51 protein-coding genes, 2 tRNA genes and 1 pseudogene (1 of these 54 running past the window's edge) are annotated in these 56,302 nt (G+C 67.2%); 26 read left to right on the top strand and 28 right to left on the bottom strand.

Annotation, left to right across the window (positions count from 1 at the left end; all coding sequences use genetic code 11):
- From ACYVF6_RS04910 to ACYVF6_RS04895, 4 genes are all read left to right on the top strand, one after another.
- Window positions 1-1,093: the 3' portion of an outer membrane protein assembly factor BamB family protein gene (locus ACYVF6_RS04910; RefSeq protein WP_460516177.1), read on the top strand. The gene continues 671 nt to the left of window position 1, outside the view; 1,093 of the gene's 1,764 nt are visible here — the last part of the coding sequence; the start codon falls outside the window, past its left edge; the stop codon is at window positions 1,091-1,093.
- Between the two features lie 75 nt (window positions 1,094-1,168).
- Entirely contained in the window at window positions 1,169-2,956 is a 1,788-nt protein-coding gene (locus tag ACYVF6_RS04905) for a PQQ-binding-like beta-propeller repeat protein (protein WP_460516174.1), read from the top strand.
- Between the two features lie 44 nt (window positions 2,957-3,000).
- On the top strand, window positions 3,001-4,350 hold the full coding sequence (locus ACYVF6_RS04900) for a deoxyguanosinetriphosphate triphosphohydrolase family protein (RefSeq protein ID WP_460516171.1): 1,350 nt from the start codon (window positions 3,001-3,003) through the stop codon (window positions 4,348-4,350).
- 10 nt (window positions 4,351-4,360) lie between these two features.
- A complete protein-coding gene (locus tag ACYVF6_RS04895; RefSeq protein WP_460516168.1) occupies window positions 4,361-5,602 on the top strand; it encodes an NAD(P)/FAD-dependent oxidoreductase in 1,242 nt (413 codons plus the stop codon).
- Here ACYVF6_RS04895 and ACYVF6_RS04890 read toward each other — a convergent pair.
- The 6 genes from ACYVF6_RS04890 to ACYVF6_RS04865 all read right to left on the bottom strand — a co-directional run bounded on the left by ACYVF6_RS04890 (window position 5,599) and on the right by ACYVF6_RS04865 (window position 12,329).
- A complete protein-coding gene (locus ACYVF6_RS04890) occupies window positions 5,599-6,303 on the bottom strand; it encodes a Crp/Fnr family transcriptional regulator (RefSeq protein ID WP_460516165.1) in 705 nt (234 codons plus the stop codon). The genes ACYVF6_RS04895 and ACYVF6_RS04890 overlap by 4 nt on opposite strands.
- Window positions 6,304-6,821: 518 nt before the next feature.
- The gene (locus ACYVF6_RS04885) at window positions 6,822-7,454 is read right to left on the bottom strand and encodes a Crp/Fnr family transcriptional regulator (protein ID WP_460516162.1); all 633 of its coding nucleotides are present in this window, start codon (window positions 7,452-7,454) and stop codon (window positions 6,822-6,824) included.
- 170 nt (window positions 7,455-7,624) lie between these two features.
- A complete protein-coding gene (locus ACYVF6_RS04880) occupies window positions 7,625-8,368 on the bottom strand; it encodes a Crp/Fnr family transcriptional regulator (protein WP_460516159.1) in 744 nt (247 codons plus the stop codon).
- 78 nt (window positions 8,369-8,446) lie between these two features.
- Window positions 8,447-9,259, bottom strand: coding sequence for a hypothetical protein (locus ACYVF6_RS04875; protein WP_460516156.1), 813 nt, complete (start codon window positions 9,257-9,259; stop codon window positions 8,447-8,449).
- Window positions 9,260-9,261: 2 nt separating this feature from the next.
- A complete protein-coding gene (locus ACYVF6_RS04870; protein ID WP_460516153.1) occupies window positions 9,262-11,541 on the bottom strand; it encodes a hypothetical protein in 2,280 nt (759 codons plus the stop codon).
- Window positions 11,538-12,329, bottom strand: coding sequence for a hypothetical protein (locus tag ACYVF6_RS04865; RefSeq protein ID WP_460516150.1), 792 nt, complete (start codon window positions 12,327-12,329; stop codon window positions 11,538-11,540). The genes ACYVF6_RS04870 and ACYVF6_RS04865 overlap by 4 nt, the downstream gene beginning before the upstream one ends.
- Before the next feature lie 151 nt (window positions 12,330-12,480).
- Here ACYVF6_RS04865 and dnaG point away from each other — a divergent pair, with 151 nt between their 5' ends.
- Window positions 12,481-14,409, top strand: coding sequence for a DNA primase (gene dnaG, locus ACYVF6_RS04860; protein WP_460516147.1), 1,929 nt, complete (start codon window positions 12,481-12,483; stop codon window positions 14,407-14,409).
- Between the two features lie 11 nt (window positions 14,410-14,420).
- Here the strand turns inward: dnaG and ACYVF6_RS04855 are convergent, their stop codons facing one another.
- Entirely contained in the window at window positions 14,421-15,008 is a 588-nt protein-coding gene (locus ACYVF6_RS04855) for a gamma carbonic anhydrase family protein (RefSeq protein ID WP_460516144.1), read from the bottom strand.
- Window positions 15,009-15,108: 100 nt separating this feature from the next.
- Here ACYVF6_RS04855 and xylB point away from each other — a divergent pair, with 100 nt between their 5' ends.
- A complete protein-coding gene (gene xylB / locus ACYVF6_RS04850; RefSeq protein ID WP_460516141.1) occupies window positions 15,109-16,497 on the top strand; it encodes a xylulokinase in 1,389 nt (462 codons plus the stop codon).
- An 18-nt stretch (window positions 16,498-16,515) separates the two neighbouring features.
- On the opposite strand, the gene ACYVF6_RS04845 is transcribed toward xylB, so the two are convergent.
- Window positions 16,516-17,001: a DUF1203 domain-containing protein gene (locus ACYVF6_RS04845; protein ID WP_460516138.1), complete on the bottom strand. Its 486-nt coding sequence runs from the start codon at window positions 16,999-17,001 to the stop codon at window positions 16,516-16,518.
- Between the two features lie 73 nt (window positions 17,002-17,074).
- Here ACYVF6_RS04845 and ACYVF6_RS04840 point away from each other — a divergent pair, with 73 nt between their 5' ends.
- The 9 genes from ACYVF6_RS04840 (at window position 17,075) to ACYVF6_RS04800 (ending at window position 26,810) form a co-directional block, all read left to right on the top strand.
- Entirely contained in the window at window positions 17,075-18,028 is a 954-nt protein-coding gene (locus ACYVF6_RS04840) for an endonuclease/exonuclease/phosphatase family protein (protein WP_460516135.1), read from the top strand.
- Between the two features lie 82 nt (window positions 18,029-18,110).
- Entirely contained in the window at window positions 18,111-18,746 is a 636-nt protein-coding gene (locus ACYVF6_RS04835) for a maleylpyruvate isomerase N-terminal domain-containing protein (protein WP_460516133.1), read from the top strand.
- 448 nt (window positions 18,747-19,194) lie between these two features.
- The gene (gene xylA / locus ACYVF6_RS04830; protein WP_460516130.1) at window positions 19,195-20,355 is read left to right on the top strand and encodes an apurinic/apyrimidinic endonuclease family protein; all 1,161 of its coding nucleotides are present in this window, start codon (window positions 19,195-19,197) and stop codon (window positions 20,353-20,355) included.
- A 4-nt stretch (window positions 20,356-20,359) separates the two neighbouring features.
- Window positions 20,360-21,535 (top strand): Gfo/Idh/MocA family protein, encoded by a 1,176-nt coding sequence (locus ACYVF6_RS04825; RefSeq protein ID WP_460516127.1) that lies wholly within the window; start codon window positions 20,360-20,362, stop codon window positions 21,533-21,535.
- Window positions 21,536-21,564: 29 nt separating this feature from the next.
- Window positions 21,565-22,572: a sugar phosphate isomerase/epimerase family protein gene (locus ACYVF6_RS04820; RefSeq protein WP_460516124.1), complete on the top strand. Its 1,008-nt coding sequence runs from the start codon at window positions 21,565-21,567 to the stop codon at window positions 22,570-22,572.
- A 447-nt stretch (window positions 22,573-23,019) separates the two neighbouring features.
- Window positions 23,020-23,961: an RNA polymerase sigma factor gene (locus ACYVF6_RS04815; RefSeq protein ID WP_460516122.1), complete on the top strand. Its 942-nt coding sequence runs from the start codon at window positions 23,020-23,022 to the stop codon at window positions 23,959-23,961.
- 111 nt (window positions 23,962-24,072) lie between these two features.
- The gene (locus ACYVF6_RS04810) at window positions 24,073-24,615 is read left to right on the top strand and encodes a hypothetical protein (RefSeq protein WP_460516119.1); all 543 of its coding nucleotides are present in this window, start codon (window positions 24,073-24,075) and stop codon (window positions 24,613-24,615) included.
- A gap of 728 nt (window positions 24,616-25,343) precedes the next feature.
- Complete coding sequence (locus ACYVF6_RS04805; protein WP_460516117.1) at window positions 25,344-26,672, top strand: M1 family aminopeptidase; 1,329 nt, start codon at window positions 25,344-25,346, stop codon at window positions 26,670-26,672.
- Window positions 26,673-26,737: 65 nt separating this feature from the next.
- Window positions 26,738-26,810, top strand: a tRNA-Asn gene (locus ACYVF6_RS04800).
- A gap of 64 nt (window positions 26,811-26,874) precedes the next feature.
- Here the strand turns inward: ACYVF6_RS04800 and ACYVF6_RS04795 are convergent.
- Complete coding sequence (locus ACYVF6_RS04795; protein WP_460516115.1) at window positions 26,875-27,381, bottom strand: GNAT family N-acetyltransferase; 507 nt, start codon at window positions 27,379-27,381, stop codon at window positions 26,875-26,877.
- Between the two features lie 6 nt (window positions 27,382-27,387).
- Between ACYVF6_RS04795 and ACYVF6_RS04790 the strand changes: the two genes are divergently transcribed.
- Complete coding sequence (locus tag ACYVF6_RS04790) at window positions 27,388-27,948, top strand: GNAT family N-acetyltransferase (RefSeq protein WP_460516112.1); 561 nt, start codon at window positions 27,388-27,390, stop codon at window positions 27,946-27,948.
- 108 nt (window positions 27,949-28,056) lie between these two features.
- On the opposite strand, the gene ACYVF6_RS04785 is transcribed toward ACYVF6_RS04790, so the two are convergent.
- The 3 genes from ACYVF6_RS04785 to ACYVF6_RS04775 all read right to left on the bottom strand — a co-directional run bounded on the left by ACYVF6_RS04785 (window position 28,057) and on the right by ACYVF6_RS04775 (window position 31,446).
- On the bottom strand, window positions 28,057-28,719 hold the full coding sequence (locus tag ACYVF6_RS04785) for a hypothetical protein (protein WP_460516109.1): 663 nt from the start codon (window positions 28,717-28,719) through the stop codon (window positions 28,057-28,059).
- 87 nt (window positions 28,720-28,806) lie between these two features.
- Complete coding sequence (locus ACYVF6_RS04780; RefSeq protein ID WP_460516106.1) at window positions 28,807-29,688, bottom strand: LLM class flavin-dependent oxidoreductase; 882 nt, start codon at window positions 29,686-29,688, stop codon at window positions 28,807-28,809.
- Between the two features lie 177 nt (window positions 29,689-29,865).
- The gene (locus ACYVF6_RS04775; RefSeq protein WP_460516103.1) at window positions 29,866-31,446 is read right to left on the bottom strand and encodes an LLM class flavin-dependent oxidoreductase; all 1,581 of its coding nucleotides are present in this window, start codon (window positions 31,444-31,446) and stop codon (window positions 29,866-29,868) included.
- A 75-nt stretch (window positions 31,447-31,521) separates the two neighbouring features.
- Between ACYVF6_RS04775 and ACYVF6_RS04770 the strand changes: the two genes are divergently transcribed.
- Complete coding sequence (locus ACYVF6_RS04770; RefSeq protein WP_460516236.1) at window positions 31,522-32,022, top strand: MarR family winged helix-turn-helix transcriptional regulator; 501 nt, start codon at window positions 31,522-31,524, stop codon at window positions 32,020-32,022.
- Window positions 32,023-32,126: 104 nt separating this feature from the next.
- Window positions 32,127-33,077, top strand: a complete 951-nt coding sequence (locus ACYVF6_RS04765; protein ID WP_460516100.1) for an NYN domain-containing protein — start codon at window positions 32,127-32,129, stop codon at window positions 33,075-33,077.
- Between the two features lie 20 nt (window positions 33,078-33,097).
- On the opposite strand, the gene ACYVF6_RS04760 is transcribed toward ACYVF6_RS04765, so the two are convergent.
- Entirely contained in the window at window positions 33,098-33,706 is a 609-nt protein-coding gene (locus ACYVF6_RS04760) for a TetR/AcrR family transcriptional regulator (protein ID WP_460516097.1), read from the bottom strand.
- An 87-nt stretch (window positions 33,707-33,793) separates the two neighbouring features.
- Here ACYVF6_RS04760 and ACYVF6_RS04755 point away from each other — a divergent pair, with 87 nt between their 5' ends.
- Window positions 33,794-35,164 (top strand): MFS transporter, encoded by a 1,371-nt coding sequence (locus ACYVF6_RS04755; protein ID WP_460516095.1) that lies wholly within the window; start codon window positions 33,794-33,796, stop codon window positions 35,162-35,164.
- Here ACYVF6_RS04755 and ACYVF6_RS04750 read toward each other — a convergent pair.
- The 3 genes from ACYVF6_RS04750 to ACYVF6_RS04740 all read right to left on the bottom strand — a co-directional run bounded on the left by ACYVF6_RS04750 (window position 35,127) and on the right by ACYVF6_RS04740 (window position 36,967).
- The gene (locus ACYVF6_RS04750) at window positions 35,127-35,834 is read right to left on the bottom strand and encodes a histidine phosphatase family protein (RefSeq protein WP_460516093.1); all 708 of its coding nucleotides are present in this window, start codon (window positions 35,832-35,834) and stop codon (window positions 35,127-35,129) included. The two genes, ACYVF6_RS04755 and ACYVF6_RS04750, sit on opposite strands and share 38 nt — an antisense overlap.
- 87 nt (window positions 35,835-35,921) lie before the next feature.
- Complete coding sequence (locus ACYVF6_RS04745) at window positions 35,922-36,203, bottom strand: epoxide hydrolase N-terminal domain-containing protein (protein ID WP_460516091.1); 282 nt, start codon at window positions 36,201-36,203, stop codon at window positions 35,922-35,924.
- Between the two features lie 14 nt (window positions 36,204-36,217).
- Window positions 36,218-36,967, bottom strand: a complete 750-nt coding sequence (locus tag ACYVF6_RS04740) for a hypothetical protein (RefSeq protein WP_460516089.1) — start codon at window positions 36,965-36,967, stop codon at window positions 36,218-36,220.
- Between the two features lie 245 nt (window positions 36,968-37,212).
- Here ACYVF6_RS04740 and ACYVF6_RS04735 point away from each other — a divergent pair.
- Window positions 37,213-37,286 (top strand) — tRNA-Ile (locus tag ACYVF6_RS04735).
- Between the two features lie 381 nt (window positions 37,287-37,667).
- On the opposite strand, the gene ACYVF6_RS04730 is transcribed toward ACYVF6_RS04735, so the two are convergent.
- The 5 genes from ACYVF6_RS04730 to ACYVF6_RS04710 form a co-directional block, all read right to left on the bottom strand.
- Complete coding sequence (locus tag ACYVF6_RS04730) at window positions 37,668-38,777, bottom strand: DUF4062 domain-containing protein (RefSeq protein ID WP_460516088.1); 1,110 nt, start codon at window positions 38,775-38,777, stop codon at window positions 37,668-37,670.
- Between the two features lie 267 nt (window positions 38,778-39,044).
- On the bottom strand, window positions 39,045-40,268 hold the full coding sequence (locus tag ACYVF6_RS04725; protein ID WP_460516086.1) for a tyrosine-type recombinase/integrase: 1,224 nt from the start codon (window positions 40,266-40,268) through the stop codon (window positions 39,045-39,047).
- Window positions 40,195-40,509: a hypothetical protein gene (locus ACYVF6_RS04720; protein ID WP_460516084.1), complete on the bottom strand. Its 315-nt coding sequence runs from the start codon at window positions 40,507-40,509 to the stop codon at window positions 40,195-40,197. Before ACYVF6_RS04720 ends, ACYVF6_RS04725 begins: the two co-directional genes overlap by 74 nt.
- Window positions 40,509-40,712 (bottom strand): helix-turn-helix transcriptional regulator, encoded by a 204-nt coding sequence (locus ACYVF6_RS04715; RefSeq protein ID WP_460516082.1) that lies wholly within the window; start codon window positions 40,710-40,712, stop codon window positions 40,509-40,511. The genes ACYVF6_RS04720 and ACYVF6_RS04715 overlap by 1 nt, the downstream gene beginning before the upstream one ends.
- Before the next feature lie 82 nt (window positions 40,713-40,794).
- On the bottom strand, window positions 40,795-41,808 hold the full coding sequence (locus tag ACYVF6_RS04710; RefSeq protein ID WP_460516080.1) for a YfjI family protein: 1,014 nt from the start codon (window positions 41,806-41,808) through the stop codon (window positions 40,795-40,797).
- Here ACYVF6_RS04710 and ACYVF6_RS04705 point away from each other — a divergent pair.
- Both ACYVF6_RS04705 and ACYVF6_RS04700 read left to right on the top strand, forming a co-directional pair.
- Window positions 41,794-42,267, top strand: coding sequence for a hypothetical protein (locus ACYVF6_RS04705; protein ID WP_460516078.1), 474 nt, complete (start codon window positions 41,794-41,796; stop codon window positions 42,265-42,267). The two genes, ACYVF6_RS04710 and ACYVF6_RS04705, sit on opposite strands and share 15 nt — an antisense overlap.
- Entirely contained in the window at window positions 42,251-42,610 is a 360-nt protein-coding gene (locus ACYVF6_RS04700; protein ID WP_460516076.1) for a hypothetical protein, read from the top strand. The genes ACYVF6_RS04705 and ACYVF6_RS04700 overlap by 17 nt, the downstream gene beginning before the upstream one ends.
- 329 nt (window positions 42,611-42,939) lie before the next feature.
- Here the strand turns inward: ACYVF6_RS04700 and ACYVF6_RS04695 are convergent, their stop codons facing one another.
- Complete coding sequence (locus ACYVF6_RS04695; protein ID WP_460516074.1) at window positions 42,940-43,788, bottom strand: hypothetical protein; 849 nt, start codon at window positions 43,786-43,788, stop codon at window positions 42,940-42,942.
- Window positions 43,789-44,310: 522 nt separating this feature from the next.
- Window positions 44,311-45,039 (bottom strand): hypothetical protein, encoded by a 729-nt coding sequence (locus ACYVF6_RS04690; RefSeq protein ID WP_460516072.1) that lies wholly within the window; start codon window positions 45,037-45,039, stop codon window positions 44,311-44,313.
- 130 nt (window positions 45,040-45,169) lie between these two features.
- Here ACYVF6_RS04690 and ACYVF6_RS04685 point away from each other — a divergent pair, with 130 nt between their 5' ends.
- Complete coding sequence (locus tag ACYVF6_RS04685; RefSeq protein ID WP_460516070.1) at window positions 45,170-46,699, top strand: toll/interleukin-1 receptor domain-containing protein; 1,530 nt, start codon at window positions 45,170-45,172, stop codon at window positions 46,697-46,699.
- A gap of 36 nt (window positions 46,700-46,735) precedes the next feature.
- On the opposite strand, the gene ACYVF6_RS04680 is transcribed toward ACYVF6_RS04685, so the two are convergent.
- Window positions 46,736-48,244 carry a GntR family transcriptional regulator gene (locus tag ACYVF6_RS04680; RefSeq protein ID WP_460516068.1) on the bottom strand — a complete coding sequence of 503 codons (1,509 nt, stop codon included), beginning with the start codon at window positions 48,242-48,244 and terminating at the stop codon, window positions 46,736-46,738.
- A 429-nt stretch (window positions 48,245-48,673) separates the two neighbouring features.
- Here ACYVF6_RS04680 and ACYVF6_RS04675 point away from each other — a divergent pair.
- Together ACYVF6_RS04675 and ACYVF6_RS04670 are read left to right on the top strand one after the other, a co-directional pair.
- Window positions 48,674-48,895 (top strand): annotated as a pseudogene (locus ACYVF6_RS04675) (helix-turn-helix domain-containing protein); the annotation flags it as partial.
- A 763-nt stretch (window positions 48,896-49,658) separates the two neighbouring features.
- Window positions 49,659-50,021 (top strand): hypothetical protein, encoded by a 363-nt coding sequence (locus ACYVF6_RS04670; protein ID WP_460516239.1) that lies wholly within the window; start codon window positions 49,659-49,661, stop codon window positions 50,019-50,021.
- Here the strand turns inward: ACYVF6_RS04670 and ACYVF6_RS04665 are convergent.
- Window positions 50,011-51,030 (bottom strand): NAD-dependent epimerase/dehydratase family protein, encoded by a 1,020-nt coding sequence (locus ACYVF6_RS04665; protein ID WP_460516066.1) that lies wholly within the window; start codon window positions 51,028-51,030, stop codon window positions 50,011-50,013. The genes ACYVF6_RS04670 and ACYVF6_RS04665 overlap by 11 nt on opposite strands.
- Window positions 51,031-51,398: 368 nt before the next feature.
- On the opposite strand from ACYVF6_RS04665, the gene ACYVF6_RS04660 reads away from it, so the two are divergent.
- A complete protein-coding gene (locus ACYVF6_RS04660; protein ID WP_460516064.1) occupies window positions 51,399-52,196 on the top strand; it encodes an RHS repeat-associated core domain-containing protein in 798 nt (265 codons plus the stop codon).
- A 592-nt stretch (window positions 52,197-52,788) separates the two neighbouring features.
- On the opposite strand, the gene ACYVF6_RS04655 is transcribed toward ACYVF6_RS04660, so the two are convergent.
- The 3 genes from ACYVF6_RS04655 to ACYVF6_RS04645 form a co-directional block, all read right to left on the bottom strand.
- Entirely contained in the window at window positions 52,789-53,640 is an 852-nt protein-coding gene (locus ACYVF6_RS04655; protein ID WP_460516062.1) for an alpha/beta fold hydrolase, read from the bottom strand.
- A gap of 377 nt (window positions 53,641-54,017) precedes the next feature.
- On the bottom strand, window positions 54,018-54,200 hold the full coding sequence (locus ACYVF6_RS04650; RefSeq protein WP_460516060.1) for a hypothetical protein: 183 nt from the start codon (window positions 54,198-54,200) through the stop codon (window positions 54,018-54,020).
- Window positions 54,201-54,225: 25 nt separating this feature from the next.
- Complete coding sequence (locus tag ACYVF6_RS04645) at window positions 54,226-55,770, bottom strand: hypothetical protein (protein WP_460516058.1); 1,545 nt, start codon at window positions 55,768-55,770, stop codon at window positions 54,226-54,228.
- Between the last annotated feature and the right edge of the window lie 532 nt (window positions 55,771-56,302).

Raw genomic sequence — 56,302 nt, 5'->3', positions numbered from 1 at the left:
GTGCACAGACCAGCGCGGCGCCGCGGGCACGGGCCCGATCCTGGTCACGCGGCTGAGCTGCGGCCTGCCGAAAGACGTGATGGTGGCGCTGGATGCCCGCACGGGCAAGCTGCGCTGGCGGAAGGCTCTGCCGTCGCTGAACGGTCCGACCGTTCGGACGACCACCCGCGACGGCGTGACGCTGTGGGACGAGACAGACGCGACGCCGGTGCTGCTCGGACCCGACGGCAAGCAGCTGTACGCCGCGCCGGCCGGCAGCAAGTGCTCCTGCGACCTGCTGGTCACCGGCGGCCGGGCGCTGCTGAGTTACCGCGACGACAAGGCGCGCAAGGACGTGCTGGTCAGCATCGACGTTCGCAACGGCCAAGCGACCCCGATCAGCGGCTGGACGTCCACGCTGGAGGGCGCGCGGACGGTGGCAGGCGGACGGCTGTACGAGCTGACGCAGTCGGTGACCCAGGGGTTCGGCGCTTCGCTGCTGCCCTCAGGCCTGTCGGTGACCGACGTGGCCGGCGGGCGGCTGCGGTCGGTACCGCTGCCGTTCGCCGGCACCCTCTTCACCCAGGCCGAGGGGCAGGTCCTGCCGTCGAGCTGGCTCGGCGTGTCCGGTGACCGGCTCTTCCTCGCGACCCAGACTCACAATGCCCGCACCGCCGCGGATCCGGAGACCGCGCCGGTGATCACGTCGTACGCGCCGGCCGGTACGCCAGAGCCGCTGGAGCTCGGAGGGGTGCCGGCGTCCGATTGGCCCGACCCGTGCCGGCTGCTGGCCGGTCTTCCGCCGGAGACCGAGGCGAACGGGCGAATGGAGCCCGGCGAAGGCGTGACGGTCGGGAGCGTCCGGATCCCGCGGCTGACCTGTACGGCGTCCACCGACAGCAGCGCCGGGCCGATCTCGGTTCAGGTGCTGTGGGTGGCGCGTTCGGAGCGGGAGGCTGCCGGTCTGCTGAAGGGTGTGCCTCCGGTGCTGTTCGGCCGGGCGAACGTGCTGCGGGAGGGCCGCGTGATCGTCACCGTGCAGGCCGGGGACTCCACGACGATGCTCGCGGCGGCGAAGCAGACGGTGGTGCGGAACCTGCGCGCGCTCGGCTGAGCCTGGGAGCCCGCGAACTGGCGGTATAGCCGGCGTAAAGCGTTCCGAAAGCGGTGGCTCCAACAATCGTCGGCCATGACGAAGTGGCGCCTTCGCCTCCCTGGCCTGCTCGCCGCCTGTGCCGGCGTCGGCCTGCTCGTCGGCTGCGGTGTACATCCCGATGTCGAGCACGAGGTGGCCGAGATTGCTCCGGCACCGTTGCTGGACGTCGGGCCGGAGGCGGGCCGGCCCGAGCAGGTGTGGAGGGCCACGCTCCGGGCGGTGGGCTCCGAACCCTCGACGTACCGGCTGGCCGGCGGCAACCTGGTCGTCCTGACCAAGACCGGGCTCGTGGCCTACGACGCCACGACCGGCCAGGCAGCATGGTCGTACCGCGAGCCCGGCCGCCGGATCTGGGGTGCCGCCGAGACCGACGGTGCGATCGCGCTGAACACGTACAAGGGCGAGCAGAAGGACGGCAGCGAACAGGCCGGCGACAAGCACCTCGTCGGCCTCGACGCGGGCACGGGGAAGCAGCTGTGGGAGAAGTCCGAGGACTGGTTCATCACCGCCGCCGGTGACGCGCGTTCCGGCACGCCGCCCGACTGGGGCGACGCCGCTGGCGGCACCGTCGTCATCCAGCCGGACTCGCCGTCGGAACGGATCGGGCTCGACGCGCGGACCGGCGAGCAGCGCTGGCGGATCGAGGATCGGGACGTCCTCGGCGACTGTGCCAAGCCGAGACCGGAGCCGAAGCCGAGAACCGGCGAGCATGGATCGGGTCCGCTCCTGCCGGCCAGGTTCGGCTGCGGGGCGGCGGGCGGTTCGATGTCGGTGGCGTTGGACGCGGCTTCGGGCCGGCCGCGCTGGCACCGGCCCTCGCCGGGCGACGTGACGCTACGCGGCGAGATCGGGCTGTACAGCCGCTTCGACGCCCCGCCCGTGCTGATCGGCCCCGACGGCGGCGAGCTGTTCCGCGCTCCGAAGGGGAGCTCCTGCCTGTGCGAGCTCTACGCGAACGGCTCAGGGGTCGTGCTGCTCTACCAGTCGAAGGCGCACGAGGGTGGCGTGCTGGTCTCCGTGGACCCGGACACCCGAGCCGCCAAGCCACTCCAGGCCTGGACGGGCAGCGACCGCAGCGGCCTGAGCGCCGTCGCGGGCGGGCGGTTCTACGACCTGCGCAGCTCCCTGTTGCCACCCGATCCGGACCGCCTGCGGGCCGACCTGAAGCTGAGCGGGCTGGTGGTGGCCGAGCTCAGCGCGGGAAGCGTCCGCTCGGTTCCGCTGCTGCCGGCCGGGCCGCTGCGGACCGCCGCGGAGCACGACGGAGACCAGGGCAGCTGGCTCGGAGCGGGTGGCGGCCGGCTGTTCCTCGCGACCCAGCCCAGGTCCGGCTCCGACCCGTCCGGGCCTCCGGTCGTGACGTCCTTCGCCGTACGCGACCCGAAGCAGCCGGTCGAGCTCGGCGGGGTCCCGCCCGGCGCGTGGCCGGATCCGTGCCGGCTGCTGGCGGGCATCCCGGACGACCCCGCGCTGCGTACTCCGTTGCGTGCGCCGGAGGCCGAGCTCCCGCTGACGGTCGGCAGCACGAGGGTTCCCGCGACATCGTGTGCGTACGAGACCCGGGGCGACGCGGCGGAGCTGACGGTGGTCGCGCGGGTCCGGGTGCTCTGGGTGGCCGCGACCGGGCAGGAAGCAGCCGCACTGTTCGGTGAGGAGCGATCGACCCGGCACGGCGGCAACCAGGAACGTGCGGACGGATCCTCGGGCGGCCTGGTCGCCCGGGTGGGGCGCACGATCATCACGGTGCAGGCGTCCGGGGCCGGCGAGCGCCGGGACGCCGTCTACCGCAAGGTCATCGAGAATCTTCGCGCACTTGGGTGAGCGCGGGCCCGGGTTCAACCCGCGTCGTCTAGGGTCGGCCTCGTATGACAGGCATGGACGGCGTGCAGCGCACAGCGGGCACAGCGGGCACAGCGGGCACAGCGGGCACAGCAGGCGCGGCCGACCCGACGGATCCGGCCGGCGCCGCCGGTGCGCGCCGCGTCGCCGGCTACGGCGAGGGCGACCTCGAGCGCTGGGCGCCGGAACCGGTCAAGCGTTCCGGCCGTACCCCGTTCGCCCGCGACCGCGCCCGCGTGCTGCACTCCGCCGGGCTGCGCCGGCTCGCGGCCAAGACGCAGGTCGTGGGGCCGGGCAGCGACGACTTCGTACGTACCCGTCTGACCCACACGCTCGAGGTCGCGCAGGTCGGCCGCGAGATAGCCCAGGCGCTGGGCTGCGACCCCGATGTCGTCGACACCGCCTGCCTCGCGCACGACCTCGGCCATCCGCCGTTCGGGCACAACGGCGAGGACGCACTCGACCAGCTGGCCCGCTACATCGGCGGGTTCGAGGGCAACGCGCAGACGTTGCGGCTGCTCACGCGGCTCGAGGCGAAGGTCGACGGTGCCGGGCTCAACCTCACCCGGGCCAGCCTGGACGCCGCGACCAAGTACCCCTGGCAGCGCGGCGAGGGCCCGGTCGTCGCGAAGTTCGGCGTGTACGCCGACGACCTCGAGGTGTTCGGCTGGCTGCGCGCGCCGGTCGGGTCGCACGGCGTCCGCCGGTGCCTGGAGGCGCAGGTCATGGACTTCGCCGACGACGTCGCGTACTCCGTGCACGACGTCGAGGACGGTGTCGTGTCCGGCAGGATCGACCTGATGGCGCTGGCGTCGCCGGACGCGCGCACGGAGGTGTGGGAGGTCGTCCGCGACTGGTACCTGCCGGGCGTGCCGGATGCCGAGCTGGACGCGGCGTACGAGCGGCTGCGTACGTTCGGCTACTGGCCCGCCGGCGGCTACGACGGCAGCCGGGGCGCGCAGGCGGTGCTGAAGGACCTGACCAGCCAGCTGATCGGCCGCTTCTGCACGGCCGCCGAGCAGGCGACCCGGGCGGTCTACGGCGGCGGGCCGCTGACGAGGTACCAGGCCGACCTGTTCGTTCCGCCGGAGCAACGTGCCGAGATCGCGTGCCTCAAGGGAATCGCGGCGAGGTACGTCATGCGTACGCACGAACGCGAAACGCTGCAGGTCAGGCAGCGTGAGGTGGTGCACGAGCTCGGCGAGGCGCTGCTGCGTACAGCGCCCGACGGGCTGGAGCCGGCGTTCGCGCTGGACTTCGCGGCGGCGGCCGATGACTCGGCCCGGCTGCGCGTCGTCGTCGACCAGATCGCGTCGCTGACCGACGCGTCCGCTTTGGCATGGCATGCCCTGCACTGCCAGAGCGTGAGCAACTAAGGTCGGTTCCATGAGCGACCAAGCGCAGCAGACCTACGTGATCGTCGGCGCGAGCGTGGCCGGTGGCAAGGCCGCCGAGACCCTGCGGGCTGAGGGGTTCCAGGGCCGCATCGTGCTGGTGGGGGCCGAGTCGGAGCTTCCCTACGAACGGCCGCCGCTGTCGAAGGGGGTGCTCCTCGGCAACGACCAGCCGGACGTCGCGTACCTCCAGGACCAGAAGTGGTACGACGACAACAACGTCGAACTGAAGCTGGGCGCGACGGCGACCGCGCTCGACACCAAGGCCCACGAGGTCACGCTGGAGGGCGGCGAGAAGCTCGCCTACGACAAGCTGCTGATCGCGACCGGGTCGACCGTGCGCAAGCTCAACGTTCCCGGCAGCGACCTGGCCGGCGTCCACTACCTCCGCACGATGGAGCAGTCGGTGGCGCTGCGCGACTCGTTCGGCGAGGGCAAGCAGGTCATCGTGATCGGCGCCGGCTGGATCGGGCTCGAGACGGCCGCGGCCGCGCGCAAGCACGGCGCCTCGGTCACGGTGATCGAGCGGTTCCCGACGCCGCTGTTCAGCGTGCTGGGCTCCGAGCTGGGCGTCTTCTTCGCCGACCTGCACCGCGACCAGGGCGTGGAGTTCCGCTTCGGGCAGGGCATCCTCGAGCTCGAGGGCGAGGACGGCGTCATCACGTCCGTACAGACGTCTGATGGCACGCACCTGCCTGCCGACGTGGTCATCGTGGGCGTCGGCATCTCGCCCGACACTGCTCTGGCCGAGTCCGGCGGCCTGATCGTCGACGACGGCATCGTGACCGACAAGACCCTCTGCACGTCGAACGTCGACGTGTTCGCCGCTGGTGACGTGGCGCGCTGGCCGTCGGCGTTGTACGGCAAGCCGTTGCGGGTCGAGCACTGGGCCAACGCCAACGACGGTGGCGAGGCCGCGGCGAAGGCGATGCTGGGTCAGGACGTCACCTACGACCCGGTGCCGTTCTTCTTCAGCGACCAGTACGACCTCGGCATGGAGTACGGCGGGTTCGTCGAGCGTGGCGACATCGACAAGGTAGTGATCCGGGGATCGCTGGAGGATCGCGAGCTGATCGCGTTCTGGCTGCGGGACGACCAGGTGGTGGCGGGGATGAACGTCAACGTCTGGGACGTGCAGGACGACATCCAGGCGCTGATCCGTTCGGGCCGTCCGGTCGACCGCGAGAAGCTCGCCGACCCCGAGGTGCCGCTGGGCGAGGTCTACGCCGGCTAGAGGTAGCCGCTTGCCAGGCCGGCGAACGTCGACAGCTCGACCATGCTCCTGATCGTCACGCTGCGATAGCCCGTGTCGATCAGGCCGGCCCGCCGGAGCCCGGCCAGGGCTTTCTGCGTCGTCGGCTGGGCCGCGCCGACCAGCGCGGCCAGGTCGGGCTGGGTGTAGGGCTCGAGCGTGACCTTGCCGCCGCGGGCGTAGCCGTACTGCTCGGCGAGCTCGTGCAGGACGCGAGCCAGCCGCCGCGGCACCGGCTCGTTGAAGTCGATCCGGCGCCGGGTCGCCCACCGCAGCTTGGCGCCGACGCTACGGGAGACCGCCATGCCGACCTCGGGATGCGCGCGTACGAACGTACGGAAGTCGGTGTGCGAGATGACGCGGGCGTGCACGGTCTCCCTGGCGTCCGCCGTGACCGTCGCCGACCGCGGCTCACCGTCGAGGCAGGCGAGCTCGCCGACCAGTTCGCCGTACGTGCGGATCGCGAGCAGCGCGACCTTGCCGTCCTCGTTCTCCGCCGTGACCCGGACCCGTCCGGTCAGCAGGACATAGACCTGCCGGGTGCGGTCGCCTTCGCGCAGCAGCGTCTCGTCGGGCTCGTAGCAACGCTCGGCGCCGAGACTGAGCAGCTCCAACCGGCTTTCCGGGTCGAGTTGACCGAGGAAGCTGCGTGTGTGCCAGCTCTGCGTTTGTGATGTCGGCATTCTTGATGGCGGCGCCATGACGGTCTGTTCAGTTCCTTACGAGCCAGAGCCGCACCCGAGCCGTACCAGAGCCGCGCGGCCGGTACAGTGCGGACGGCGACGTGCCTTGAGTTCCGAAAGGAGTGCTGGGGCGACGGGTCCCCCCTACGCCACCCCAGCACTCTGTTTCCGCCGAGGCTGAGTGCCCCTTGCGTGCCTAGGCGGAGTCAGTGCGGCCGGCACTCACAGCATTGAGCGTCGCGGAACCGGGCCGGCGATGCCGGCGCGGTGCCACGCGGAAAGGGTCTGATCTCACAGGTACGCTCCGTTGCTACGTGGGTGCGGCTCGGGTGCTGCTGGGTGACTCTGGCGCCTACTCTGACCGGTTATCGCACGGAAGACCCCATAAAAGTATGGGATTCGGAACATGTGATTCAGAAATTTTGATTCAGAAGACGCGAGTCTCGGGACACTTCTCCACGACACACCAAACTAGTTCGTCTCAGGGCCTGGTTTGGATTGCCCGAATCCAAAAGTTTCTAGCCGAGTTGCTCCTCGCTGAGCCGCGCGAACGTCTGCAGTCCAGGCAGGTCCGCGATCTCGACCTGCCGGTAGAACGTCCGCACCAGCCGTGCGTCCCGCAGTCGCGTGAACGCGTTCTGGACGCTCGGCAGCGACGCGCTGATGAATCCCGCCCAGTCGGTCTGGGTGAACGGCGACAGCGTGATGATGCCGGTCGTGCCTGGCCGGCCGTACTGCCGGGCCAGCTCGCACAGCACCCTGGCCAGCCGTACGGTGACCGACTCCGCGAAGTCGACCCGCCGCCGGGTAGCCCATCTGAGCTTTGCGGCAACGGTCTTCGACATCGCCAGGCCCGCATCGGCGTGCGTGGCGACGAAGTCGCGGAACTGCGACTGCGCGATGATCCGAGCCTCGGCCGGCTCCTCCGGATTCGTCACGGCCGCGACCGTCGCCGACCGCGGCTCGTCGTCGAGGAACGCGAGCTCGCCGAGCAGTTCCCCTTCGATCCGGATCGCCAGCAGAGCCTCGCGTCCGTCGTCGGTGTCGGCCGTCACCCGAACCCGGCCGGAGACGAGAATGAGGACGTGCCTGCTCTCATCGCCCTTGTGCAGAAGAATCTCTTTGTCCCTGTACGTGCGAGAGGTGCCCATCCGCAACAGTGCGGAACGCGTTTCGGGCCGCAGTTGACCGAGAAAGCTGTTGGGATGCCAGGTGTCGATGCTTGACTCTGGTGGCTGAGGCACCATAGTCGTCCCCCAAGTAAGTGGTGCGCTGCCTCGTATACCAGGATACGACGGATTCGCCAATCAACTAAGGCTTTTCACGCGCAGTTTTCGGGGGGCGATATATCCGTTCTGAGCCTGGCGAAGTCGTGGAGCCCATGGGGGTCGGTGACGACGACCTGGCGGTAGAGCGTCCTGACCAGGCCAGCCTCACGAAGCTGCTGGAACGCGATCTGGACGCTGGGCAGGGACGCGCTGATGAATCTCGCCCAGTCGGATTGCGTGAACGGTTTCAGGATCAGCACGCCGGTCGGGTCCAGATGGCCATACTGCCTGGCCAGTTCGTACAGCACCCTGGCGAGGCGGACCGGCACCGGTTGGGTGAAGTCGATCCGCCTCTCGGTCGACCAGCGCAGCTTCGCGGATACGCATCTGGAGATGGCCAGACCGGCGTCGGAGTGGTTTCCGAGGAAGGCCCGGAAGGCCTGCTGCCCGATCACGTGTACGGCTCCCCGCTCACTGCCGCTCGTAACTATGCTCACCGTGGCCGATCGCGGCTGATCGTCGAGGCAGGCGAGCTCTCCGACCAGGTCGCCTTCGATCCGGATCGCGAGCAGTGCCACCCGTCCATCATTGCTGTCGGCGGTGACGCGGACCTTGCCGGACAGGAGGACGAGCACATGCCGACTGACATCGCCTTTGTGCAGAAGTGTCTCTTTGTTGTGGTACGTGCGTGTGATCCCGGTTCGAAGTAGTACCGCTCGGGTGGCGGGCGACAGCTGACCCAGAAAGCTGTTCGGATGCCAGAACTGTGGACTCGGGTTCGACGGTGTAGGCAGCATCGACGTCCCTACCAGTGCGACTCTCCGCGACTTACTTCCACGATAGCCGCGCTCCGACGACCAACTGCGTGCTCTGGGTTACACCTGCCGACCGTTCGCATGCTTGGTCGGAGGTCTGTCCTTGCCTTCCTGTCCGGATGGAATCCCCATGTACGTCATGAAAGCCGACAGCGCCGAATCGTAGGACGTGGTGAACTCATACAAATCCATGTCCTTGTGCGCCCTGACCGAGTTCTCCAGCAGCGCAAGCAGCTCCTTGGAGCGCGCCTTGCCCTCCTGGATGATTTCGTTGACGGAGTTGGCGAACTCTCCGTTCGCGTCGGCAAGCCTGCTCGCGTGGACAGCCTCGAGATCCCGGCCGACCTTGGTCAATACTTCCTGCCAGCGTGGTACCAGCTCATCCAGCAGTTCGGTCTGCCGACGGCTGAACGCGGCGTTGTTCTCCAGATTGATACGCGCGTTCATCGCCTCGGTCAGATAGTGGCGAAGTTCTTCGTCTACATCGACCTGAACCGCCACCTCGAACCGTACGTTGTCGTCATACAGCCAGCCGCCGTTCAGGTCCTCGTTCATCGCTAACTCGGCCAGCCCAGGTTCTTGTGGCGGGTACCTGCGCGCGACCGACCGGCTGATGGCCTGCACCCTCCGCAGGGCGTCCGTCTCGTACTTGCGAATACGACGGTTGAGGCCGAACCGCCAGATTCCGCTGCCAACCCACGTGCCTGTCGCGTCGACGACGAAGTCGTAGGTTTCGCCCTTGGCGGGCACGAAGAGCAGCTTTTCCAGTTCCCACATGGCTTTCGACGACCTCCGCCGAAGCAACGAGACGATCCAGGAGCGGCTCTTTTCGAAGGGGCCCGACCGTCGCCTTCTGACAAGTTCCGCGGGCATGACTACTCCTTCTCGAACTGGTGGATACGTGAATCCAGGAGGGGCGACCGGCTGGTCTGCCGCCAGCGCCGGAGATGGAAGACCAGCCGTCTGCGCAGCGCAGCACGCCCGGCGATGCCGTCGAGTACTGTCTCCATCGCTTCGTCGAGCTCGGGGTCGATGCCGATTCGGCCGACCCAAGAACCGAGGCGTCGCCACAGCACGTTTCTCATAAGCGCACTGTCCAGGCCACAGCGCCAGATCGTCGTCAGGGCCTCACGCGAGTTGGGCGTCGTGGCAGCGCGCAACAGCAGCGGCCACGCTCTGTTGGGCGACGCGGCGTTCCGCCACGCCAGCAGCGCGAAGCAGCGGGTCGACTGAACGCGCAACTGGGGGAGCTTCGACTCCGACCAGTCGGCCAGCAAGCGTAAGAGAGCCAGGTGAGCGGAAGGGGCCGCGTCCTTGGCAAGGTTGTCGATCGCGAAAGCAATCGTATGGCTGTGCGAATACCGTTTGTCCTCGGCCAGCCGGATCAAACCGGCCCAGGCGTCAGCCGGGAACAACCGGCCCAGGGTGTTCTGGTAGGCCAGCACCGCAGTGTGCTGGCTGTTGAACACGCCGCTTGAAATCCAGGTGATCAGCAACGCCCGGACGGTTGGACGAAGCGCTGGGTCGAACGCTACGACCTCGAGGGCGTCAGCCGCAGCTTGCCGGTCGATCCGGCGGTGGGAGAATGCCCATGGCCGGATGATCCTGTCGCGGAAATGGTCGAAGTCGTAGCCTGCCAGGTGTCCGATCGCCTGCGCCGCGCTGGCCCACACTCCTGCCCGATCCTTCGGTTCGCCCTCGGCCAGGTCGCACAACCAGTTCAGGAGTGGGTTGCGTAACCCCGGATAGTCGTTCCAGCACACGTCGAGGACCGCGCCGACCAGCTCGGGTGTGGCGAACCGAACGACACGCGGGCATGACTCCCAAGCCCGGACGTCCAGGATGCCGGTGCCTCCGGTGCGAAGGAACTCGAGCAGATCATCGACCCGGTAGCCGAACATCTCCTGGATGGTTGGCGCGTGCGGCGTCTCAGCCGGCAGGAGCCGGGTGAACAGACAATCCGCTGCGTACAGCACCTCGGGCTGCTGACGACCGTCGAGCACGGCGGACGCGGCGAGGTAGGTCAGCTTGCGTAGCCTGATCCTGCCCGCCGGAGCGGTGAGGTCCAGCAGGCCGCTTGTTGTGCCGTCCTCGCCCACAGCTTCCGCGTAGAGCTTCTCCCGGATCGACTGCCTCAGGATGCTCGCGGGAGCAGGCAGGATCTCCTCCACCGATCTGCCTGCCCGCAGCCCATGGACCAGGCGTTCGCCAAGTCGTCTGATCTTCTGTGGATGCGAGTTGCTGACCAGATTCTGACGTACGCGGACGTGGTCGACGAGATCGTCGGTGCAGACATCCGGCGCAGCGCGCAGGTACGCGGTCAGGATCTCCAGGGCCGGGGGCGGTACGTGCCGGAGGACATCATCGGTATGCGAACCCACGTCGTCCGGCAGATCGTCCTCGGCGATGAGGACCAGGAACGAGCCGCGGAACACGTTGCGAAGCAGCCTGAGCTGGACGGACGTCAGTGCCTGCCGTTGCTCTGTGGTGGCCAGCTCCATGATGTAGCCGTGGTGCTCCTCAGGGCTCCACGACAGCAGCCGTTCCAACGGAGACTTCGCATCGAGCTGTATATAGCTCAGTTCGTGGTCACCGTCGCAGCCGCTGTCACAATGCTTGGGCCCGACCTTGTGGAGCAGGTCGACCAGCGCGACCATCGCTGTTGCCCGCCTGCCCGTGCTTGGCGGCCCGGCCAGGACCTGCAGGTGACGCTCACGCAGGCGTGCGACGAGTTCGGCGTGGTTCGCCACCCTTAGATGGCCGGTGTGGATCTCGGCGATATCGACCGAGTCGAAACTGTTGACGGTCGGCTCACCAGGCAGTTCCGCAGACGCGCCGTTATAGATGTTCGTCTGAAAGACCCGCCCGTAGGGTCCGAGTGCGGCGGCTCCCGAGATGCCGACCTGTTCCTTGAACTCGAACGACGGATCCAGGCGGCTGAGCCGTTCGTTCCGCTGGACCTGCTCGGCTTCCCTGCGGGCGAGCGCCTCTTCGCCGTACGTCTGCTCGACGTCCTGCTCTGGGGTTGTCTGCTCGCGCGACCGGCCGTTCGCCGGCTGGTCGCTCGACCCGTTGGCCACGTCACCGGCATCAGGAGGCTGGGCGGCCTGCTCAGGGTCGGGACTGCTCTTGGGCTCCGCGGTCGTGGCCGTCACGGCGTCCGCCTTGGCCGACGTGGTTCGACGTTCCGCTGGACGGCCGTGCCGCCGGGGCCGAACGCGGCCGCTCCGGAGACCTCGACCTTGTCCTGGAAGTTGTACTGGCCACCGTACGACGGTGTGGCTTGCTCAGGAGGAACGGTAGGTAGCGGAGGCTCCGCTACCGGCTCGGGCTTCGCCGGCCCGGCGGTCGATCTTCCCTGCCTGTTTCCGGGCAGGTGGATCCACGCGGCTTCGCTGAAGTTCTTCCGCAGATTGTCGACCTGGAGCCGCCGGTACGTGCCCGGGTCGACGCCGTACGCGCCGTCGCGTACGACTTCGTTGTAGAAGCCGTCGGACACGATCAGTGCGACGTCGGACGTCGTGGAGCTGGCGAGTGTTCGCTTGAACTCTTCGTTGTCGCAGAGCCGGGCTACGCGGATCGGTGCATTACCGGCGAAGTTCGGTCCGTTGACCACGACATCGCCCCAGTCGACCGCGAGCCGGAGGCGGATCCGGTGTCCTTCCGCCCGGCTTCGGTTGTGGACGTCGAGCGCGTTCACCAGGTGGTAGAGGAAGTTGGAGACGACCTGGTACTTCGGAATGTCGGCAGGCAACAGGGCGAGCTCACCATCGCCGGTGCCCTGGCGTATCCACTTCATCCTGCGCAGGCCGGCCCGTTCACTCGCGTCCTCCAGCACGCCGTGTAGGCCGTCCTGGAACTCGACATGCCGTAGTGGCCCACCTGGGCTGTAGTTCTCGATATCACCGAGGATCACGGTGTAGGGGAGGGGTTCGTTCCTCATGGATGCGCTCCGTGTGCGGGGGCGGACAGTTCCGCTTCACTGTGACCGCGACCAGGGCGCTTGGAATAGCTCGTACTAGGGAATCAGCCGATAAACCGTGCCGACCGACGGGCGTTCGAGGTGTCGGGGGCGGGCCGTAGACTCACTGGTCATGGCAGGCCGGATCCGTGACGAGGACATCGCGCTGGTACGCGAGCGCACTCGCATCGACGAGGTCGTCTCGCAGTACGTCACGCTGCGTCCGGCCGGTTCCGGCTCGTTGAAGGGGCTCTGCCCGTTCCACGACGAGAAGTCGCCGTCGTTCAATGTGCGGCCGCACCTCGGGCACTGTCACTGCTTCGGCTGCTCGGCCGGCGGCGACGTGATCTGGTTCCTGCAGGAGATCGAAGGCATCACGTTCATCGAGGCGGTCGAGCGGCTCGCCGAGCGGGCCGGCGTCCAGTTGCGCTACGTCGACGGTGGCGGCAAGGCCGGCCGGTCCAACCTCGAGCGCGGCCAGCGCAGCAAGCTGGTCGAGGCGCACCGCCTGGCCGCGGAGTACTACTCCGAGCAGCTCAACACCTCGCCCGAGGCCGCCAAGGGGCGCACGTTCCTGTCCGAGCGCGGCTTCGACCGGGCCGCTGCCGAGATGTTCAGCGTCGGCTACGCGCCCAGGGGGCCGTCGGCGCTGCTCAACCACCTGCGCGGCAAGGGGTTCAAGGACGAGGACCTTGTGGCCGGCGGGCTGGTCGCCGAGGGACAGCGCGGTCGCTACGACCGGTTCCGCGGGCGGCTGATCTGGCCGATCCGCGAGCTGTCCGGCGATGTCGTCGGCTTCGGCGCCAGGCGGCTCTACGACGACGACCGCGTCGAGGCGAAATACCTCAACACGCCCGAGTCGCCGATCTACCACAAGAGCCAGCTGCTCTACGGCGTCGACCTGGCCAGGCGCGAGATCGCCCGGCAGTCGCAGGCTGTGGTCGTCGAGGGCTACACCGACGTGATGGCCTGCCACTTGGCCGGCGTCCCGACCGCGGTCGCCACCTGCGGCACGGCGTTCGGCGAGGACCACGTGCGGGTGCTGCGCCGCCTGCTGCTCGACCACGACGAGTTCCGCGGCGACGTGATCTTCACCTTCGACGGCGACGAGGCCGGCCAGCGCGCCGCGCTCAAGGCGTTCGAGGGCGATCAGCAGTTCGTTTCCCAGACCTACGTCGCCGTCGAGCCCGACGGCCTCGACCCCTGTGACCTGCGGTTGTCCAAGGGCGATGCCGCTGTCCGCGACCTGATCGCGCGCCGGGTGCCGTTGTATGAGTTCGTGCTGCGCAACGTGCTGTCGCGTTACGACCTCAACCGCGCCGACGCCCGCATCGACGCGCTGCGCTCGGCGGCGCCGCTCGTGGCTGCCGTGCGCGACCGGTCCAAGGTCGGCGCCTACGCCCGCGAGCTCGCCGGCATGCTCGGCATGGACATCGAGGAAGTACGCGCCGAGGTCGGACGCGTGCTGCAGTCGGGGCAGCGGCCGGCGCAGCAGCAACAACAGGGCCGCCGCCAGCAGCAACAGCGTCCACAGGTGCCCGGCCAGCTGGCCGCGCTGCCGGCGGGCATCCCGTTGCCGCCGCCGAACGACCCGCGGCTGTCGGTCGAGCGCGAGCTGCTCAAGCTCGTCATCCAGGCTCCGGCGATGGCCGGCCCGGCGTTCGACGCGCTCGAGGACGGCGACTTCACGCACCCCGCCTACCTCGCGATACGCACCGCCGCCACAGCCTCGGGCGGCGTCGGCACCGCCCCCGGCGGCGACGGGTGGGTGTCGAAGCTGCGCGAGCACGCAGCCGACGACGCCATCCGCGGCCTGATCACGGCCCTGGCCGTCGAGCCGCTCCACTCCGTCGGTGCGACGACAGAGCGTTACGGCACCTCGCTGCTGGCCCGGATCCAGGAGCTGGCAGCCGCCAGGCGGATCAACGAGATCAAGTCGAGGCTGCAGCGGCTCAACCCCGTACAGAACGAGGACGAGCACATGCGGCTGTTCGCCGAGCTGATCGCGCTGGAGCAGCACAGGCAGGCGTTACGCAACCGCGCTGCCGGCTCGCTGGAGTAGGGCGCGCGCGTCTAGTCGATGATCTCGTCGTCGGCGTGGGCGGCGAACTGCTTGGAGCGCACTTCGGCGGCTTGTTCGTAGCGGGTGATCCGGTCCTCCCAGGCCAGGTCGACGCCGAAGGCGACCTTGGCGAAGCCCACCTGCTTGATGGCCTGCGGGAGTCGTTCGTCGCCGGGTGCGTAGATCCGTTCGCCGATCGCGATGTTGTTCGGCGGTACGAAGAACTCCTCCGGCAGCAGGCTGCGCGCGTGCACCGCCGCCCCGATCGCGACGACGACGCCTGGGCGCAGCACGGCCTCCTGCAGCACCGTGACACCCGTCGCGAGGTAGCAGCAGCGCCCGATGTTGCACCCCAGCAGCGTCGACTGCGGCCCCACGAAGACGTGGTCGCCCAGCGTCACGGCGCCTCGCAGCACCGCGTTCTCACAGACGATCGCGCTCTCGCCGACGGTCACCGTCTCGTCCTCGGCGTCCAGCACCGCGCCGTACATCACACGGGCTCGTGGCCCGACCCGTACATCCCCGACCAGCGTCGCCGTCGGGGCGACGTAAGCAGTCGAATCGATCGATGGTGAATGTCCACGATGGCGTATCAGCATGTCCAACTCCAACCAATCTGCTTGCGGAACTACGGAAATACTTCCCTGGCGTGTTGAATGGCACCTGGAGGGCGCCCGCCTGAGGAAGGACTACGGACAAGTGCCAAAGGTTGCAGGTGTCGACTCGTCGACGACGTCGTGCAAGGTCGTGGTGTGCGACGCCGACAGCGGCGAGGTGCTCGCCGAACAGACCGCGGCTCATCCCGACGGCACGGAGTGCCCACCCGAGATCTGGTGGGACGCGCTGCGGGAGGCGTCGGCCGGCCTGCTCGACGACGTGGCCGCGATCGGTGTCGCGGGCCAGCAGCACGGCATGGTCGTGCTCGACGCCGAGCAGAACGTCGTACGCCCGGCTCTGCTGTGGAACGACACCCGCTCGGCGCCGCAGGCGGCCAGTCTGATCGAATGGCTCGGCGGGCCCGCGGCATGGGCCGAGGCGGCGGGCAGCGTTCCGGTCGCCAGCATGACCGTCACCAAGCTCGCCTGGCTCGCCGAGAACGAGCCCGGCAACGCCGACCGCGTCGGCCAGGTGATGCTCCCGCACGACTACCTCACCTGGCAGCTGTGCGGCCGCCCCGAGCAGTCCGCGACCGACCGCGGTGACGCGTCCGGCACGCTCTACTGGTCGCCGGCCACGGGCGACTACCGCACCGACCTGCTCGAGCTGGCGTTCGGCCGCGTGCCGAAGCTGCCGCGCGTGCTCGGACCTGCGGACGCCGCCGGCGAGACCGAGGACGGCATCCTGGTCTCGGCCGGTACGGGCGACAACATGGGCGCCGCGCTCGGGCTCGGCCTCGTACCCGGTGACGTCGTGGTCTCGCTCGGTACCAGCGGCACGGTGTTCGCCGTCCACGACAAGCCGTCGGCCGACGCGTCCGGCTACGTCGCGGGGTTCGCCGACGCCACCGGCAAGTACCTCCCGCTGGTCTGCACGCTCAACGCCGCCCGCGTGCTGAGCTCGACCGCCGAGATGCTCGGCGCGGCGATCTCGGAGTTCAGCCGGCTCGCGCTGGCCGCCGAACCCGGCGCCGGCGGGCTGGTGCTGCTGCCGTACCTCGACGGCGAGCGCACGCCCAACCTCCCCGACGCCGCCGGATCGCTGCACAACCTCCGCCGCGACGCGATGACGCCGCACAACCTCGCCCGTGCCGCGGTCGAAGGCATGCTGTGTGGTCTGGCCGACGGACTCGATGCCCTTCGTGCGCAGGGAATTGTCGTCAACCGCGTCTTGCTGATTGGCGGCGCCGCGAAGTCGGCCGCCGTCCAGGCCGCGGCGCCGACGGTGTTCGGCGCGCCGGTCACCGTGCCTCCGGCGGCGCAGTACGTCGCGCTCGGCGCGGCCCGGCAGGCGGCGTGGGCACTGCGCGGAGCCGCCGAGCCGCCGCAGTGGAGCCTTGGCACCAGCGTCGTACGCGACGACATCGACGAGGCGGCCGGCACCCGGATCCGCGCGGCCTACGCGGAGGCCAGGAAGTCCCTGCACGGTTGACGGCAGCACCGCGTTCGGTTACCCCGCGCGGCGGATCTCGAACGAGTAGCAGCCGACGCTGATCGTCCGGGAGTGCACGAACTCCACGTTCGGGTCGCTCAGCAGCTCCGCCGCGATCGCCATCCGGTCGTCCTCCGGCCGCGTCACGACGCCGTCGAGGAGTTCACCGTCGGCGGCATACGAACGCAGCACCTGCGGGTGTTCCCGCCACGCCGGCGGGAACAGCCCGTCGGGCGTGTAGCCGTCACAGGGGCCGACGTGCACGAAGATCGGGCCGTACTCGCCGTACGGCAGCGTGCGGTCGGTGAACGCGTCCGGGCGTACCGGCGCGTAGGAGATCAGCGCGATCTCGTCCTCGGGCGTGGATCTGCGCAGGCAGCAGCGCACCGGCCGGCCCGGCCCGCCGGGGATCACCGTCAGCGGGTTGCCGAGCTCGTCCTTGCCGCGCTCACGAAGCTCGCGAAGCGTGTCCTGGGAAACGGGAACGATCTGAAGAGCAGTCATGCCTTCACCCTGTCCGCTGCCGGACTGCCGTGCTGGCGGGTATCAGACATGGCGTTGGGTACAGTCGGCGCACGTGACAGTTGACAGCCTGCGGGCGATGGCGTTCAACATCTGGCGCAGCGGGACGCTCGACGGCGCTCCGGGCGGCGGCGAGAACCTCGAGCAGCTGATCGGCTTCCTGCGCGCGCAGGACCCCGACATCCTGTTCATGGTCGAGACGTACGGCTCCGGCGGCCAGATCGTCGGCGGGCTGAACGACGGTGCGGCCAGGCCCTACACCGGCGTGCAGCTCACCCGCGAGCCCGACACCGTGCCGGGTACCGACAACCTGTGGCTGTTCACCCGGCTCGATATCGAGCAGGTCTACCCCGCCGAACGAAGCGGCGAGCTGACGTCGTTCAACTTCGGCGGCGTCAGGCTGCGCCTGCCGAGTGGCCGGACGTTGCACGCGTTCACGGTCTGGCTGCACTGGCTCGGCAACGCGTTCACCACGACCAGCCAGACCGTCGCCGAGCTGCAGAACGGGCGGCCGCGCACGCTGAGCAACGAGCAGATCCTCGCGACCGAGGCCGAGCACCGGCTGGCGCAGGCCCGGACACTGCTCAGCGAGATCCTGCCGGGCTACCTCGGCACCGACACGACGTCACCCGTCCTGCTCGGCGGCGACCTCAACACGCAGTCACACCTGGACTGGAGTGCGGAGTTCGCGAACGCGCCGGGCCACGCCGGCCTCGTCCTCGACTGGCCGGTGACCAAGACGTTCACCGAGGCCGGCTTCGTCGACACGTTCCGCGCCGCCCACCCCGACGCCGGCGCCGAACCGGGGCGGACGTGGAGCCCGCTGGAGGGCTTCGGTCCCGCGCCGGGCCGGATCGACTACATCCTGGCGAGGGGATCGGGCATCGAGGTGGCCGGCTCCCGCGCGCTGACCGAACGCCTGCCCGAGCACCAGGCGACGCCGCTCGGCAAGGAGTGGGCGTTCTACTCCGACCACGGCGCCGTCGTCACCGACCTGCGCTTCGGCTGAGCATCGCGAACGGCCGCGCCGCGTGCAGCTCAACCGCCGTTCCGGCAGCCGATCGTCCGGAATGCGGTCTAGCGTGCGCGGCATGTCCGATCCCACGTTGCCCGCCGCCGACCCGGAGCTGATCACCGCCACGGCCGCGCAGATCCAGACCGCGCTCACCCCACTCACCGACGCGGACTGGTCCACGCCCGCCCGGGACCTGGAGTGGACCTGCCGGGAGACCGCGGTCCACCTCGGCGACTCTCTCTTCGCCCAGGCCGCCCAGCTCGTCGCGGGACCCCTGCACGACTGGGTGCCGGCCGAGGCCCGGATCGATCCCGAGGCCGCGCCGGACCAGGTGCTGCGGATGGTCGACGCGTGCGCCGGCCTGCTGAGGGCCGCGGCCGCGGACGCCGACTCGGAGCTCAGGGCCTGGCATCCGTGCGGCACGGCGGACCGGTCCGGCTGGATCGCGATGGGCATCACCGAAGGGCTCGTGCACACCTGGGACATCACGGCCGCCCTGGGCAGCGACTGGCGGCCGCCGGCCGACCTCGCGGCCCCGGCGATCGCCCGGCTGTTCCCGGACGCCCCGGCCGGAGCGCCGACCGACGTCCTGCTGTGGTGCGCCGGCCGGATCGCACTGCCGGACCGGCCTCGGCAGAGTCCCGGCTGGAGGTGGCACTCATCCGTACCGGGCGAGGCCACAGAGGCCGCGCGGGTCGCGGCGACGGGTTAGCCTGGCAGCCGCCGCTCGGCTCGAGCACGCCGTCCTCGTAAACCCAGCCTTGCCCCACAGGCTGTCGCATTCGACGGCGGCCGCCGTGAACAGCCAGGCGGCGGAGCCGGCCGTCGGACGCCTGCCGCAGGCGGTAGCCCACGCGACCGGCCCGCAGCTTCATGCCGTAGTCGAACCGGACGCCGGAGCCGCCGGCGAACCCACGGCCGTCACGGCCGCCGCAAGCGACACAGCCGCGCAGCTCAGTGCCCCAGTGCTCTTGTGGCAGAGCGACCGGCGGATTACCACGTTGCAATATTTACTGTGCGGCTCCGCCGCGTGGTCGTCCGTCCGGATACGGACGGTCGGAGTAGGACGTGAACGCTCCCACCCCCGATAGGTTTGCCCGAGACTGGGCAATGGACTGAAGGACCCAATAGCAGAGGGCGAGAGAGGCGATCGCGCGTCGATGAACGATTACACACCCACCAAGGACGACAAGTTCTCTTTCGGCCTGTGGACCGTTGGATGGCAGGGTGTCGACGTGTTCGGCACCGCCGTCCGTCCACCGCTGGACCCGGCATACGGCGTACACAAGCTCGCTGAGATCGGCGCCTACGGCGTCACGTTCCACGACAACGACGTGTTCCCGTTCGAGGCGTCCGCCGCCGAGCGCGACCAGCACGTCAACTCCTTCAAGAAGGCGCTGGACGAGACCGGCCTGATCGTCCCGATGGCGACCACGAACCTGTTCGGTCACCCCATCTTCAAGGACGGCGGCTTCACCGCCAACGACCGCGCGGTGCGCCGGTACGCCATCCGCAAGGTCATGGACAACCTCGACCTGGCGGCCGAGCTGGGCGCGAAGACCTACGTCTGCTGGGGCGGCCGCGAGGGCGCCGAGTCGGGCGGCGCCAAGGACATCCAGCTGGCGCTGGAACGGATGCGCGAAGCGTTCAACATCCTCGGCGACTACGTGGCCGACCGCGGCTACGACATCCGGTTCGCGATCGAGCCGAAGCCGAACGAGCCGCGCGGCGACATCCTGCTGCCTACCATCGGCCACGCTCTTGCGTTCATCGAAACGCTTGAACGCAAGGACCGGGTCGGCCTCAACCCCGAGGTCGGGCACGAGGAGATGGCCGGCGTCAACTTCTCGCACGGCATCGCGCAGGCACTGTGGCACGGCAAGCTGTTCCACGTCGACCTGAACGGCCAGCACGGCCCGCGCTTCGACCAGGACCTGCGCTTCGGCGCCGGCAACCTGCGCGGCGCGTTCTGGGCGGTCGACACCCTCGAGCGTGGTGGCTACGACGGGCCGCGGCACTTCGACTTCAAGCCGCCGCGTACCGAGGACATGGAAGGCGTCTGGGAGTCCGCGCGCGGCTGCATCCGCAACTACCTCATCCTCAAGGCGAAGGCCGCGGCGTTCCGCGCCGACCCGGAGGTCCAGGAGGCGCTGCGAGTGTCGAAGCTCGACGAGCTCGCGCAGCCCACGCTTGCCGAGGGCGAGACGTACGAAACGTTGCGCGCCGAGACCACCGACATCGACACGCTGGCCGAGCGCGGCATGGCGTTCGAGCGCCTCGACCAGCTGGCCATGGATCACCTGCTCGGAGTAAGGAGCTGAAGTAGTGAGTGACAAGCCAACCCTTGGCGTAGGGATGGTGGGCTACGCCTTCATGGGCCAGGCCCACTCGCAGGCGTGGCGCACGGTGAACTCCGCGTTCGACCTGCCCTACTCGATCGACATGGCCGCGATCGCAGGGCGCAGCGAGGACAAGGTGTCGGCGGCGGCGGACAAGTTCGGCTGGCGCTCGTACGAAACCGACTGGAAGCGACTGGTCGACCGCGACGACATCGGGCTGGTCGACGTCTGCAGCCCTGGCGGCAACCACGCAGAGGTCGCGATCGCCGCGCTGTCGGCCGGCAAGCACGTGCTGTGCGAGAAGCCGCTGGCCAACACCGTCGAGGAGGCCCGGCAGATGGTCGCCGCGGCCGAGGCGGCGGCCGGCCAGGGCGTGAAGTCGATGGTGGGCTTCAACTACCGCCGCGTGCCCGCGGCGGCGTTCGCCCGCAAGCTCGTCCAGGACGGCAGGCTCGGCGCGATCCGGCACATCCGCGCGGTCTACCTGCAGGACTGGATCACCGACCCGGAGTTCCCGCTGGTGTGGCGCCTGAAGAAGGACGAGGCAGGCTCCGGCGCGCTCGGCGACATCGGCTCGCACATCGTCGACCTGACGCAGTTCATCACCGGGCAGCACATCACCGGCGTGAGCGCGCTGACCGAGACGTTCATCAAGGAGCGTCCGCTGGTCGCGTCCACCGAGGGCCTGCGTGGCACCGGCTCCACCGAGCGCGGCGAGGTCACTGTCGACGACGCGGCGCTGTTCCTGGCCCGGCTGTCGGGCGGCACGATCGCGACGTACGAGGCCAGCCGGTTCGCGCTCGGGCGCAAGAACGGCCTGCGCATCGAGCTCAACGGTGAGAAGGGCTCGCTGGTCTTCGACCTGGAGCGGCTGAACGAGCTCGAGCTCTACCTCGCCGACGAGGACAACACGGTCCAGGGCTTCCGGCGGGTCCTGATCACCGAGGCCGAGCACCCGTACCTCTCGGCGTGGTGGCCGGCCGGGCACATCATCGGCTGGGAGCACAGCTTCACCCACGAGGCGTTCGATCTGGTGACCGCGATCGGCGAGGGCACCGACCCGGCGCCGAGCTTCGCCGACGGCCTGCAGGTGCAGCTGGTGCTTTCCGCCGTCGAGCGCAGTGCGGAAGCCGGCTCCGGCTGGACCGCCGTCGAATCCTGAGCGTGAGCGTAGGTAAGGAGAGAAGCAGAATGCCGCGTCCCGTCACGTTGTTCACCGGCCAGTGGGCCGACCTGCCGTTCGAGGAGATGTGCCGGCTGGCGTCCGAGTGGGGCTACGACGGCCTCGAGATCGCCTGCTGGGGCGATCACTTCGAGGTCGACAAGGCGCTTTCGGACGACAGCTACATCGACCGTAAGAAGGAAACGCTCGCCAAGTACAACCTCAACGTCTGGGCGATCTCCAACCACCTGGTCGGCCAGGCCGTGTGCGACGACCCGATCGACGCTCGCCACAAGGGCATCCTGCCGGCCCGGATCTGGGGCGACGGTGAGCCCGAGGGCGTACGCCAGCGCGCTGCCGAGGAAATCAAGAACACCGCCCGCGCCGCGGCGAAGTTGGGCGTGAACACGGTGATCGGTTTCACCGGATCCGCGATCTGGAAGTACGTCGCGATGTTCCCGCCGGCTTCGGAAGAACTCGTGGATGCCGGATATGAGGATTTCGCGAATCGCTGGAATCCGATCATCGACGTGTTCGACGAAGTTGGTGTTCGCTTCGCGCACGAAGTTCACCCGAGCGAGATCGCGTACGACTACTGGACGACGGTCCGCACGCTCGAGGCGATCGGGCACCGGCCGGGATTCGGTCTCAACTGGGACCCGAGCCACTTCGTGTGGCAGGACCTCGACCCGGTCGGGTTCCTGTTCGACTTCAAGGACCGGATCTACCACGTCGACTGCAAGGACGCCAAGCGCCGCATCGGCAACGGCCGCAACGGCCGCCTGTCGTCGCACCTGCCGTGGGGCGACCTGCGCAGGGGCTGGGACTTCATCTCCACCGGCCGCGGCGACGTGCCGTGGGAGGACTGCTTCCGCGCGCTCAACGCGATCGGGTACGACGGCCCGATCTCGATCGAGTGGGAGGACGCCGGCATGGACCGCCTGATGGGCGCGCCGGAGTCGCTCTCGATCGTGCGCGCGCTTTGCGAGATCACTCCACCGGCCGCGAGTTTCGACGCCGCGTTTAGCTCAGAGTAGTCTTTTTACGTTCCCGATTACTCTGGGAAAGCAATTGCGGTAAGAGCGCCTTCTGCCTTGTGGTTGAAGGCGCTCTTGCTATTCCGGCAGCGCGCACTTATAGCAGATACGGACATTCCGCAGTTGGTTCCGGCAGGATGTTTCCAAGATCGGACGACCTTTTCGAAACCGACCCCACGGAGATGTCACTGCGGGCAAACTGGATCTCGCCAACCGTTCCCTGGCGGGAGGAGACGCGCCGTGGCGGTCTTCGCGTTGGGGACGGCGGCTCTTGGAGCCGGCGTCCCATCACCCCGGAGTACGCAAGCAGTCGTCGTCGAAGGCGACTTTAGGCCCCAGGGGGAGGCCGCCCCAGACATCAGCATCCCAGCAGCACGTACGGCCGAGACCGGGGCCGACGTCCCACTGGGGGACGTGCAGCCCGAAGACGTACATACCGATGCCGATGTGCCAAAGCTGGACGAGGTCAGCGAACGTGCGCCCGACCTCGTTCGCCAATATCTACGTGAGATCGGGCGAGTGCCCCTGCTGACGGCGGCAGAGGAGGTGGAGCTGGCCCGCCGCATCGAAGCGGGGTTGTTCGCGGAACGACAGTTGGCCGGCGACGCTTTCGACTGCCGGGTCGAGGCCACTCGTTCGGAGCTCGAAGCCCTGATCGCCCAAGGCGCCGAAGCCAAGCGCCGGCTGATCGAGGCCAACCTGCGACTGGTCGTCTCGGTCGCGAAACGCTGTACCGGCCGAGGACTGCCCTTGCTGGACCTGATCCAGGAAGGCAACCTCGGGCTGATCCGGGCCGTGGAGAAGTTCGACTACGCCCGGGGCTACAAGTTCTCGACGTACGCCACCTGGTGGATCCGGCAGGCGATCTCGCGGGCACTGGCCGACCAGTCCCGTTCGATCCGGGTGCCGGTGCACGTCGTGGACGCGATCAACCGCGTGCTGCGCACCCAGCGGCAGCTGTTCCAGGACCTCGGGCGCGACCCGTCCACCGAGGAGGTGGCGGCGTTGGTGGGTCTGGAGCCGGAACGGGTGAGCGAGTTGATCAAGCTGGCCCGCGAGCCGGTCTCGCTGCACACGCCGATCGGAGAGATGGAAGCCTCCGAACTCGGCGACGTGATCGAGGATCTGGACGCGGTGGCACCGCTCGAAGCGGTGGCATCGACGCTGATGAAGTCGCATATCGACAGTGCCCTTGCGCAGCTCGGGGAGCGTGAGAGGTACGTTGTACAGATGCGATATGGCCTGACCGATGGTCAGATCCATACACTGGAAGAAGTGGGTCGGCGATTTGGCGTCACGCGCGAGCGGGTTCGCCAGATCGAGGCCAAGACACTCGCGAAGCTGCGGGGCGGTACATTCGCTCCTGCGCTACGTGAGTACCTCGCTTGATCGCGAGGCTCGGTAGACCCTCCCACTTCCCCACAGGGTTGGGGTTGTGCAACGTCGCACACGGCCTGAGAAGCCCAGCCTCGTGGGGGAGTGGGAGATACCGTTTACGTCGTGCTCTCCAGACTGAGTTCTCACCGGCTCCCACGCTCGGTTCGCGAGCGGCTTTCGCTCGTTCGTCACGAACGCGTACTCGTCTCGTCACCTGACGTGCACGGCCGCTGGATCGTCGCGACCGACCGTGCTCTGCATGTGCCTGAGGGTGACACTTCTTCCGCTTCCGCTTCTGCTTCGTATGAGCGGATCCCGTGGGAACAGGTCGAGCGCGGTGAGTGGGATCACGAGGCCGACATCCTGCGGCTCACGCGGCTGGCGCCGTTCGGTGAGCCTTCGGATGTGCGGGTGCTGCGACTGGAGCACTCCGAGCGCCTGCTGCGGCTGATCCGCGAGCGGGTGACGGCGAGCGTGATCATCTCCCAGCACGTGCCACTGGTGGGCTCTCGTGGCGTACGCGTGGTTGCGCGGCGCCCACCGGGTACCGCGGAGGAGCTCACCTGGTCCATGCTCTTCGACGAGGGCGTCGACCCGTCCGACCCCGCGGTGCTGTCCGCGGCCGAACAGGCCTTGGCGGCCGTGCGGGGTGAGGTCGAGCTGTGACCTTCCCTTCCCGAGCCCGCCAGCCGTTGGCGGCTCTCACGGGCCTCCTCGTGCTCGCGTCGGTCCTGGTCGCCGGCTGCACCCCCGACCTCGACAGCGACGACCTGCCGACAACGCCCCCTCGTGCGACGACGTCACCGTCTCCCGAGCCGAGCCCTTCGGCCGCCGCCGGCGACTCCGCATGTTCGACGAGCGGGGGTGGGAGCGCGTCAAGCAAGATCAACTATCTCCAGCCCGGTCGCACCCCACGTTCGGGCACCGACCTCTCAGCCGCCGGTGGTCTCGCCGCGCCCGCGGGGGCGGCGAGCGGCGCTACCGCCATCCCTCAATCGCCAGCCGCCGGCTCCGCAACGATGACCGGCGCCCCCGCCCGCCCCACGGCGGCACGCGTGGCCCCCACTGCTTCGGCTGCCAGCCCTGCCGCTGCGCCTTCGGCTGTTGCCTCAGCCATCGCAGCGGGCACGGCCGACCTGGCTGTCGCTGCTGACTTGGCCAGCGCCGCGGCTTCTGCCGTCGCCTCGGCCTCCGCTGCTGCTTTGGCTGCCACTTCGGCTATTGCTGCGGGCGCTGCTGCCGCCAGCCCGGGTGCCGCTGCCGCTTCGGCCTCCGCCGCTGCTGCTAACCCGGCCGCTGCTACTCGCCCGGCCACCTCAGCCTCTGCCGCCGCAGCAGCTGCTGCTGCATCAGCCACTGCTGCTGGCACCGGTGTGGGGGCGGAGCGGGCGCCGGTGCGGGCGCCGGTGCGGGCGCTGCCGTGGAAGGACCGGCCGGTTGTCAAGCTCTGCTTCGACGTACCCGCTGACCGCCAGCTCGTCACCGGCCATGAGAGTGTCACGTTCCGGCCCGACGCCCGTACGTGCGAGCTGGTGTTCCGGGCGTGGCCCAACAAGCCCGAGACCGCCGCGTCCGGCAATCGGCTCGATGTGGGGCAGGTGACCGTCGACGGGAAGGCGGCGACGCCGCGGATCGAGGCGGGTGGGGCGCCGGAGGGGGAGCCCGGCACGCTGGTGCGCGTACCACTCGCCACCTGCGCGAAGGCCGGCCAGAAGCTCTCGATCGAGCTCGACTTCGCGCTGCGGCTCGGCGCCGACACGCCCGAGCGCGTCGGCTACTCGACGGGCGACCTCACCGCCTGGCTCGCCACCGCGTACCCCCTGCTCGCCTGGGAACGCGGCCACGGCTGGGCCACGGATCCCGCCGTCGACCTGCTCGGCGAGACCGTGACCAGCGAGGAGTTCCAGCTGGCCGAGTTGCGCGTGATCGCGCCGAGCGCGGACACGGTGTTCGGCACCGGCAAGTCGCTCGGCGAGCAGCCCGGCCCGAAGGCGGGCACGACCGAGCACCGCTTCTCCGCGCCCGCCGTCCGCGACGTCACTGTGTCCGTCGGCCGGTTCAAGGTCGAGGAACGCACGATCGGCACCACCCGCCTGCACGTCGCCGCCCGGGCCGACGCCCGCTTCCCGGCTTCGGTCTGGGCCGACGAGACCGAACGAGCGGTGACCAGGCTGGCTGCCCGCTTCGGCCCGTTCCCGTACGACGATCTCTGGATCACGGTCGTGCCGGACATCGGCAGCGGCATCGAGTTCCCCGGCGCGATCCAGTTCGGCGACGTCGACCCGAAGCAGTTCGCCGAGCTGGTGCCGCACGAGGTCGCGCACATGTGGTTCTACGGTCTGGTGGGCAACAACCAGGCGCGCGACCCGTGGCTCGACGAGTCGTTCGCGGAGTACGCCGAGGTGCTGGTCAACGGCACCGACACCGCGCGCCTGTCGTTCCTCGCACCGCCGCCGGTACGCGACCGGGTGGGCGAGTCGATGGAGTGGTACGCCGAGGCTTCGCACCGGGCGCTGTACGGCCCGGGCGTCTACCGCCAGGGCGCGGCGATGCTGCTGAAGGCGCGGCAGGCGGTCGGCCCCGCCAAGTGGGACCAGCTGATCCGCGCGTACATCGACGCCAACGCCCACCGGATCGTCGACGACGAGGACGTTCGCAAGGCGTTCGCGAGCGAGCCGGAGGCGCTGTCGATCCTGCGGGAGTACGGCGCGTTCGCGAACTGACCCGGGTCCGTACGGCCTCGCGCGGGGTCCTGCTACCCTTGTCGCCGGTTCAGTTGATCCGCCGATCCCGCGTAGCTCAATTGGCAGAGCGTCCGGCTGTTAACCGGCAGGTTACTGGTTCGAGTCCAGTCGCGGGAGCGCACTGATACGGCCGCACCGATCCCTTCTGGGGTTGGGGCGGCCGTTTTCTTCTTCTTCCGGATCAGCCCTTGGCGTCCAGCAGGATCCAGATGTCGGGAGTGAGGTCGGGCCTGCCGGGTACTGGCCGCGCCTCCTCTTCCCAGTCGTTGCCTGCGACGGCCGTCGCCACCCGGCGCCAGAACTTCGCGGCACCCGCGTTCTCCTCCTGGAACGGGATCGCCCACCGGCCCGGATGCCGCTCGAACATGCTGAGCGCGACCTGGTGCCCTACGCCCTGCCGGCGTACCGAGCGGACGACGAAGAACTCGCCGATCACCATCCGGTCCTCTTGGGTCAGCCCGCGGATGAGTACGAAGCCGATCGGCCGCTCCTTCTCGTCTCGCGCGAGATAGGCGCGCCGGTCCGGGCTGTCGAAAAACAGTGGCAACCTGCCGACGCCGAACGTACCGTCGGGCTGCAGCGGCGTGCCGCGGAACTCCGACAGGTCGTGGCAGTAGAACTCCCACAGCCGCTCGATCACGGAATGATTGTCGGGAGCCACGGTGTGCAGCGAGACATTCGGGAACATCCAGGCATGATGGCAGGGAAAATGGAGCTTCGGGTACTCACACCTGACGACTGGGCCGACTGGCGCACCCTCAGGCTGGTCGCACTCGCCGACGCGCCGTACGCGTTCGGCGGCAAGCTGGCCGACTGGCAAGGCGACGGCGACCGCGAAGACCGCTGGCGTGGGCGGCTCAGCATGGCCGGCTCCCACAACCTCCTGGTGTTCGTGGACGGCAAGCCCGTGGGCATGGCGAGCGGCGCGCCGGGTGAGTCCGAGGGGGTCGCCGAACTCCTGTCGATGTACGTCGACCGCTCCGCCCGCGGCCTCGGCGTAGCAGACCTGCTGATCCGCGAAGTAGAACGCTGGGCCCGCGAAACCGGAGCCACGGCGCTCGAGCTGGCCGTGGCCGAGGGCAACGAGCCTGCGATCGCCCTCTACCACCGCCACGGCTTCACCGATGCCGGCCATGGCGCCCAGCAAATGCCCGACGGCCGCCCGGAGTTCGTACTGTCCAAGCCCTTGACCGCACCCCAGCCAGAAACCCTCCGATCGACGGCGACGACGACGGAGACCCAGCCCCAGAGCTGAGCGAGCACTGGGGCAGGTGCCAGCTGAGCGGGCGCTGCCGAACCGTCACAACCGGCAGCGCCTGCGCAGTACCAGCCCTTCTGCGTGCCAGACAATGCGCCGCAAAGGTCACACGAGGTACGGCTCGAAGTGGTCAGCGACAAGCCCGGCTACACCGGCGGCGTCGAGCGATCCATCGACCGAGATCACGCGAATTCCGAGCGAGCGCGCGGACTCCACCGCCTGCTCACCGACCAACCGGTCGCGCGCGATCCGGTTGCGCTGTCCGCGTTCGGGATCGCTCAAGCCGGGAGCTCCGAGCGCGCCTGCCCGGTCCAGCGTGCGTTCCTGATGCCGCTGGAACTCCTCCGTCGGCACCATCACGACCATCCGGCGCGGCGAGTCGACCAGGGGAGCGACGACTTCGGGCCGCAGCCCCCACCCCTCGGCGAGGATCGGGCGCCCGGACTGCAGCGCGCGCAGGTCGTCCAGGATCCATTCGAACGCCTGCGGGAAGTGCTCGGTGATCAGCTCGTCGGCCATCTCCTCAGGCGTACGCGTGACCCACATCCACTCGAAGTCGGGGTCGGCGAACGGCTCGCCTGCCCGGGCGCGCTTCTCGACCCACCGTGCATAGTGCGAACGGGCGTTGTGGTAATCATGATGGTAGGCGGTAATACCGCATTTCTCGGCCAGCACATTCGCGACCGTCGATTTACCGGCCCATTGCGCACCTCCAATCCAGAGCGTGTTGCGAATAGTGGCGAACGGATCCCACGCGGCAGTCGTCATGGCACGAAATTGTCCGAGCCAAAAAACGCAAATACAAGTCTTGTATTCGCCGCGGCCGATGACTTAACTTGAATATGAGGGCAGGGTTTATCCGAGCAACGGCCGCACCTCCTGCCCGAGGAAGTGGATGAAACCCTCGAGGTCGGGCTCGTCCTCCGTCGGCTGGATCGTGACCGTTGTGGCTCCGAAGCCCGCGAGCCGCCGGATCATCCCGGCGATCGCCTCCGCGTCACCGGCGACACCCGCGCCCGGACCCGGCGTGCCGCCCCACTTCGGAATCTCCGTGTCGACCCGTTCCTGCGCACCCGCACCCGTCGCAGCGATCTGGCCGGCCAGGATCTCGTGCGGCGTGGAGCCCAGTCGTGAGCGGACGCCCTTGACCACCTCGCTGGCCTCGCGAACGCCTTCCTCGTTGAAGGCAGCCAGCAGCGTGCCGTCGGCGAGCTCAGCCGACAAGGCCAGCGTCTTCGGCCCCTGCCCGCCGCTCAGCAAAGGGGGAGGCGACGCCGGCGGCCAGTCGAGCTGCACCTCGTCGAGCTTGACGTAGCGACCCTGCACGGAGACCTTCTCGCCGGCCAGCAGCCGACGCAACGCCGTGAAGTATTCGCGCAGCAACGTCATCGGCGACTCGGCCCGGCCGCCGACCTGCGCCATCCACGACTGCACGCCGTGTCCGATCCCCGTGGCGAGGCGCTCGGGGAAGATCCGGTCGAGCGTGGCGATCTCCATCGCGGTGAGGCTCACCGCGCGCAACGGTGCCGGCAGCAGCCCGATCCCGACCCGGATCCGCGACGTCACCGACAGCGCGACCGCCGCCGCCGCGACCCCGCTCTCCTTGAAACAGTCCTCCCACACCCACAACTCGTCGAGGCCGCTCTCCTCGACAGCGCGGGCGATCGCGGGCAGGCGTTCAGGAGCCAAGGTCGGCACGAACGGGACACCGAGCCGGGGAATCACTACGTCTGTCATGGCGACCATCCTTGCGTAGCCCACCGACAGCCCCGCCGGACCGGCGTGGCGGCCTGGTCGAAGCGCTTCGCAACGCCACGGATCGCGTCGCAGCCGGCGGCTGCCACGCTGGCGAATCCCCTTCCACAGCAGGAGATCACGCAGGCCGAGCAACCCCAGCCCAGCTCCGCGAACGAGCTAGATCCGCAACGGCAGCCTGGCCAGCGGCTCGACCAGCTCCCGCTCCTCATACGACAGGTGCGACAGCAACGTGTCGGTCAGCAGGTCGACCGCGTGCCGCAGCTCCGCGAGCCCGTCCGGCTTGCTGACGACGCCGACCAGCGCCGCGTCGACCCGTTCCAGTACGTCGGCGATCACGTGATGCTCCTCCTCGAGCCGCGCGACGACCGGCGCGAGCAGCGGGTCGTTGCGCCGCAGCTGCGGGAACAGCATCCTGTCCTCTGCGGTGTGGTGCATCGTGACCAGCCGGCAGTAGCTCTCGCAGTACGCCCCGAGCGTCCAGTTGTTCTGCCGCATCGTCATCGTGTTGATCATCGAACGAGCGCTGCCGACGTCCAGCGAGCCGTCCATGACCTGTTGTACGAGGTCGCGGATCTGGGTCAGCTCCTGACGCAGGTGGTCGTGGATGCCGATCAGCTGCCGGCTCGACGCCCGCCCGGCCTCGGTGTAGACCGTCGACGGGTCGAACTCCGGCCCGGCCGGGCGCTCCGACTCGTCCCAGAGCCGCGTGGTCGTGAGCCGCTGCCCGTCGTCCGGCGTCGGCTGGACGCCCAGGCCGTTGTCGTCGGCGGGCTCGGCCGCGGGCTCCGTCAGTACGACAGGAGACGCGCCCGCCGCGCCACCGTCGCCGCCACCACTGCCACCACCGATCGAGCGCTCCTGCGCGACCAGCTCGCGTACGCCAGGCGCGACCTCCTCGGCGAACATCGCGAGCTCGCGCTCACCGCCAAGCGGTGCCATCATCAGGAACCCGCTGATGCCCTCGGTCAGCGCCAGCTCGGCCAGCTGCTCGACCCAGATCTTCGGCGGGCCTTCCAGGAACGCCCGCCCGTCACCGTCGAATCGTCCGACGATGTTGTAGAGCCTGCGTACGTCGGCAGCCGACCGCCCGGCCGCCTCGGCGCCCTCGTCGATCCGCTGGTTCATCGCGCCGAGCTCCTCCGGCGCCGCGTACGGACTGCTGGGCAGCCACCCGTCGGCCAACCGACCGGTGAGCGACAGCATGCGCGGCTTGTATGAACCGACCCAGATCCCGATCGGGTGCACCGGAAACGGCCCCGGTCGAGCGCCGCCGAGCTGATAGTGCGAGCCCGAGAACCGCACGCCGCGCCCCGGCGTCCACAGCGAGCGAATCACCGCGATCGCCTCCTCGAGCGCCTCGACCGACTCGGCCGGGCTGCGCCGCGGCCCGCCCATCGACGCGATCGCGTCGGCGAAGCCTCCCGCGCCGAGGCCCAGCTCGACCCGCCCACCGCTCAGGATGTCGAGGCTGGCGGCACTGCGAGCCAGCACGGCCGGCGGCCGCAGCGGCAGGTTGGCGACGTTGGGTAGCACAGTGACGCGGTTCGTACGCGCGGCGATGACGGAGAGCAACGTCCAGGTGTCGAGGAACCCGGGCTGGTAGGGGTGGTCCTGAACGCTGACCAGGTCGAGGCCGAGCGCCTCGGTCTGCTCGGCCATCCGGAGTACGGCGTCGGGTTGATCGGCGTCCGGCGTGACGAAGGAGCCGAACAAGAGGTCGTGGCCATAGTCGGGCATGTAGACAGTATGCCATCCAGATGATCTGTCGCACAGAAGATATCGATCACCGCAGATCTGGACTAGACTGTGTGCATGACAGCGCCAGTCAAACCGTCGAACCAACCGTTCCTCGAGGACGACCTCGGCTGGTCGCTCGGCGTGCTGTTCCGGGCCTACGTCAAGGCCTCGGCAGCTGCGACCGCCGACATTCCGGGCGGGCATCGCGGCTACCAAGTGCTCGCGTCGGCATGCCGCGGACTGCAGGGCAGCCAGTCGGCGCTGGCGCAGCAACTCGGCATTGACCGCACTGTGATGACGTACCTTCTCGACGATCTGGAAGGCGCCGGCCTCGTCGAGCGCCGGCCCGATCCGACCGATCGGCGCAATCGTCAGATCTTGCCGACCGATGTGGGACACGAGTTGCTCGACACGCTCGAACGACGACTCGGTGCGATCGAAACTCACGTGCTGGCGGCCCTGTCCGAACCCGAGCGGGAAACGCTCAGATCCCTTCTGGCACAGGTCGCCGGACACGTCAATGCCGCCGATCCCGTAGGCAGTGCATGTGAGGTGGTCGAAGACTTGCAAGGGTGATCCGAGACCGATAGTCACCAATGTGCGACGGACTGGGTAGCCTCATGCCACACTTGGTCCACACTTTGGTCGACGATGACGTTCGAGGTCAGGAGGTGAAGGCTGTGGGAAATCCGGACCTCAAGGCTGTGAAGTTCGCGGTTCTGGTCGATGTTGGCTACTTGTACGCAGCGGCGGGAGAAGTGCTGTTCGGTGCGAAGGAGCGCAAGGAGTACCGCGTATCGGCTGACGAACTGATCCAGGGATTGCTCAAACATGCTGAGGAAAGCCTGTCCGGTGAGCTGTTGCGGGTCTATTGGTACGACGCTGCCCGTGACCGGGTGCCGACCGTCGACCAGCGGGTGATCGCGGCTCTCAGCATGGTGAAGGTTCGCCTCGGCAACCTCAACGCGCAGGGTCAGCAGAAGGGCGTCGATGCCCAGATCCGCAGCGACCTGGAGGCGTTGGCCCGAAACCACGCCGTGACCGATGCTGTGCTGCTGGCCGGAGACGAAGACATGGTCTCGGCAGTGGAGGCGGCGCAGGCCTACGGCGTCCGGATGCACCTGTGGGGCGTCGAACCCTCTTACGGCAGTAACCAGGCTGAACGTTTGGTGTGGGAGTCCGACACCGTTGAAGTACTACCAGCTGATTTCCTGAGGCCATACTTCCGGCGTGCACCGCATCCGATTCCCGTGCCCGCGACCGTGGTCGCGCAGGCACCGCCCACGCCGTCGCAGGTGTTCGCAGGGCGCACGCCGCATTCCAAACCCCTGCACGCCAAACCGGTCGGGAGCGGAACCACCAAGCTCGGCCCCAGCAAGCCAACCGTCGAAGAGGTCGGCGAGCACGTCGCACAGAAGTGGATCCTCACGCGCGGCCGCGACAACATCCGCGACCTGCTGCCCGGGCCGATCCTGCCGGCGGTGATCGACGTCGAGCTGCTGGTCGAGGCGGAGAAGGAGCTCGGCCACTCATTGCGGCCCTATCCCGAGGCGCGTGTGTGGTTGCGCGACGGCTTCTGGGCGCGGGTCTACCGCGAGTTCAACCTGACGGTCGGAAAGTCCAGCAAATAAGGGCTTTCCGCGCCTTGGCTCTACGTTCGTACGAACGTAGAGCAGAACAGCTCGGCGAGGTGCTCGGCGTACTTCGCGCGTGACCAGCCGCGTTCGACCACCAGCGACTCGGTGAGCTCGAACGCCATCAGCGCGCACAACATGTCGGTGGCCGTGGTGACCGTCCAGAACGGCGCCAGCACGCCTTCGTCGTCGAGCCGTCGCATCAGTCGCCGGGTGGTCGTCCGCCAGTTACGCTGGATGGTGCGCCACATCCGCGCGGCCAGCTCGTCGGTGTGCCGTGCGCGTTCGATCCCACGCGACACCGCGAGCGCGCTGATGTGGAACCTTGACATGTGATGCGCGAACTCCCGCAGCGCCGCCACGGCGTCGGGCGCGTCCCAGACCTGCCGCGCCGATCCCGCGAGGTCCTCCTGTTCGCCGATGTGGTTGAAGACCGCCACCAGCAGATCCGTACGCGAAGTGAAGTGCAGGTAGATCGCACGGCGTGAGACGCCGGCACGTTCGGCGACCGCGGCCATCGTGACCGACTCGAAGCCCTGCTCTTCGATGAGTGTGCGGGCGGTGGCGAGGAGTGAGTCGGCGGTGCGCCTGCTACGCGCGTTCTGCGGCTCTGCGATCTGGGTCATCTGGTTCCCGGCTGTCGGTTTGGCGTCAACTACACATCGAGTGTACTTTAACAACTGCACATGGCGTGAAGTTCAAGGGAGGCGTGCGTGTCGGATCAGCCGGACGAGGTGAAGAACCGCTGGTGGCTGGTGGCAGCCGTCGGTATCGCCGTTTTCATGGCCGTACTCGACACCACGATCGTGGGCGTGGCGCTGCCGGTCATCGGTCGTGACTTCGACAGGCCGCCGAGCGTCACCGAGTGGATCGTTCTGGGTTACTCCCTGCCGATGATCGCGCTCCTGTTGCCGACCGGGCGCTGGCTCGACACGGTTGGGCGCCGGCCCGCTCTGGCATTCGGTGCCGCTGGTTTCGCGCTGGCTTCCGCAGCGGCGGGTGCCGCGCAGAGCGCGGAGTGGCTGATCGCGGCGCGGGTTGTCCAAGGTGGCTTCGGATCCGTGTTGTTCGCGGTCGGACCCGCGATCGCGGCGACGGCCGTACGTCCCGAGGTGCGCGGCCGGGCGATGGGAATCATCGGCACGATCGGGCCGTTGGGCGGCATCACGGGGCCGGCGCTCGGCGGCGTTCTCGTCGACACGATCGGGTGGCCGTGGGTGTTCTACGTCAACATCCCGGCCAGCATCGCGGTCATCGCGATCGGCTTCGCGCAGCTGCCGGTCGGTCGCGGGCTGCGGCTGCCGGACCGTTCCTGGCTTGGCGAAGCGGCCGTGCTGGCCGCCGCGGCGTTCGCGTTGATGCTCGGGCTCTCACTCGGCAGTCATCAGCCGATGTGGCTCCTGCTGGTGCTGGTTTCCCTTCCGTTGTTGATGATCTGGCGCCGCCTGCCGGCGAGCCAGGCGGTTCGCGGGCTCTTCCGTACGCCTGGGATCGCGCGACCACACCTGGCATTGCTGGCCAACGCGGCCGCGATCAGCGGAACGATGTTCATCGCACCGTTCTTTCTGCAGCAGGAGCTGCACATCTCGGCAACCCGGACCGGCCTTACGCTGTTGGCGTTTCCGATCGCGATCGGCGTGGTGGGAATCGGCGGCGGAATGCTCGCCGACCGGTGGGGCGCACGCCGTAGCGCTGTGCTGGGCGCTTCGCTGGTGATTTTCGCGCTGGCGTTGCTGGTCCCGCTGGGCCATTCGTGGTCTCCGGCCGACCTGATGTGGCGGCTGGCGATCGCCGGTGTGGGTGCCGGCTTGTTCAACTCCGCGAACATGACACTGGCGATGTCCCTTGCTCCACAGGCCCAACTGGGAACGACGGGGGCGTCGACAAGTGCGGCCCGACAGCTGGGGCTGGGCGTCGGGCCGGCGCTGGCGACGGTCGCCTGGGCGCTCGGCTCGTACTCCGTGGGCGGCATGCGAGGGGCGATCGCGCTGACGACCGTGGCGAGCGCGTTGTGCCTGGCGTCGCTGGTGGCGCCGTCCGTACGCCTTACAAACCGAAAGGATCCTGCGGTTCTAGCTGACTGAGCTCGCCTGAAACCAGGCCCCAGTGCTCGAGGCGGATGCCGCTCGGGCGCAGGACGGGTCTGGCCGAAAGCGCCGAGACGGAAGCGAACGGCATGTCCTCGTGGGGATACGCGTCGGCGACGTTGTTGATGAGCTGCGACAGCACACAACGGAAACCTGCGGCATGCCCGACGACCAGGACGACGGGCGGCGGGTCGCCGTATCCGTAACCGGGCGTCCTACCAGGCGCCGCGGCAGCGTCGAGAAGCGCGGCGCGCAGGCGTTGGAGGAGGCTGCGGAAGTTCTCGCCCTCCGGGAACCGCCTGGACGCCTCGCCTGCGGACCAACGGCGTTGGATCTCGGTGTAGGCGTCCCACGCGCGCTGGTCCGAACGCCCGTCGAGGATGCCGACGTCGATGTCGCGCAACCGCTCGTCTCGTACGACGGCAAGGCCGAGGCCGGTGGCGAGTACGGTCGCGGTCTGCTCGGCGGGCAGCTGTGGCGAGCAGACGATCTCATGATGGAACGGCTGGCCGAGGTGGCGGAGCGCCGTGGTCAGCGCGTCGGCCTGGGCGCGGCCCTGCTCGGTGAGTGGCGGGTCGCAGGACTTGAACGAGAACTGCCGGGCGAGGTTCGCCTCGCTCTCGCCGTGCCTGATGTACAGGACCTGCACCGAGTTGGCTGCCGGCATCCGCCCCACCTCCCACGTACTGCGTTTGTGACTACGGTGAAGTCTTCCGTACTTCAGAGGAGGTGGCCGACGAATGTCCGGATGTCGTCAGCCAGGCTTTGGGTGCCTCGAGCGCGGCGAAGTGTCTGAGATCGGCCCAGTCGTGGAACTTCTCGGCGATCCAGGCCAGCCGGCCGGCGGGGGAGTCGGCTGCAGGACGGCATAACCGGACATATCCCTGAACGCCTCGGCGAGGCGGTCGAGGTGGTCGAGCGGGGCGCCGCATTCCCAGGGGGTGTTGGGGATCTGGTCGGGCCAGCGGGTGGCGGACAGGCGGGCGTCGAGGTCGTCAAGCTGAGCTTGCGGGATTCCGATGTGGAACGGCTGCATGACTTTCTCCGTCCTCAGTAGGGCTCGGCGCCGGAGAGCACAACGAGCTCGCGCGGCTGGGTCCGGATGATTTCTGGCGTCCCGTCCAGCCGTACGACGTAGCCGATTGGCGGGCCGGTTCGCTCCCAGCAAACGTTGACGATCGTCCCCATCCGCCGGTCGTCGACCAGGCATACCCGGGTGCCGGGCGCATGCCCGTCGTCAGCGATCGTGAGTAGCGCGTCGAGTATCTGCCGGGCGCCGGCCAGGCCCGGGGTGGCGGTGCCGGCGTTGGCATTCGTCTCGGCGTGGAGCCGGGCGGCCCGGTCGAGGGCGAAGCACACGCTGTCGAGAGCAGTCTCCTCCCCGAGCTCGGCCGCCCAGGCCAGGTCGCCGGCCGAGGGAACGAGGCCGGGCTGCGCGGTGGCGGCCGCTGCGTAGAGTCGCGTGAGCGCCTCGACCCGATGCTCGCCATGATAGAGCCCCCCAACGCCGGTCCCGGGCTCCCCACGCGTAGGCGGAAACCGCGCGGCGAGGTGCTGCGCCCGCCCGTCCGGCAGCCGCGCGCCGATCCGCGTCTCCCGTACCCGCTGCTCATGCGGTTGCCGATGCCTGCTCGCGACCGCTTGCCTGCGATACGTATCGGAAGTGACCGGATAAACCGTGCGGCCTTGATCGCCGGGTATCCCGCCCAGCTCCACCCTCCGCGCGGCGACGGAGTAGGGAATGTCGTACCGCTCGCTCAACCGCCGAATAGCCCGCTTCCGCGCGCGACTGTTACTCATCGTGTTGGTCCTCCGGCAGGGCCCACGCCACCCGTGCCTTTACCGAGGAACGGACACGGAAATCTGGAGTCTCGCGCTGAGTTCGGAGCCTCTTGGCCTCACCGCGCGTCCAGCGTGGGTGGTTCGCGCAGGGCTCAGGCAGGCGCACTACCTGCGGCCGAGCCTAGCGCACCGCCGCGCCACCCTGGGAGACCTCCTGAACCGGAGCGAGCGTTCGGTTAAGCTCTGATCCGCACATCATGCTCGGGGCGGTAGCTCAGCTGGTTAGAGCAGGGGACTCATAATCCCTTGGTCGCGGGTTCGAGTCCCGCCCGCCCTACCGCAAAGAGTGAGCCGTCCACCTGCTCAAATGCCCAGGTGAGCGGCTGTTTTGCTACCTACTCCTCGTCCGACTGTGTACGGCTGTTACCGGACGTGTCCGGCTGTCTGTTCCCAATGCGTTCCCACGACCAGCGGTCGCTCGTGGCGGCACCAGAGAGCCACTTTCGCAGCGTCGTACTGGCTCACGAGCACTTGGCGTGGATCTTGAACGGCACGGCCATACGTGGCCGGTCTGCTCGGCAACATGCTCAGGGTAGAAGTTGGTCAAGCGGACCAACCGAGCCAAAGGGGATGCGGTGGTGCAAGGCATGTGAAGCCTCTGCCAGTGCCGTTGCGCGATCAGCCTGAGCGGCGGAAGAACTCGGCGGCACTACTTCCCTTAGGTACGTCCGTCGTCCTCTCCCGAAGAATCCTCTCCGGCGGGCTCGTCCTTGCGAACCGTTCGCAAACGCAATAGTTGCTCCCTGCCTGCGCCGGTTAGTCGCCAGTACGTATTTTGATCGCTTACTGGTCGGCGACGTTCGCTTTGCTCAATGACGCCTAGTGCCAGGAGCTGAACCAAGACGTCATGAAATGAATCCACTGTTACATCGACATCTGTCACGGATCCAATATATTCGGCATATGTCGGATCACTCTGAGCGAGCTTTTGGCCGAGCGCGGAGAGTTGGGCGAATAGCCCATCCTCATCTGCTTCATCGATCATCATGGGAGCGAGTGCAGCGATGATCTGATTCCATGTCGTATTATAGTCGGCCAAGCCGCGCTCCCTGCTACTTCTAGCGTAGGGTCCACCCTTTTCGACAATGGCTGTTGGATAGTACTCAACCTCGACTCTCATTTTGTATACATCGTTGCCCTGTGCGAGTCCTTCGATATCTTGGATGTGTTTTTGGTGTTGAACTGACTCCAGTTCTGCAACTAGCTCCGCCACTCGCGCCCGCAATTCGGCGAGTTCGCGCTCAACCTCTGGCGTGAGGAGATTGTCTGCTCTAACCCAGCCTACCGTCGGATGTGTCTTCCTAATCTGGATGAGGCTCTTGGCAACTTGACCGCCGAGGCTTTGAGGGGTGTCCCAGTACTTCACCATTCTCTGTGCCACTTTCTCGCGGAACGAATCTAGCCGACGCCTCAGGGTGTCATTCAGGTCGGTTTTGCCTGAGGGGATATCCTCAGGAGTCTTGTGCAGAAATGCCATCACTGGTTTGTGTTGGCTGACGGCGTAGTCAAACTCCATCTCCGTATAGCTAATATCCTGCTCCGGGTCGACGCTTCCGTAGCGCCCGCCGACTATGATAAGATAATAGTCGCAATCGTCGATTACTCTCTTAATTAGAGTCCAGCGATCGTCGTCTGAAGCTGGAAAAAGCTCCATCCCCGAAGGGATGCAATCTGCTTCGAGGAGTGTCTGGATGACCTCTTGTCGTTCCTCTTGGAGGTCGATATACGTCGAACTAATAAATGCCTGCTCACGCTTCTCAATCGTCATGCTTCGGGATTCTAAGCCATGTCAATTGAGGTTGCGTGGCCCGGGCGGGCACATTCATTTGCGTACAAACACCGCAGTACGGCAGGGAGCATCTCAATCTTCGTGTATCGCCGGTCGCTGTGAACGTCGTGCCTCGTCCCATGGTCTCCCTGGTCACGGGTTCGAGCCCTGCCGGACTGCCGCCAAGAAGAAGCCGCCCACCTGCTAAAACGCCAGGTGAGCGGCTGTCTTGCGGTTGCTGCCGGGCTATCCGAGTGTCTTGGGTCCCTATAGGTTTCGTGCTCGTTTGGGACGCAAGGCGGCCCCGATGCGGCGTTTGGCGGCTTCGTACTGGCCCACGAGGCACTTGGCGTAGATCTTGAACAGGACGGCCACGCTGTGGCCTGCCCACTCGGCAACCTGCGTTGGATCGACCCCGGCATTGAGCCAGGTCGACACGCAGCCGTGCCGTAGGTCGTAGGTACGCTTGGCGAGCGGGGAGCGGTACTCGTGCGACGACAGCGCTTCGCTGCGGGCCTTGTCCCATGCCCGCCGGTAGGTGATGGTCGGTAGATCGTCGCCGCGTACTCCCCAGAACAGGCGTTTGCCGGGTCCGTTCGTGCCGAAGTTCGCTATGTGAGCGCGGACCAGTCGAGTCAAGGGCGGCGGCGCCGGCACGGTTCGAGTCGCACCCTTCGGCCGGTGCTTGAGCCCACGCTCTTCTCGCTGCGCGCCAGTGTCGGTCCAGGCGCCTCCGACATCCGGCCCGGCTGTCCGGATCTGAAGCTCTCCCCAGTCGTCGTCTTCGACGTATGGGTGCCAGCTCTGCGTCTCGGCGTCCCACGTACGCCACTCCTGAGCGTCTTCGTTCCACTCGACCGCTGGCAACGTGAAGTCGTCTTCGCTGACCAGGATTGCCTCTTCAGGTCGAAGCGCTGCGTAGTACATCAGCCCGAAGAGCGCCTTGAGGCGCGGTCCGCTCGGCCTCTGCACCCCTACTGCCTCAAGGAGGGCTTCTGCCTGGCCGGGGTTGACCACGCACCGTCGGTCCACTTCTTGGGCCTCCTTCGGGGCGTTCCACTTGAGATCCTTGAGCGGGTTCTTCGGCAGCACTTTTAGCTCCATGGCGTACTCGAACGCGTTGTAGAGGATGGCTCGGTTGCGTGAGACCGTGCTTGCCGCGTTGCGCTTTCCGTCGAGCCTTGTGGTCGCGGTATCCAGCAGGACGCGGACGGCGGCCACGTCGCCGAGCGTCGACATCGGCTTGCTGTTCCGGGCCGCCCACTTCAACACCGTTGCCGACCTGTCGGGGCACGACACTCGGCGCTTGGTGTTGAAGCCCCAGTCAAGCAAAGCCTTGCGGATGTCTACCGCAGCAGGCGCACCGCGCGTACTGGAGATCATGGCGGGTGTCGCCGCAACGAGAGCACGGGCGATGTCACGGCGGTATCCGGCGGATGCGTCCTTCCATTTCATGTCGACGAACGCGCACGCGAAGGCGTACCAGCTCATGTCGTTCTCTGTGCGCGCCCAGGAGACTGGTAGGCCCGGTCAGCGTGCTGAATGCCTCGCCGCTCCTCGCAGCAACCAGCAGCGACGACCGGAAGCTGTCGGCCTGCGCGTCGAGCTTGAACGTCTCGCGAAACCGCTTGCCGTCGACATCCCACAGGACGCGGTGAGACGTGACTTTGCCTTTGGCGTTGCGTCGTTTCTCGATGGCGTGGATGCGGACGTCGTAGGTTGTCTGGCTCATCAGGCGGCCCTCCCGTGTGTTTCGTCTTCGAGGCTTTCGAGCCACCTGGTGAGGTCGGAGGGGCGGAACTTGATCTGGCCGTTGGGGAGTTTGACGCGGCGGGGTGCGCGGCCTTTGGCCTGCCAGTCGTTGTAGCTGGAGCGGGCAATGCCCAGCATGTCGAGGAGTTCGGCGAGGGTGATCAGTTTCTCCTTGGTAGACATCGTTGGTACCTCCCTGGTCGTGATCGGGGTGCTGTGTCACGGCGTCGTGCTTGGCGGCTGTACGCCGTTAGGGGGTTGCAGCTCAGGGCTGGTCTGACAGGTCGGGATGGGTCTGCCAGGTCGGCGCACGGCTCCTGGTCGGACTGGCTCTGATCCAGCCGTGTTCTTCGAGCACGGTCAGCGCGGGGTCGAGGTCGGCGGCTTTGGGGAACCGGCGGTGGTTGGCGCGGTGGGCGTCGCGGCGGGTGAAGGTGGCAGGGCGGGTGCGTTTGAGCCAGTCCAGGAGGGCGCGGGCGGCGTCGAGGTCGGGGTCTACTCCCATGGCGTCGAACGCGGCCAGCGCGTGCGCGGTGAAGTAGTCGCCGAGCTTGGCGGCGGCATGGATGGTGTCGGCGCCGATCGGGTTGCGCCAGGCGTTGCGCACGTCGGTGGCCAGGTGGAGCAGACCGGCCACGCGGGCGACGGCGCCGTCGTACTTGCCTGCCCAGTCGGCGATGTGGGCCAGGTCCCCAGCACCGGGCCTGAGCCGCTGCTCGGTGCGGCGACGGTGCTCGGTGAACACTTCGCCAGCCTCGGGGGTGAGGGTGAGCCGTGCGGGGTCGTCCCAGCCGGCCATGGTGAGCGTGAGGTCTTGGACGTTGCGCAGGTACCGTTCAGCGACCTCGGCCGGGATCGGGTCGGGCTCGACGTTGCGGTAGCCGACGTTGGAGGGCGGCAGGCTGTAGAGAATGCGGCCGAGCAGACCCTTGCCTCGGAAGCCGGGCATACCAGCGATGTCAGCGATGATCTGAGGCTGGACGGCCAGACCCAACGTGAGGGCGGCGTTGTCGATGCGTTCGTGGCGGCCGCGCCTATCCACGATCAGGGTGTCTCCGGCGTGGTCCTTGAGGAACAGATCCAGGTTGGCCACGCCGGAGTATCGGCCGGCCAGGATCGCGAAAATGCCACCCTCAGCGGACAGGACGGCGATACGTCCGCCCTGTTCGGCCATGATGGTTGCGGCCTGCTCCGGCGTCACGTCGTCGGCCAGGAGCCGGGGCTTGGCGGGGATCTCGATGGAGTCGACGGCCAGCGCCGCGCTGTGCGCTTCGGCCATCGCCTCGGGCGTTGCGCCACCGGACCGCCCACCGATGAGCCCGAGACCGAGCGACCAGGCCAGCCCGACCAGCCGGAACAGACGCGCCTGTGGCAGACCATCGCTGAGGAGACCGGGGAGGTCAAGTCGTATCCGAGCTACCGAGCGATGAAGGCCGACCTCGGATCGGAACCAGGTAAGCACTTGCACCATCTCGTCGAGCAATCGCAGACAGACCCGAAGCGATCCGGCTTCCCCATCGAGCGCGTCAATTCGACAGATAACGTCACGCGGATTCCGGACGTGACACACCACCAGGTCACGGCGCATTACAACCGCAAGCCTCTTGGTGCGGATCGCATCCGGCGGGACCTGATGGACGGCAATCCCTGGGAGTACCAATACGAGTACGGCGCGAGCGTACTCGATAGCATCATGGAGAAGCAGCAAAGGAGTGCCGACGATGAGCCACGATCTTGACGCGGACCGAGCGGCATTCCGGCATCACGTCGCCGAGTCCGACAGGTACGCCGAGGCAGCCGACGCCGACTCTGCGAACGCGGAGACTGACAAGCTCGCCGCGCTCGCCGAGCACTGGGAGCAACAGGGCCGCGCAGTCGAGTTTCTTACGCCATTGCTCGCGCCCACTGAGCTACGCCCAGTCCGGTTCAACGCGGCGTCCTGGCTCTTGTATCGCGGGCACCCGGACGTCGCTGTGCCGGTCCTTGAGGAGCTGCGCGCCGGCCGAGGGCTGGAAGGCGTCGACGCCGGTTTGCTACTGGACGACTGGCGCGCCGGCCATAGCGCGCGAGGCGAGGCGTAGGAACGGCGCAACCTGTCGGGCTGCGGTGACAGTGGTGACAGTGGCGGCGGACTGGTGCGAATCCGCTGGTCGTACCCGGTTGCCGCATGTCACCTGCTTCGTTGACACCTGTTGACAGCGGTGACAACTCTGCCTAAGTGTCACCACTGTCAACGACCGTCAACGAGAGTGGTGACAGCCCCTAAGCGGATCAATGACGGTCCTGACCTGCGAAAACAGTCCCTCTCGGGGCTCGGATTGCGGAAGTGTCACCACTGTCACCACATCCAACCGCCAGTGCCTATGCGGCTTCTGGTTGCCGTTCGGATCCGACGGCAGCGTTGATCGGCTCAAAGGAGGGCGGGGTACCACCACGGGGCCTCTTGGCCCGGGCAGGCTGGGTACGCGCGACTATGGTCTGCGGTAAGCGTAGTTAGCGTGCTGGTAAGCCAGTAATAGCGCGTGTATGCGACGTCACAGACGCCGCGTTTCCGCACTTTTTTCGCTTCGAAGCGAGCTATCCGGCGCGGATATTCGGTTAGGGTTACGAGCGTTCCGTTAGTCTCTGAGAGCACATAATTCGTGGACTGCAATCCATTCGTCAGAACTAGCTGTTCGGGAGGAACCCACGGGCGCGCATCTATGGCAGTCATCGCTAGCACAATCCCCGCAACGCCCGCTGCCCGCCGTCTGAGGTAGTCCATGCGCATCCGCCGCGCCGCGTCTTCTTCTGGGGTGGGGCCGAACAAGTTTCCTGATTTTTTCCACCGTTTCCATGGGGAGGAGAATAGATAAGCAATAATCGCGGTAAGAATAAGCGTAAGAAGCTGCACTATTTGAGCGGATATGATCCCAACAGATCCAAAGAACGTCAGCCCAAATATCTGACTTATGGTGGCCCAGCCCCGATCCTTCACGCGTACGTAAATGCGGATGAGGATGAGGATTGCGATGGCCAGCGTCATGCCTGGAATCACCGGGACTACGGTTCCAACCGCAACATTTCCGGCGCCACTTGCCTGCAGCACGCCCCAGGCAGTGTCCGATCTGAAGGCTGACACAGCCATGATGCGCGATCCTATGAAGATGAGAGAGGCGAACCCGATGAGTAAGCCTATGTGCTGTCGCCACTGACCGAGCCACTGCTCGGCCTCCTCTTCGTGCAGGAGGAACCTGCCCCCGCGAGTACTGTTGCTCATCCGTCGCAAACCGTCGTCTGGCGGGGGAGAACGTCTGCTTGCGGATCGATCCTCGGGCATTCCCAGCCCGTGCGGTGCGCCACACATACCTCCTCGACATTGCGACCAAGCAGCACAATATCCAGGCGGTAGTGGGTGCCTCGTGGTTACACATCCATGCCAAGGTAGTGATGCGGCTTGACGACGCGATGACTACTTGCCAGGATCAAGACGGGAGTCTTACGAGGGAGCCTATTCCCAATCGGTTCCCAAACTGGTGCAGTCTGGCCGAAGACATCGCGTTGACCTGCTAGAACGCCAGGGGAGTCACCTGGTCTCATAATCCCTTGGTCGCGGGTTCGAGTCCCGCCCGCCCTACCCGCTCTGACCAGGGCAAACAGGTCGTGAGGTGCCCGGCGGGCGCGGAGCGTGGTATCAAACGTGGTGCGAATACATCTGTTTATCTCTCTGCGTGCCACCAACGAGCGATCTCCCGTCGGCGTCGTGATGGTGGCGGAGCGTACGGTTCTGGTCTCGTAACGGTTAGCCGTTGTAGTCCTTCTCGATCTGTTTCACGCCCAAATGGTGAGCCTCGAGCCAGGTGGCTCGGAACTGCTGGTGCACCCTCGCAACGTCGGGATCGATCCCGTCTCCCTCCCAGAACACAGTCAGGTCGCGGAGCGCGACGGCATACTCCAGCATCTTCAGGGGCACAGTCGGCACTTTCTCACGGCGCAGCTGCGTCCTTAGGACGACGCGTCCGTAGCGGACGGCTTCGAGCAGGATTGCGCCACCGGAGTCATAGTGTGCGAACGGTGAACCTGAGCTGCCATCGATCTGGTCGGCGTTCCGGAGGACGTCCAGGACGAGCGTCATCGGCTTCATCGCGGCGGGCTGTAGTAGGGCGATGCTGGCTTCGAGTTGCACCTCGGCCAACCGGAGTGGCTCACGCAGGACGTTCGCAACCGGACTGTCCCAGTCGTGTGCTTCTCGGCTGGTCATGTACCGCAAGCCGACGTCAGCGTAGACCGCGATCGCTTCAAGGCACCGCTTGGCGGCCTCGTCGGCTTGGGTCTCTGCCAACTCAGCACGCTTCATCCGCTTGAACACTAGATGCTTGGCGACCTCGGTGAACACGTCAGCGAGCGGCTTCGCCGCTAACCCGCCGGCGAAGCTCAGTATCAGCCAGATGGCGTCCATGGCTATTAGCGTCGCAGAATGCCAGGCCGGCTGCACGATCAGCTGACGCTCTTCCGTCCCGTCGATGCTCATGCACGGGCGAGTGGGGTACTCGGAGACGTAACCGTCCGAGCGGTTGGGACGTCCTGTCAGGCGCGTTGATTGATGGACTCGCGATGCGTCAGGAACCACCAAAACCAGCAGTTCACCGGAGGAGATGACGATGGATACCGGTAGGGAGCCTACGCAGGACGACGAGATCAAACACGTGTTCGTGTCGTACGTGCACGAGGACCGTGATTTGGTCGACAAGCTATGCGAGGTGCTGACCCACGCAGGAATTCCTTACTGGCGGGATCGTACGTCGCTCGCGCCTGGTGATGCATGGAAGGCCAAGATCCGGGAGGCCATTCGGTCTGGCTCACTGGTCTTTCTCGCGTGCTTCTCAGACAACTCCCGTGCTCGTGAGAAGTCATACATGAACGAGGAGTTGACGCTTGCCGTCGAGGAGTATCGCCAGATGCCACCAGGGCGTACCTGGCTAATTCCCGTCCGGTTCGACACTGGTGAGCCTCCTGATTGGGATCTCGGTGCAGGGCGTACCCTCCGCGACCTGAACTACGTCGACCTATTCGGCGACATGTACGCCCCCCACGCTGCGTCGCTAGCGACTACGATTCATCGGCTAATGGGTGAAAAGCGGCCAAATCCGGCAACTGCCCTAGCTGCCGTTGAACAGGCTGTCGAAGCGGAGCGGGCGGTGCTCGTCAAACGCCTGACTAAGGACATGCTCCTGGAGCCAACGCGGGGAATCGAACTGGAGGACCTTGTCGGCCAGGAGGTTAAACGGATCCTTGGCGCGATGAACGATCCTGAGCGGTTCCCCACCGCAATCCCGCCGGGGACCGGTGAACAGCAGATCGCCGCACTGGTCGGCATGGCACAACAATACTGGGCCCTGGTTGAGCCGTTCTGCCACACCCTTCATGTCGCCGCCCGCTCGGGGAGGCCTGACTCGTTTGCACCGTGGGTCTCGGGGCTGAAGGCCCTTATCAATGCCGCAAACAAGGTTCAGGGCGGAAACACGGCCGCGCTTGCCCTCCGGCACCTGCCCGCAGTGCTCGCAGTCATGACCGCGGGCCTCACGTGCACTGCCGCCGGTCGCTGGGAAAACCTCAAGACCCTAGTCATCGACCCGAGCATCGTCTCGCGGAACGACGGCCAAACCCTGCGACTAGTCGAGGCCACCGATCCCTACAAACCCTTCGACGTCGGCGACTGGGTGCCGAACGTGTTAGCTCGCACTGCCCGCAACAACGAGGATGCCGTGACCGCGCTCTCGTACTTCACCCAGCGGCAGCAGGGCAAGTTCCACACGCCAGTCGCGGAATGGCTTCATGCGGTCCTTAGGCCTGTGTTTACGGATCAGATCCCCGACGGAGATGAGTATGACATCGAGTTCGACAGAGCCGAGGTGATGCTCGGGCTGCTTTCCCAAGACAGCGCCAACGTCCGATACGCCGATTCAGAGCATCAATGGCTCATGCGGTCAAGGTGGTTCGGCCGATCGACGTACAGAGCGGCGAATTACGGCCCTAACCAAGTTACCTACTTCGACAACGAGTACAGATCGGCGGGAGCGATGTGGGCACCCCTCCGCGCTGGCCTCTTTGGAAGCGACGAGGCCCGGGCACGCAGGGCGTTGGACGCCTATTCGGAGGACTTTGACAAGCTTTCCAAAATCCGCGGCTAGGATCTCGAAACTGTAGTCGGCGAGGAGTCCTACCAGTCATACATGGCTGGATGAGCCTTTGACGGTCGTTCGTCGGCCGCGGGAGGTGACGACGAGGCCGAGGTCCACTAACGCCGCGACGGCGCGATGCGCCGTGCTCCGTACAACGCCGTACTGGGCTGCTAGGTCCTTCTCGGTGGGTAGTGGGTCGCCCGGGCGCAGGATCCCTGCTGCGATCGCTCCTTGCAGGTCGCGGGCGATCTGTTGGTACGGCCCGGTTGGCTCCAGTGCGGCTTGTGTGTCAATGGTGTCGGACTCGGTTGTTGCGTTGCCGGCACGACCGCCGGGCCAGGCCGGCATCCGCGTGGAGACGTTCGCGGCCGCGCGTTGGTCGGCCTCGGACCGCCAGGCGGCGTAGACGCGAAGGGTTGTCGCGCCGCCGGAGCCGTGACCCACGCGGCCGGCGACCGTGCGCATGTCCGCGCCGGCCGCGATCAGCTCGGTCACGTTGTAGGTGCGCAGATCCTTGATTGTCGCGTCGATTCCCAGGCGGGAAGCGAGCCTGTCGAAGCGCTGGCTCACGCTGTCCGGTGTGAGCGGGACACTGCCGTCCAGCGCTGGTGACCAGAGGAAGGGATCGGGCACGAGTTCGACGCCGGCGGCCTGAGCACGCTGTTCCTGGAACTCGATCTGCTCTTCGATAACTGCACACGTGTCATCGTCAAGTAGCACCCTTCGTTGCTGGTGTGTCTTCGTGTCCTTCTCCTTCAGCTCGCCAGTGTCAAGATCCTTGTAGATCGCACTTCGTACGACCAAGACCTTGGTGCCTCGCTCGTACCGAGACCTCCGCAGGGCGCACATCTCGCCGCGTCGAGAGCCAAGCCGCATCTTCGACCAGATGAACCGGCCCCACCCACGGTCACGCTTGAAGGTCTCGTTAACAAGAAGAGCGGCCTCTTCTGCCCTGGGAGGGTCCGGATTCGGATGTGGCAGGCCGGGTTGCCGTGCGTGATCTGCTGGGTTGAGCGAGATCCACTTCCATCGCACCGCGGCTACGAACGCTCCGCTCAGAATCGAGTGGATCTTCCTGATTGACGAGTTCTTCAGGCCCACGCAGACGTGGGCCTTGCACATCCGCTTGTAGGACCTGCAGGCCGGATCCAAAGGCCTGCAGGGTCGCTCCTTGTGCTCATCGCATACGTGGCTGCGAGGCGTGCGGTGCTGCAGGTGCTTGCGCCCGCCGCAGTGGTCGCGGCACTTGGCTAGCAGGGCGTAGAACCCTTCGAGAGTTTCTGCCTCAACTTTCGTCAGGGGCAGCTTTCCAAGTAAGGGTCGGATGTGCTTGTTGATTCGTCCGAGGTCGCTTCGTCTGGTCTCGTCTTCGACGTCCCAGACTTCGAGGTAGCGGTCGATCAGCTGATTCACGGTCGCGCGTGTGCGCGGGTTACGCCTCTCGTCTACCTGCGCCAGAAGCGTGGTCCGGACCTTCTCGGCGTCGGTCGAGCAGGTCGGGCCGGCTGGGACGGTCTCCCGGAGGTAGAGCCGACGTCCGGTTAGCGGATCCATGCCGGCAAACACAGAGACTCGGAGTGCCCCGGATGGGAGCTCTTCGATCGAGCCTCGAGCACGACGTCTCCGCCGACTCATCCCTGTCTTCCCTCGGCGCGAACGGTGCTCGACCGGGTCGAGGCGTTGGAGCACAAGGTGGCTGATCTTGAGCAGAGCCAAGAGAAGCCTCGGCCAAAGCGTCCACCCGGGAAGTGAGCTGGTCGAGTCTGGCCGCGACGACGTCGAGGCGGGCGAGGATCTCGTCCTGTTCCTGCGGGGTCAATGTCTGGGTCTCCTTGTGCCGTTCTGGCTGGTTTTCGGGGACCCAGTAACCATCTGACGTCGGATTGCCACCGGCCCATCTCCGATGGGTATCCCAGTTGGGGATAGACCCCGGATACGCGCGCTGACCTACAGTTGAGCGAGCAGACGCTAAGGGGGCAGAACGTGGCGCAGTCAGCACTGGAGCCGGTACGCATTCCGCCCAGGGTGTGGCGGAGCGAGTCGACGCGCGACCTCCTCGAGGACCGCGATGCGGCAGGACTCTTCTTGCTGGCAAGGAAGTACGGCGTAAGCCAGACACGGCTTGCCGCCGCGACGGGCATGTCCCAGGGGCGAATCAGCGAAATCATGAACGGTCATCGGGGGATCGCCGGCATGGACGTCTGGGACCGGATCGCGCTCGGCATGAACATGCCGAACAGCGCGCGAACGAGCCTCGGGCTGGCGCCACTTCCTGAGGACGCGGTGGTCAGCGGATACGGCCCGCCGTCTGCTTCAGCGCGCGATCCCGAAGAGCCATTCGCGATGGCGGCAGACGAGACCGCTTCGGAAGTATCGCTGGACTGCGCGACGGTGTCGGACGCGCTCGCGATGCTCCACGGTCGGGTGCGTTCGGCAGCCTGGAACTACGAGAACCTGCAGCCGATGGCAGAGTTCGAGGAGCTCGCCCGCCTGCGGAAGTCGGCGAGAGACATGAGCCGACGAGCACGGCGGCCGCAAGATCGAGCGGACCTCTTCGTCATCACCGGCGAGGCGAACGCCTTGACCGCGTCGCTCGCGTTCGATCTGGGCTACTGGGACTCTGCGGCCAAGCTCGCCCAGGCCGCGACGACGTACGCCGGCGAAGCCGGGCATGCCGGCCTGGAGGCCTGGAACCTCGGCCTGCAAGGCACCCTGGCGTTCTGGGACGAGCGTCCGCTCGACGCGCTCGCCTTCATCGAGAAGGCGCTCTCCATGGCACCGTCGGCCGCGGGGAGGTTCCGGCTGCACAACATCGCCGCGCGAGCCTATGCCGTCGCCGGTGATGCCGGCGGAATCAGCCGAGCCTTGCAGCTGGCAGAGATCGAGCGGGAGGCGATGGACGGCGCCGACGAGCTCCACGACGGGGTCGGCGGCGAGTTCATGTTCGAGGGCGCCCGCGCATCAGCGTGTGGCGGCGGCCTGGCTGGCCAACCGGAACGGCGAGCAGGCCGAGATCTACCTCCAACAGACGCTCAACTACTACGCCACCCGCCCCGATCGAGGCTCCGGCCGCGGGCCAGAGGCCGGCTCCCGGATCGACCTGGCGTCAGCCCGGCTCCTCCAGGGCGATCGCGACGGCGCCGCCGAGGCGATGGCGCCGGTCCTTGCCATGCCGAAAGGGCTCAGGACCGTGTCGCTGTCCGGCCGGTTCACCACGGTGCGAGACCTGCTGCAGTCGCAACGGTGGGCGCGCGACCCGAACGCATCCGACCTGGCCGACCAGGTGAACGACTGGCTGGAGTCGGCCCGGTCGCCCGAAGCTAGTCGCTGAGCGCGGCGAGGATCTGCTGCTCCTTGGCCGGGTCCAGGCCGATCTCGCCGGCGCGCTCGTGAGCAGGGCTCTTGTCATCTTCCGCGGTCATCCACGCCCAGGTGTCGCGTACGGTCTCGCTGAGCGGCCGGCACTCCAGCCCGGCCGCGGCCGCCCGCGACGAGTCGACCTTCCACACCCCGTCGGCGATGCGCCACAGCGGCAGCTCCGACCACTGCCGGACGCCGGCGTCGAGCAGTTGCTCGTCGGTCACCCAGGTGAACTCGGCCTCGGCTTCGGTCACCTCGGCGCAGGCACGGAGCATCCCGCCGAACGTCTCCCGCCCGATCGGCGCCGTGACATTGAACGCCCCGGAGACCTCGCCGCCGGTGCACCGCAGCGCGAAGGCAGCCAGATCACGCACGTCAACCGGCTGGATCGAGCGCTCCGGGGGAGCGGGAGCGACGATCCGCCCGCCAGCTGCAGTCCGCCCCAGCCACCACGGCAGGCGCCCCACGTACTCCCGCGGACCGAGCACCACACCCGGCCGCAGCACGGCAATGTCGTCGCCGAAGACCGCGCGGACCGCGTTCTCGCACCCAGCCTTCTGATACCCGTACTTCGTCGGCCCGTTCTCGACATCAACCCCGAAGTCCGGCCCGGCATCCGGCGGGCACTCCAGCACGTCAGAAGCCTCGGTCAGCGGCTCGTTCGGCCAGCCGGCGTACACACTGACCGTGGACAACAGCACATAGCGCGAGCACACCGGCCGCAAAGCCCGCGCCACGTCCAGCACGTTCCGCGGCACGTAAGCAGAGGCGTCCACCACCGCGTCCCACGGCCCGCGCGCGGCGAGCTGACCGACATTGGCTGCCTCGTTACGGTCGCCGCGGACTACAACGATCCCGTCAAGGTCTTGTCCGGAGACGCCTCGATTGAACGTTGTCACTTCGATGCCAGCACGTAGCGCGGCAAGCGCTACCTCGCGGCCGGCGAACATCGTGCCACCAAGAACCAGTACCCGCTTCATCTGGACGATGATGCCGCATGGACGAGTTGATGATCACAGCCCTGGGTCGGACAACGTGCTGAAGACCTCTGTGATGTCGGGTGGGGTTGTGGTGTCGCACGGCTCATCGACGTTGCCTCGGGGTAGTTGAATCACATGTCGAAGGGGCAGTGGCTGACCCGGACAGGTGTGCTCCCGGATGTTCGAGAGGTAGCTTTGCGCATCTTGAAACCGGCCTACCGCGCTTCGTACTTCTCAATAGCCCGAGACAGCTTTTCGACGTCAGTGGAGCTCAGCTTTCCTAGCTGTTCAAGCAATACGAGGTTGTCCTTCAGCGCTTCGTACTCGGCCCGCGAACCGATCCTGCCGCGGGCGAGAACTGCGGCGACGTGATCCTTGCGCTGATACGGAAGACCGTGCTCGGCTACCAGATGCCAGAAGCGGTCAACCACGGCTCCATCACCGACACCTCCAACCTCACCGGAGTCCAGCAAACCCGCACCAGCTACGAGCCCTACGGCACCCCCACCACCACCAAACTCGACCCCAACGCCCTCGACACCCGCCTCGGCTACACCGGCGAATACCACGACCCACGCCTCGGCCTCATCCACCTCCGAGCACGCGACTACGACACCGCGCAGAGTCGCTTTACCGCCGAGGATCCCCAGGCTGCGGCCATCCAGTACCCATTCATGGCTGCCTACATCTACGCAAATGACCGGCCAACTGTCTATATCGACCCAAGCGGCCAAATGGGCACCTGTCAGGGTCCTGAAGGATGTAGCGGTCTTGGCGGGCCGGGAGGAAACTCCTCCGGCGGCAACAGCTCCCTTGGTGGGAATGTGTCCGGAGGACTCTCCGGCGCGTACTCATCACTGATGCAGGAGCTGAACAGAACCTTCTTCCTCGGGAGGGAGGCGGAATCGGTCTTTACGCGTACGGGTTGCCTCAAGCCAGAAATCATTCAGAGTTCCAAGAGGATAATCGAGGGCCCGGACTTGCATGCGGCTCTACGCAGAGATCTTGTTGAGTACGGAGGCAGGATCGAGGACTGGGGTAAATATACGACCCAAACCGTCCAAAGCCCTGCCGGGCCCTTCCAGGTGCACTTCTACTACAATCCGGTCACAGGTCAGGCCTACTATCTCCGTGACTACAAGGTGAAGTTCAATGTGACGAGGTGACATGAAGGTAGCCTTCAGGCGCTTGGTTAGCGCCACGACAGGAGAACCGATGGAATCGCACCCATCGATCCGGCTGGGTGTGCCGTACCCTGTGCTTTCTATCTACGCCTCTCCTGGGCGGACGGAGCTCCGGATATTGGACGATGACGAGAACGTGCCCAGCATCTGGAACTCGGAGCTTCTGGAAACGATTTCAGCTCGCATACCATCGAACTGGACCGCCATAACCCGACCCGACGGGGGTGTCGAGGTGGGGCCAGAGAGCTTCATGGCTCCCGGATTCTGGGACCGCTATTTTGACGGCGAGACGTCCGCGCAGGCTACATTCCGGGAGGAATTGGCCGTTCTCCTCGAAGAGAGCTAGAAAACGTACGTCTGTTGCTATTCCCTACCTACTGGCGGAGCCGGATATTCGAAGTTCCGGAATAGCTTCATGTAGCTGGGTGTGTATGAGCTGCGTGCGGTGGTTTCAGCGCTCGCGTGAATGTGCCAGTCAGCCATGTCGAGTGGCGCTGTCGAGGAGGCTGGACGCGTGCTTTGTCGAAGCGATGTGGATGGCGCGCGCGGAGTGTCTTCTGGCAGTCCTGGTGGTTCAGCGGCCGGTGGTCTCGTGCGCTCCGGCTATGGCGTCGATTTCGTCGGCGATGGTGGCCCACAGTTCGCGGGGAAGGTCGTGGCCCATTCCTGGGTAGCTGACGAAGCGTGCGCCGGGGATGGCCGCGGCGGTGGCCCTACCCGCTCGGATGGGTTGCACAGGGTCGGCTTGTCCGGTCAGGACCAGGCTGGGCGCTTGTATGCGGGACAGTTCGGTTCGGCGGTCGCCGGTGGCCCGGGAGGCCGCGCTTTGTCTGCGCGCCGCCGCTGCGTCCGTGCGGTGCTTATAGGTCCGGCTGGCCGTCTCGCGGAGCCAGTCCTCGTCATGCGGGTAGCCGGGGGAACCGATGATCCGCATCATCCCGACCAGGCGGTCGGCCTCGGCCTGTAGCCCTGTTCCCCGAACGCGCAGCCCCAAGGCGAGCATGCCGAGCACAAGCCTGGGTGTGCGCCGGTTCCACCACAGGGAGGGATTCGGTGCCGAAGACAGCGAGGTCAGGCTCAGCACGCGCGGCTGCTGGTGCACCGCCATGACCTGAGCGATCATGCCGCCCAGGGACACGCCCAGCAGGTGAGCTGCGGGCCACGCCAGCGCGTCGAGCACCGTGCAGGCATCCGCGGCCATATCGGCGAGGGTGTAGGGGCTGGTCGCGCGCGAGGACCGTCCCGAATCCCGGTTGTCGAACAGCGCGAGCCGGAACCCGCGTCGTGTCAACTCCGCGCAGAACCCGTCCGGCCAGGCTTCCATTGGGGCGCTGCCGCCCTGGATGAGCAACATGGGACGTTCGCCCTGGCCCATCGTCTGGTAGGCAATGTCGACATCGCCATTGCGGGTCGTCGAGATATCCATGGCGGCCCTCCCGTCCAAGCCCGCGCAGAGCCTTCCGCCAGGTTACCGCCAACCATGTGCCGCGGGATCATCGAGCGGTTCCAGGCGGGGGCGACGTCGTTCGTGGTGATCAGCTCCATCGTCTGCAACAGATCCTCCGGCGACGGCTCCTGTGCCGCGGCCGGGCTGGGGAGCAGGGCATCGAGCTGGGGCGCGGTATCGCCGTTCGATCCAGATGGTGCTGGGCTTGGTCGTGCTGTTCACGCACGATCTCAATCAGTGCCGGGGCCGGTCGTCGTCGAGCAGCGTGCCGATCGTGTTCAGGGGTGAAGCCGAGGCTGCGCAGCGCCAGGATCCGGTAGAGGCGTTGCACGTCGGCTGCCAGGTAGCGGCGGTGGTCACCCATGGACCGGCCGGAGGTGGCCGGGCAGGCCGATCTGGTCGTCGTAGCGCAGCGTGCGTCCCGACACCCCAGCCGCGCGGGCCAGCGCACCGATCGACCACGTCTGCTCCTCCTGCGGCTCGTCATTCGTGCTCAGCGCTTGCCACGCCAGCCGTGACGACGCTGGGTGTGGCGACACGACGCCGAGATCAGCGCGGCGCCGGTCACTGCGGACGGTCGTGATCCGGTCGGGCGCGAGTCGGCTCTGTGGCTTCTTGCAGGCACGCGTTCATGCGGCTCCACGACGTATGCGGGGACGCTGGAGGGACCGACTGCTCTAGTGATGGCGGTGACATGAGCGTCAGGCACATCCACGACACACCGTGGTTCTTGCTGCGTCCCGTGCGCGGGAGCCCGTATCGACTGCCGTGTCCGAGCGCCGCCGACGTGGTGCGCTCCACCGCTTTCGGAGCGGCCGTTGTCTCCACGGCCGTTGCGTTCTGGCGCTCGGCGGCGTAGGCCATCCAGGAGTCTCCCGCGACGGCGGTCCAGCGGGTGGCGGTGGAGATATCGAGACCGAGCAGGTCGGCGAAGACCGCCGGCGGCGTGGTCGCGGCGATGTGCAGCAACGTCGCGTTGCGGCCGGCGCGGGTGGGGACTCCGAGCTGGTTCAGCCGCCTGATCATCGAGGTGGCATGCACGTGGTGCCCTGCGTTCTTGCCGGGGAACAACCACCGCCGTTGGGCCCTGTTGAGGGTGCTGGCGGTTCCGAACGGCTTGTCGACCGGCAGTCGGGCAAACAGGTCGTCCAGTGGTGGCGGCAGGAGCAGGTCACACGGGCCAAGCGTGACGTAGGTGCGGCTGGGCCGATTCACCGGTTCATCGGTGTGGAGATCGTCGAGGGTGAGTTGGACGATCTTGGCGACGGGCTGGGCGTAGAGCAGAACCAGACACGCTGCGGCGCGTTCGTCGAGGCTGCCGCTGCCCGGGTCGTGGAGCATGCGGCGCACGAGCGCCCAGCGCTGGTCGGCGTCGGTGAACCGGGTCGGGCCGGTCCAGCCCGCCGACTCGGGCAGGACAGGGCGGCCGCTTCGTCCGCCTCCCCGGCCACCTCCGTGTGCGCATTGCTGGCCGAGCTCACCGGTACTGAGCAGCCAGGCGATGAACTGCCTGGCTTGTGCCCTCGAATGCACGGCCGCCAACCAGGCGTCAAGGACACCTTGCGTGCATGTGCTTGTGGTGTAGCCATGGTCGACCAGGTACTGGAGGAATCGCGCCGCGGCGCGGATATCGTCGCGGCACCGATATGCGGTGTTGGGGCGGATGCGGCCGTGCCGGTCAGGTCGGGCACGGCCGATCACCTGCCACTTGGCGTAGCGGGCAAGCAGGCGCCGATGCTGGGTGTCCTCGATGGTGTTGAGGAGGTCGGTGGTGAAGCGTTGGAGTCTGACCAGGTGTTCGTCGCGACCGGGCAGTACTCCCGCAGTCACCAGCAGGGAGCGGAGATAGTTCACGCCGAATCCCGGCGGTTGCGCGTCGAGTCCTTCGTGGGTGAGCGGGATGGTGCCGGTTGCCAGGTCACGCAGCAGTCGTAGGGTGCGGGTGCGGGTCAGATTGGTCAGGAGCGACCGTGCTCTGCCGGCGGTCGCGGCGGTGACCACCGAGGCGGTGATCGCGTCCCGAACCCGCTTCAGTGGTTCGGGAATCTGTCCGTTGGGTCCGGCCAGGACGACCTCGACCTTGGCGATGGCGTCGCAGCGAAAACACACCGCACGAGTCTCCTGGCCAGTGCGGCTTTCGGTTCGGTTGCCGTTTCGGCGTCCTGGTTCGGTCCGGCCGCACAGCGAGCACACGATGATCGGGGCCTGGTGGCAGGTGCCGCACAGGTCCGGCGCGCCGGCTGTGGCCTTGACCCTGACGCGGCGGACCCGCCCGCACCGGCCGCAGCGGCGTGCCGGGCTGCGGTAGCAGCGGGTGCAGGTGTTCTGGCTGCTGCCGGATCGGCCACCGGCCCGCACAGCCAGCGGGGAGAGGCTCCCGCACTGGTCACAGGTCACCGCGCCGGCGCCGGTGGCGGCGCGGGCCTTGTCGTAGCAGGTCACACACAGGGCGGCACCGCCTTCGGTGCGGGCGTTGACTCGCCGATCCCGCTGGCAGCCGACACAGATCTCGGTTCGGACCCGCCTGGCCACGCACGCTCGGCATCGCCCCCGACCGGTGCGCCCGTTCCAGTAAACCGTCTTGACCGCACCGCACTCGGCGCACCGTCCTTGCCGCGTCTTCCACGCCACCGCGAACCCG

The organism is Flindersiella endophytica (genome assembly GCF_054779015.1).
This window is presented reverse-complemented; position numbering and strand designations above follow the sequence as displayed.

What these genes read in the sequence shown, in the direction of transcription:
- ACYVF6_RS04795 (WP_460516115.1), bottom strand. Translation starts at nt 27,381, where the DNA reads ATGTTCCCGAATGTCTCGCTGCACACCGTGGCTCCCGACAATCATTCC.
- ACYVF6_RS04875 (WP_460516156.1), bottom strand. Translation starts at nt 9,259, where the DNA reads ATGCCCGCGGAACTTGTCAGAAGGCGACGGTCGGGCCCCTTCGAAAAG.
- ACYVF6_RS04820 (WP_460516124.1), top strand. Translation starts at nt 21,565, where the DNA reads ATGCCGCGTCCCGTCACGTTGTTCACCGGCCAGTGGGCCGACCTGCCG.
- ACYVF6_RS04725 (WP_460516086.1), bottom strand. Translation starts at nt 40,268, where the DNA reads ATGAGCTGGTACGCCTTCGCGTGCGCGTTCGTCGACATGAAATGGAAG.
- ACYVF6_RS04890 (WP_460516165.1), bottom strand. Translation starts at nt 6,303, where the DNA reads ATGCCGACATCACAAACGCAGAGCTGGCACACACGCAGCTTCCTCGGT.
- xylA (WP_460516130.1), top strand. Translation starts at nt 19,195, where the DNA reads ATGAACGATTACACACCCACCAAGGACGACAAGTTCTCTTTCGGCCTG.
- ACYVF6_RS04775 (WP_460516103.1), bottom strand. Translation starts at nt 31,446, where the DNA reads ATGCCCGACTATGGCCACGACCTCTTGTTCGGCTCCTTCGTCACGCCG.
- ACYVF6_RS04745 (WP_460516091.1), bottom strand. Translation starts at nt 36,203, where the DNA reads ATGCAGCCGTTCCACATCGGAATCCCGCAAGCTCAGCTTGACGACCTC.
- ACYVF6_RS04770 (WP_460516236.1), top strand. Translation starts at nt 31,522, where the DNA reads ATGACAGCGCCAGTCAAACCGTCGAACCAACCGTTCCTCGAGGACGAC.
- ACYVF6_RS04865 (WP_460516150.1), bottom strand. Translation starts at nt 12,329, where the DNA reads ATGAGGAACGAACCCCTCCCCTACACCGTGATCCTCGGTGATATCGAG.
- ACYVF6_RS04730 (WP_460516088.1), bottom strand. Translation starts at nt 38,777, where the DNA reads ATGACGATTGAGAAGCGTGAGCAGGCATTTATTAGTTCGACGTATATC.
- dnaG (WP_460516147.1), top strand. Translation starts at nt 12,481, where the DNA reads ATGGCAGGCCGGATCCGTGACGAGGACATCGCGCTGGTACGCGAGCGC.
- ACYVF6_RS04845 (WP_460516138.1), bottom strand. Translation starts at nt 17,001, where the DNA reads ATGACTGCTCTTCAGATCGTTCCCGTTTCCCAGGACACGCTTCGCGAG.
- ACYVF6_RS04710 (WP_460516080.1), bottom strand. Translation starts at nt 41,808, where the DNA reads ATGGCCGAAGCGCACAGCGCGGCGCTGGCCGTCGACTCCATCGAGATC.
- ACYVF6_RS04690 (WP_460516072.1), bottom strand. Translation starts at nt 45,039, where the DNA reads ATGAGCATCGACGGGACGGAAGAGCGTCAGCTGATCGTGCAGCCGGCC.
- ACYVF6_RS04785 (WP_460516109.1), bottom strand. Translation starts at nt 28,719, where the DNA reads ATGACGACTGCCGCGTGGGATCCGTTCGCCACTATTCGCAACACGCTC.
- ACYVF6_RS04760 (WP_460516097.1), bottom strand. Translation starts at nt 33,706, where the DNA reads ATGACCCAGATCGCAGAGCCGCAGAACGCGCGTAGCAGGCGCACCGCC.
- ACYVF6_RS04885 (WP_460516162.1), bottom strand. Translation starts at nt 7,454, where the DNA reads ATGGGCACCTCTCGCACGTACAGGGACAAAGAGATTCTTCTGCACAAG.
- ACYVF6_RS04780 (WP_460516106.1), bottom strand. Translation starts at nt 29,688, where the DNA reads ATGACAGACGTAGTGATTCCCCGGCTCGGTGTCCCGTTCGTGCCGACC.
- ACYVF6_RS04750 (WP_460516093.1), bottom strand. Translation starts at nt 35,834, where the DNA reads ATGCCGGCAGCCAACTCGGTGCAGGTCCTGTACATCAGGCACGGCGAG.
- ACYVF6_RS04720 (WP_460516084.1), bottom strand. Translation starts at nt 40,509, where the DNA reads ATGAGCCAGACAACCTACGACGTCCGCATCCACGCCATCGAGAAACGA.
- ACYVF6_RS04855 (WP_460516144.1), bottom strand. Translation starts at nt 15,008, where the DNA reads ATGCTGATACGCCATCGTGGACATTCACCATCGATCGATTCGACTGCT.
- ACYVF6_RS04685 (WP_460516070.1), top strand. Translation starts at nt 45,170, where the DNA reads ATGGATACCGGTAGGGAGCCTACGCAGGACGACGAGATCAAACACGTG.
- ACYVF6_RS04680 (WP_460516068.1), bottom strand. Translation starts at nt 48,244, where the DNA reads ATGGATCCGCTAACCGGACGTCGGCTCTACCTCCGGGAGACCGTCCCA.
- ACYVF6_RS04695 (WP_460516074.1), bottom strand. Translation starts at nt 43,788, where the DNA reads ATGAGCAACAGTACTCGCGGGGGCAGGTTCCTCCTGCACGAAGAGGAG.
- ACYVF6_RS04665 (WP_460516066.1), bottom strand. Translation starts at nt 51,030, where the DNA reads ATGAAGCGGGTACTGGTTCTTGGTGGCACGATGTTCGCCGGCCGCGAG.
- ACYVF6_RS04900 (WP_460516171.1), top strand. Translation starts at nt 3,001, where the DNA reads ATGACAGGCATGGACGGCGTGCAGCGCACAGCGGGCACAGCGGGCACA.
- ACYVF6_RS04895 (WP_460516168.1), top strand. Translation starts at nt 4,361, where the DNA reads ATGAGCGACCAAGCGCAGCAGACCTACGTGATCGTCGGCGCGAGCGTG.
- ACYVF6_RS04715 (WP_460516082.1), bottom strand. Translation starts at nt 40,712, where the DNA reads ATGTCTACCAAGGAGAAACTGATCACCCTCGCCGAACTCCTCGACATG.
- ACYVF6_RS04835 (WP_460516133.1), top strand. Translation starts at nt 18,111, where the DNA reads ATGTCCGATCCCACGTTGCCCGCCGCCGACCCGGAGCTGATCACCGCC.
- ACYVF6_RS04700 (WP_460516076.1), top strand. Translation starts at nt 42,251, where the DNA reads ATGAGCCACGATCTTGACGCGGACCGAGCGGCATTCCGGCATCACGTC.
- ACYVF6_RS04880 (WP_460516159.1), bottom strand. Translation starts at nt 8,368, where the DNA reads ATGCTGCCTACACCGTCGAACCCGAGTCCACAGTTCTGGCATCCGAAC.
- ACYVF6_RS04905 (WP_460516174.1), top strand. Translation starts at nt 1,169, where the DNA reads ATGACGAAGTGGCGCCTTCGCCTCCCTGGCCTGCTCGCCGCCTGTGCC.
- ACYVF6_RS04740 (WP_460516089.1), bottom strand. Translation starts at nt 36,967, where the DNA reads ATGAGTAACAGTCGCGCGCGGAAGCGGGCTATTCGGCGGTTGAGCGAG.
- ACYVF6_RS04790 (WP_460516112.1), top strand. Translation starts at nt 27,388, where the DNA reads ATGATGGCAGGGAAAATGGAGCTTCGGGTACTCACACCTGACGACTGG.
- ACYVF6_RS04655 (WP_460516062.1), bottom strand. Translation starts at nt 53,640, where the DNA reads ATGGATATCTCGACGACCCGCAATGGCGATGTCGACATTGCCTACCAG.